At 59.3% G+C, this 57,671-nt stretch carries 49 protein-coding genes and 1 tRNA gene (2 of these 50 running past the window's edge); 27 read left to right on the top strand and 23 right to left on the bottom strand.

Features of this window, described 5'->3' with window-relative positions:
• The 8 genes from AD949_RS12410 to AD949_RS12375 all read right to left on the bottom strand — a co-directional run.
• Window positions 1-369 carry the 5' end (the start) of a hypothetical protein gene (locus tag AD949_RS12410; RefSeq protein WP_048834713.1) on the bottom strand. It extends 393 nt beyond the left edge of the window, so 369 of the gene's 762 nt are visible here — the first part of the coding sequence; its start codon is at window positions 367-369; its stop codon lies beyond the left edge, outside the window.
• Window positions 370-381: 12 nt separating this feature from the next.
• Window positions 382-4,908, bottom strand: a complete 4,527-nt coding sequence (locus tag AD949_RS12405) for an AAA family ATPase (protein ID WP_061504663.1) — start codon at window positions 4,906-4,908, stop codon at window positions 382-384.
• A gap of 38 nt (window positions 4,909-4,946) precedes the next feature.
• Window positions 4,947-5,573 (bottom strand): thioredoxin domain-containing protein, encoded by a 627-nt coding sequence (locus AD949_RS12400; protein ID WP_048835672.1) that lies wholly within the window; start codon window positions 5,571-5,573, stop codon window positions 4,947-4,949.
• A gap of 69 nt (window positions 5,574-5,642) precedes the next feature.
• Entirely contained in the window at window positions 5,643-6,587 is a 945-nt protein-coding gene (locus tag AD949_RS12395; protein WP_048835671.1) for a hemolysin family protein, read from the bottom strand.
• Window positions 6,584-7,171, bottom strand: coding sequence for an rRNA maturation RNase YbeY (ybeY, locus tag AD949_RS12390; protein WP_082064684.1), 588 nt, complete (start codon window positions 7,169-7,171; stop codon window positions 6,584-6,586). The genes AD949_RS12395 and ybeY overlap by 4 nt, the downstream gene beginning before the upstream one ends.
• Window positions 7,155-8,252, bottom strand: coding sequence for a PhoH family protein (locus AD949_RS12385; protein ID WP_082064683.1), 1,098 nt, complete (start codon window positions 8,250-8,252; stop codon window positions 7,155-7,157). The genes ybeY and AD949_RS12385 overlap by 17 nt, the downstream gene beginning before the upstream one ends.
• On the bottom strand, window positions 8,249-9,682 hold the full coding sequence (gene miaB, locus AD949_RS12380; RefSeq protein WP_048835669.1) for a tRNA (N6-isopentenyl adenosine(37)-C2)-methylthiotransferase MiaB: 1,434 nt from the start codon (window positions 9,680-9,682) through the stop codon (window positions 8,249-8,251). The genes AD949_RS12385 and miaB overlap by 4 nt, the downstream gene beginning before the upstream one ends.
• 94 nt (window positions 9,683-9,776) lie before the next feature.
• Window positions 9,777-10,802, bottom strand: a complete 1,026-nt coding sequence (locus AD949_RS12375) for a lysophospholipid acyltransferase family protein (protein WP_048835668.1) — start codon at window positions 10,800-10,802, stop codon at window positions 9,777-9,779.
• 195 nt (window positions 10,803-10,997) lie between these two features.
• On the opposite strand from AD949_RS12375, the gene AD949_RS12370 reads away from it, so the two are divergent.
• Both AD949_RS12370 and AD949_RS12365 read left to right on the top strand, forming a co-directional pair.
• Complete coding sequence (locus AD949_RS12370) at window positions 10,998-13,022, top strand: autotransporter assembly complex protein TamA (RefSeq protein ID WP_244463350.1); 2,025 nt, start codon at window positions 10,998-11,000, stop codon at window positions 13,020-13,022.
• Window positions 13,022-17,284 (top strand): translocation/assembly module TamB domain-containing protein, encoded by a 4,263-nt coding sequence (locus AD949_RS12365; protein WP_048835667.1) that lies wholly within the window; start codon window positions 13,022-13,024, stop codon window positions 17,282-17,284. The genes AD949_RS12370 and AD949_RS12365 overlap by 1 nt, the downstream gene beginning before the upstream one ends.
• A 164-nt stretch (window positions 17,285-17,448) precedes the next feature.
• On the opposite strand, the gene AD949_RS12360 is transcribed toward AD949_RS12365, so the two are convergent.
• Window positions 17,449-18,243 (bottom strand): exodeoxyribonuclease III, encoded by a 795-nt coding sequence (locus tag AD949_RS12360; RefSeq protein ID WP_371277355.1) that lies wholly within the window; start codon window positions 18,241-18,243, stop codon window positions 17,449-17,451.
• 114 nt (window positions 18,244-18,357) lie between these two features.
• Between AD949_RS12360 and AD949_RS12355 the strand changes: the two genes are divergently transcribed.
• From AD949_RS12355 to AD949_RS12330, 6 genes are all read left to right on the top strand, one after another.
• On the top strand, window positions 18,358-19,443 hold the full coding sequence (locus AD949_RS12355) for a dipeptidase (protein WP_048835666.1): 1,086 nt from the start codon (window positions 18,358-18,360) through the stop codon (window positions 19,441-19,443).
• Window positions 19,444-19,705: 262 nt separating this feature from the next.
• Window positions 19,706-21,622 carry an excinuclease ABC subunit UvrC gene (uvrC, locus tag AD949_RS12350; RefSeq protein WP_082064685.1) on the top strand — a complete coding sequence of 639 codons (1,917 nt, stop codon included), beginning with the start codon at window positions 19,706-19,708 and terminating at the stop codon, window positions 21,620-21,622.
• A 99-nt stretch (window positions 21,623-21,721) separates the two neighbouring features.
• Window positions 21,722-22,294, top strand: a complete 573-nt coding sequence (gene pgsA, locus AD949_RS12345; protein WP_048835665.1) for a CDP-diacylglycerol--glycerol-3-phosphate 3-phosphatidyltransferase — start codon at window positions 21,722-21,724, stop codon at window positions 22,292-22,294.
• A gap of 167 nt (window positions 22,295-22,461) precedes the next feature.
• Window positions 22,462-22,998 carry a hypothetical protein gene (locus AD949_RS12340; protein ID WP_048835664.1) on the top strand — a complete coding sequence of 179 codons (537 nt, stop codon included), beginning with the start codon at window positions 22,462-22,464 and terminating at the stop codon, window positions 22,996-22,998.
• A 42-nt stretch (window positions 22,999-23,040) separates the two neighbouring features.
• Window positions 23,041-23,322 carry a molybdopterin converting factor subunit 1 gene (moaD, locus tag AD949_RS12335; protein WP_244463349.1) on the top strand — a complete coding sequence of 94 codons (282 nt, stop codon included), beginning with the start codon at window positions 23,041-23,043 and terminating at the stop codon, window positions 23,320-23,322.
• Between the two features lie 4 nt (window positions 23,323-23,326).
• Window positions 23,327-23,776, top strand: a complete 450-nt coding sequence (locus AD949_RS12330) for a molybdenum cofactor biosynthesis protein MoaE (protein ID WP_048835662.1) — start codon at window positions 23,327-23,329, stop codon at window positions 23,774-23,776.
• Between the two features lie 223 nt (window positions 23,777-23,999).
• Here AD949_RS12330 and AD949_RS12325 read toward each other — a convergent pair whose 3' ends face one another.
• Window positions 24,000-25,205 (bottom strand): adenosylmethionine--8-amino-7-oxononanoate transaminase, encoded by a 1,206-nt coding sequence (locus tag AD949_RS12325; RefSeq protein WP_048836166.1) that lies wholly within the window; start codon window positions 25,203-25,205, stop codon window positions 24,000-24,002.
• 202 nt (window positions 25,206-25,407) lie between these two features.
• Between AD949_RS12325 and AD949_RS12320 the strand changes: the two genes are divergently transcribed.
• The 3 genes from AD949_RS12320 to bioD are packed head-to-tail and all read left to right on the top strand — an operon-like array spanning window position 25,408 to window position 28,714.
• Complete coding sequence (locus AD949_RS12320; protein ID WP_048836167.1) at window positions 25,408-26,604, top strand: aminotransferase class I/II-fold pyridoxal phosphate-dependent enzyme; 1,197 nt, start codon at window positions 25,408-25,410, stop codon at window positions 26,602-26,604.
• Window positions 26,601-27,293, top strand: a complete 693-nt coding sequence (locus AD949_RS12315) for an alpha/beta fold hydrolase (protein WP_048835999.1) — start codon at window positions 26,601-26,603, stop codon at window positions 27,291-27,293. The genes AD949_RS12320 and AD949_RS12315 overlap by 4 nt, the downstream gene beginning before the upstream one ends.
• Window positions 27,290-28,714 carry a dethiobiotin synthase gene (gene bioD, locus AD949_RS12310; RefSeq protein WP_048836000.1) on the top strand — a complete coding sequence of 475 codons (1,425 nt, stop codon included), beginning with the start codon at window positions 27,290-27,292 and terminating at the stop codon, window positions 28,712-28,714. The genes AD949_RS12315 and bioD overlap by 4 nt, the downstream gene beginning before the upstream one ends.
• Window positions 28,715-28,795: 81 nt before the next feature.
• On the opposite strand, the gene lexA is transcribed toward bioD, so the two are convergent.
• Window positions 28,796-29,461: a transcriptional repressor LexA gene (lexA, locus tag AD949_RS12305; protein WP_048836001.1), complete on the bottom strand. Its 666-nt coding sequence runs from the start codon at window positions 29,459-29,461 to the stop codon at window positions 28,796-28,798.
• A gap of 146 nt (window positions 29,462-29,607) precedes the next feature.
• On the bottom strand, window positions 29,608-30,807 hold the full coding sequence (locus AD949_RS12300) for a molybdopterin molybdotransferase MoeA (protein WP_048836002.1): 1,200 nt from the start codon (window positions 30,805-30,807) through the stop codon (window positions 29,608-29,610).
• A gap of 151 nt (window positions 30,808-30,958) precedes the next feature.
• Here AD949_RS12300 and rpmG point away from each other — a divergent pair, with 151 nt between their 5' ends.
• Window positions 30,959-31,126 (top strand): 50S ribosomal protein L33, encoded by a 168-nt coding sequence (rpmG, locus tag AD949_RS12295; RefSeq protein WP_003623017.1) that lies wholly within the window; start codon window positions 30,959-30,961, stop codon window positions 31,124-31,126.
• A 141-nt stretch (window positions 31,127-31,267) separates the two neighbouring features.
• On the opposite strand, the gene AD949_RS12290 is transcribed toward rpmG, so the two are convergent.
• Together AD949_RS12290 and eno are read right to left on the bottom strand one after the other, a co-directional pair.
• Entirely contained in the window at window positions 31,268-31,597 is a 330-nt protein-coding gene (locus AD949_RS12290; protein ID WP_048836003.1) for an FtsB family cell division protein, read from the bottom strand.
• Window positions 31,598-31,776: 179 nt separating this feature from the next.
• Window positions 31,777-33,057, bottom strand: a complete 1,281-nt coding sequence (eno, locus tag AD949_RS12285) for a phosphopyruvate hydratase (RefSeq protein ID WP_048836004.1) — start codon at window positions 33,055-33,057, stop codon at window positions 31,777-31,779.
• Between the two features lie 179 nt (window positions 33,058-33,236).
• Between eno and AD949_RS12280 the strand changes: the two genes are divergently transcribed.
• From AD949_RS12280 to AD949_RS12260, 5 genes are all read left to right on the top strand, one after another.
• A complete protein-coding gene (locus AD949_RS12280) occupies window positions 33,237-33,713 on the top strand; it encodes a DUF3429 domain-containing protein (protein WP_048836005.1) in 477 nt (158 codons plus the stop codon).
• A gap of 133 nt (window positions 33,714-33,846) precedes the next feature.
• Complete coding sequence (locus AD949_RS12275; protein ID WP_048836006.1) at window positions 33,847-34,833, top strand: FAD-dependent oxidoreductase; 987 nt, start codon at window positions 33,847-33,849, stop codon at window positions 34,831-34,833.
• An 81-nt stretch (window positions 34,834-34,914) separates the two neighbouring features.
• A complete protein-coding gene (gene thiS / locus AD949_RS12270; protein WP_048836007.1) occupies window positions 34,915-35,112 on the top strand; it encodes a sulfur carrier protein ThiS in 198 nt (65 codons plus the stop codon).
• Window positions 35,113-35,118: 6 nt separating this feature from the next.
• Complete coding sequence (locus AD949_RS12265) at window positions 35,119-35,895, top strand: thiazole synthase (RefSeq protein WP_048836008.1); 777 nt, start codon at window positions 35,119-35,121, stop codon at window positions 35,893-35,895.
• Complete coding sequence (locus tag AD949_RS12260; RefSeq protein WP_048836009.1) at window positions 35,892-36,503, top strand: thiamine phosphate synthase; 612 nt, start codon at window positions 35,892-35,894, stop codon at window positions 36,501-36,503. The genes AD949_RS12265 and AD949_RS12260 overlap by 4 nt, the downstream gene beginning before the upstream one ends.
• A gap of 165 nt (window positions 36,504-36,668) precedes the next feature.
• Here the strand turns inward: AD949_RS12260 and AD949_RS12255 are convergent, their stop codons facing one another.
• Window positions 36,669-37,973, bottom strand: a complete 1,305-nt coding sequence (locus tag AD949_RS12255; RefSeq protein WP_048836010.1) for an EAL domain-containing protein — start codon at window positions 37,971-37,973, stop codon at window positions 36,669-36,671.
• A gap of 218 nt (window positions 37,974-38,191) precedes the next feature.
• Window positions 38,192-40,336: an ATP-dependent DNA helicase RecG gene (gene recG / locus AD949_RS12250; protein WP_048836011.1), complete on the bottom strand. Its 2,145-nt coding sequence runs from the start codon at window positions 40,334-40,336 to the stop codon at window positions 38,192-38,194.
• A gap of 69 nt (window positions 40,337-40,405) precedes the next feature.
• On the opposite strand from recG, the gene AD949_RS12245 reads away from it, so the two are divergent.
• The gene (locus AD949_RS12245) at window positions 40,406-40,729 is read left to right on the top strand and encodes an FAD assembly factor SdhE (RefSeq protein ID WP_048836012.1); all 324 of its coding nucleotides are present in this window, start codon (window positions 40,406-40,408) and stop codon (window positions 40,727-40,729) included.
• The gene (mfd, locus tag AD949_RS12240) at window positions 40,726-44,205 is read left to right on the top strand and encodes a transcription-repair coupling factor (protein ID WP_048836013.1); all 3,480 of its coding nucleotides are present in this window, start codon (window positions 40,726-40,728) and stop codon (window positions 44,203-44,205) included. The genes AD949_RS12245 and mfd overlap by 4 nt, the downstream gene beginning before the upstream one ends.
• 13 nt (window positions 44,206-44,218) lie before the next feature.
• Here mfd and AD949_RS12235 read toward each other — a convergent pair whose 3' ends face one another.
• The 3 genes from AD949_RS12235 to AD949_RS12225 form a co-directional block, all read right to left on the bottom strand.
• Window positions 44,219-44,440 carry a hypothetical protein gene (locus tag AD949_RS12235; protein ID WP_048836014.1) on the bottom strand — a complete coding sequence of 74 codons (222 nt, stop codon included), beginning with the start codon at window positions 44,438-44,440 and terminating at the stop codon, window positions 44,219-44,221.
• Window positions 44,437-45,354: an SPFH domain-containing protein gene (locus AD949_RS12230; protein WP_052944565.1), complete on the bottom strand. Its 918-nt coding sequence runs from the start codon at window positions 45,352-45,354 to the stop codon at window positions 44,437-44,439. Before AD949_RS12230 ends, AD949_RS12235 begins: the two co-directional genes overlap by 4 nt.
• A 137-nt stretch (window positions 45,355-45,491) precedes the next feature.
• Entirely contained in the window at window positions 45,492-46,382 is an 891-nt protein-coding gene (locus AD949_RS12225; protein WP_048836169.1) for a hypothetical protein, read from the bottom strand.
• A 158-nt stretch (window positions 46,383-46,540) separates the two neighbouring features.
• On the opposite strand from AD949_RS12225, the gene AD949_RS12220 reads away from it, so the two are divergent.
• Both AD949_RS12220 and AD949_RS12215 read left to right on the top strand, forming a co-directional pair.
• Window positions 46,541-47,530, top strand: coding sequence for a bile acid:sodium symporter family protein (locus tag AD949_RS12220; protein WP_048836015.1), 990 nt, complete (start codon window positions 46,541-46,543; stop codon window positions 47,528-47,530).
• A 3-nt stretch (window positions 47,531-47,533) separates the two neighbouring features.
• Entirely contained in the window at window positions 47,534-48,988 is a 1,455-nt protein-coding gene (locus AD949_RS12215) for a pyridoxal phosphate-dependent decarboxylase family protein (protein WP_048836016.1), read from the top strand.
• A gap of 261 nt (window positions 48,989-49,249) precedes the next feature.
• On the opposite strand, the gene cobT is transcribed toward AD949_RS12215, so the two are convergent.
• From cobT to AD949_RS12200, 3 genes are all read right to left on the bottom strand, one after another.
• Window positions 49,250-51,190 carry a cobaltochelatase subunit CobT gene (cobT, locus tag AD949_RS12210; RefSeq protein ID WP_048836017.1) on the bottom strand — a complete coding sequence of 647 codons (1,941 nt, stop codon included), beginning with the start codon at window positions 51,188-51,190 and terminating at the stop codon, window positions 49,250-49,252.
• 36 nt (window positions 51,191-51,226) lie between these two features.
• Window positions 51,227-52,225 carry an AAA family ATPase gene (locus AD949_RS12205; protein WP_048836018.1) on the bottom strand — a complete coding sequence of 333 codons (999 nt, stop codon included), beginning with the start codon at window positions 52,223-52,225 and terminating at the stop codon, window positions 51,227-51,229.
• Window positions 52,226-52,326: 101 nt separating this feature from the next.
• Entirely contained in the window at window positions 52,327-52,935 is a 609-nt protein-coding gene (locus tag AD949_RS12200) for a DnaJ domain-containing protein (RefSeq protein WP_082064737.1), read from the bottom strand.
• A 47-nt stretch (window positions 52,936-52,982) separates the two neighbouring features.
• Here AD949_RS12200 and AD949_RS12195 point away from each other — a divergent pair, with 47 nt between their 5' ends.
• The gene (locus tag AD949_RS12195) at window positions 52,983-53,318 is read left to right on the top strand and encodes a BolA family protein (protein WP_048836019.1); all 336 of its coding nucleotides are present in this window, start codon (window positions 52,983-52,985) and stop codon (window positions 53,316-53,318) included.
• 8 nt (window positions 53,319-53,326) lie between these two features.
• Window positions 53,327-53,887 (top strand): hypothetical protein, encoded by a 561-nt coding sequence (locus tag AD949_RS12190; protein ID WP_096430260.1) that lies wholly within the window; start codon window positions 53,327-53,329, stop codon window positions 53,885-53,887.
• Here AD949_RS12190 and lipB read toward each other — a convergent pair.
• The gene (gene lipB / locus AD949_RS12185; RefSeq protein WP_048836021.1) at window positions 53,865-54,554 is read right to left on the bottom strand and encodes a lipoyl(octanoyl) transferase LipB; all 690 of its coding nucleotides are present in this window, start codon (window positions 54,552-54,554) and stop codon (window positions 53,865-53,867) included. The genes AD949_RS12190 and lipB overlap by 23 nt on opposite strands.
• Window positions 54,555-54,627: 73 nt before the next feature.
• Between lipB and AD949_RS12180 the strand changes: the two genes are divergently transcribed.
• From AD949_RS12180 to moaA, 4 genes are all read left to right on the top strand, one after another.
• Window positions 54,628-54,714, top strand: a tRNA-Leu gene (locus AD949_RS12180).
• Window positions 54,715-55,024: 310 nt separating this feature from the next.
• Window positions 55,025-55,909 carry a UTP--glucose-1-phosphate uridylyltransferase GalU gene (galU, locus tag AD949_RS12175; RefSeq protein ID WP_048836022.1) on the top strand — a complete coding sequence of 295 codons (885 nt, stop codon included), beginning with the start codon at window positions 55,025-55,027 and terminating at the stop codon, window positions 55,907-55,909.
• A complete protein-coding gene (gene pgmG, locus AD949_RS12170; RefSeq protein ID WP_048836023.1) occupies window positions 55,909-57,318 on the top strand; it encodes a phosphoglucomutase/phosphomannomutase PgmG in 1,410 nt (469 codons plus the stop codon). The genes galU and pgmG overlap by 1 nt, the downstream gene beginning before the upstream one ends.
• A 158-nt stretch (window positions 57,319-57,476) precedes the next feature.
• Window positions 57,477-57,671 carry the 5' end (the start) of a GTP 3',8-cyclase MoaA gene (gene moaA / locus AD949_RS12165; RefSeq protein WP_048836024.1) on the top strand. 822 nt of this gene lie beyond the right edge of the window, so only the first 195 of its 1,017 coding nucleotides appear in the window; the start codon lies at window positions 57,477-57,479; the stop codon falls past the right edge of the window.

The following is a 57,671-nucleotide window of genomic DNA, read 5'->3' as shown; positions in this document are numbered from 1 at the left end:
GTCCAGCATCAGCAGAGTATGTGCGCGGCGGGATGAGGCCAGAACTTCACTCAGCGGATTAGAGCCGGGGATGACAACCAGCCGTCCATCAGGTTGAGACGCCAGTTCCAGCCGCAGCATGCCGGGGCTGTTCTGGTGCGGCAGGCCTGCGGAGGTTGCTGTCATGCTCAGCCCGGTGCTGGGTGTGCAGATAATCAGGCCATGATGGATGCGGGCCAGAAGTCCGTAGGCTTTGGACTGGTGCAAAACCAGCCCCCCACAGGCCAGCATGCATACACCAATAGCCAGCGCGCCTTTACCCAAGCAGCGTTTGAGGGGGTTCCCGGCGCATTTTCGGGGCATGTCTGATGTCGTATCAGGATGCGGCATCTGTCTTTATCCCTAGTCCTGTTGCCCGGCCATAGCGGCGGCGCGGGCAAGATCAACTGACAGAACACGGCTCACACCGCGCTCCTGCATGGTTACGCCAAAAAGATGGTCCATATGGGCCATTGTCAGTTGATGGTGAGTAACAACCAGAAAACGGGTTCCTGCTTCTGTAACCATGTCCCCCAACAGGGAACTGAAACGTCCAACGTTGGCATCATCAAGCGGTGCGTCAACCTCGTCGAGCACACAAACGGGGGCCGGATTACAGCGAAACACTGCAAAAATCAATGAAAGAGCGGTTAAAGCCTGTTCACCTCCCGAAAGGAGGGACAAGGTGGCCAGCTTTTTCCCCGGTGGCTGGGCATAGATTTCAAGCCCGGCTTCCAGCGGGTCATCACTGCCGACAAGGCCGAGATGCGCCCGGCCACCGCCAAACATGCGGGAGAAGAGGGACTGGAAATGCTGGTCCACCTGCGTGAACACAGCCATCAGCCGTTCCCGCCCTTCCTTATTCAGGGAGCCGATAGAGCCCCGTAGCCGGGCAATGGCGGCTTCCAGATCCGCGATTTCCGCCCCCAGCGTGCGGGCCTGTCCGGAGGCTTCTTCAGCCTCGATTTCCGCGCGCAGGTTGACCGGGCCCATCTCTTCCCGTTCCCGCGTGAGGCGAGAGATTTTACGGCGCAGAGCACTTTCCGCGGCTTCCGTCAGGTCTCCCGTGGGAGCGCGGGGCGGGGCTGGTGTTTCGGCCAGAAGCTGGTCGAGAATGGCCTGCGCCTGCTCACTTCGAGCGTCGGCTTTCAAGAGATTTTCCCGCGCGGCGGTCAGTTGCGCCTCGGTTTTCCGGCGCTGTTCATTCGCGTCACTCAGAGCTGCTTCCGCTTCGGCGCGCGCTTTGTCGGCCTCGGCATAGGCGGTTTCGGCCTCTGCCAGAGCCTGAAGCGTGGTGTTTTTCAGCCGCTCAGCTTCTGCGGGCAGTTCTGAGACCGTCTGATGCTCCGTGCGGGCCGCATCCAACCGAGCCTGCGAATGGGTCAGATCGGTCCGGGCTGCGTCTGCGCGGGCGGTCCAGTCCTGCATTGTGGCGTTCAGAGAAGCCAGTCGGCTCGCAAGTGTGGTTTTTTCCGCCTGTAAGGATGCCCGGAGTTCACGCACCTGTTCAAGTTCTGCGGTCAGGGTGGTGCGTTGCTCCCGCAAGGTCGCCAGCGTTTCTTCACCGTTGTCCGGCAACGCGCGGGCGGCCTCTTCCTGTGCGGCTATCGCATGGGTTTTACGCGCTTCGGCCTCAGCCTGTTCTACCTGAAGCGATTCCAGACGCGGGGTGAGGGCGGCCAGACGGGAGCGGACTTCAAGAGCCAGTTCCTGCACTGTCTGATGGTGCTGCGTGGCCTCCTGCGTCGCTTTTTCCTCGCTGAGCACGGTCTGCTCTGCTGTGCGGTAGGCAGATTCGGCCTCACTTTGCCGGGTCTGGGCGGTGTGCAGGGTCTCTTCAATCTGCTTGTCAGCCTGCCCGGTCGCCAGACGGCTTTCCAGATCAGCAACCGAGCTTTCTTCCACCACAACATCCTGCCGCAGGCGCTCGCGCTCCGGCAGCAGCGTTTCCATGCGTGCGCTGGCTGAGGCCTGTTGGTTTTCCGCGCGGGTCAGGGCGTCCTGCGCGGACCGGAGGGACTGTTCCGCCAGTTTAAGGGACGTGCGGACCTGCAGCTCTGTCTGCTGGGCTGCTGTGTCTTTCTGGCGAGCCTGTTCCAGCGCCGTTTTGAGCGTTTCTGTCTGTGGCAGGGCGTCCTGTGCGGCTTTGGCCGCTATCAGGGTGGCTTCGGCCTCTTTTCTCGCGGCAACGGCGCGTTCCTGTTGCGGCAGAAGGCCGTCTAGCCGGGCGCGAGAGGCTGCATGGCGGCGTTCAAGGTCGGCTTCCTGCGTGCGGGCCTGCTGCAAGGCTTTTTCAAACGTTGCCCGTTGGGCACGGTGGTTTGTAGCCTGCTGTTCCATATCCCGGAGTGCTACGCTGGCGGCGGCTACCGCTTGCTCGGCGCTTGGCGCGTCCTGCTGGAGCGTTACGAGACGTTGCTCGGTCTCTTTTAAAATCCGGCGTTGGGCGAGGCGGCGTGTTGCGGCGTCCGGTTCTCCCGCGCGGGTATAAAATCCATCCCAGCGCCAGAGATCGCCCGCCTTTGAAACAAGGCTTTGCCCCGGCTTGAGGTCTGCTTGCAGGGGCCGACCATCCACACCGTCTGGCAGGAGACCAATGCTGGACAGAACACGGTCCAGTGCCTCAGGCGCTTTGATATGAGTGCTGAGGGGCACGGCGTTACCGGGCAGGGCGGGTAGGTCCGCTAAGGCTGGTAAACAATGCCAGCCCCGCGCGGCATTGTCCGCCACCGGGGCATCCAGACCTTCTGAGAGGGCCGCGGCCAGAGCGGCCTCATACCCTTCTGGAATATCCATACGGGCGGAAACTGGTTCTGCCGTATCCGCCGTATCTGTCCCCAGCGCCTGCGCGAGCCCGTCCGCCTGTGCCTGCAAGCGGGCGAGTTCCGTCTGGAGGGTATTCTGGTGGTTGACGGCGCTTGTGTGGTTTGTCCGGAGGTCGGTCAGGCTGGCGTCCGCCTGCGTAAGAGCCTCTGTAACTGTGCGGAGTTTGTCTTCCTGCGTGGCGCGGGCGGTCTGGGCCACTTTGAGCGTGTCGTCCGGGAGGGCCTCAGACTGCGCCTGATGCAGCCCTTTTGTAAGTGTCTCTTCTTCCTGACGGGCGCGGTTTAGAGCCGTCTGGGCGGTAGAACAGGTTGCTTCTACACTTCTGCGATGGCTTTCATGGTCCTGAAAGGCGCGGCTGGCCTGAGTGAGAGCTGCGGAGGTGTCGCGCCGTGTGGTCTCGGCCTCTTCCAGCGTTAGCGCGGCAGCCTGATGCTCCGTGGTGGCCTGTGCTGCCTTGTCTTTCAAAGTCTGGAGAGCGGAGTCTTCCAAAAGGGCGGCCTGCGTCTCCGCGTGGCGTTTTTCAAGTTGTGCCAGATCAGACCGCAACGTGGTGAGTTTGGCACGGCTGCGCTCAAGTGCCTTACGGGTTTCAGCCTGCGTCTGGCGGGCGTTTTCCGCATCGTTCCGTGCGATGGACAGGGCAACGCTGGCGTCCGAGCGGGCGCGGTCGGCTTCTTCAAACGCTGTGCGGGCGGCGGCCTGCGCGGCACGGGCCTCCTGCACGGCTTTGGCGGCGTCCGCCATACTCTCATCAGACGGCAGGCGCGCCTGCAATGCGTCCAGTTCGGCTTGTAGGGTAGAGACGGCGTCTGATGCACGGGTTAGCAGGGTGGTGGCGGATTCCAGTTCTTCTGTGGCGCGTTGTTTACGGGCGCGGGCGGCGGCCAGTGTTTCGGTCTGCTGGGTCAGTGTGCGTTCGCTGTCTGCCAGAGCCTCGGTCAGTTCGGTCTGGCGGGCTTCCGCATCGGCGGTTCTTTGGGGGAGGGAGGCTTCTGCCGCTTCGGACTCGGTTTTTTCCGTGCTCAGACGTTCCAGTGTATCGGTGGCATCCTCCACGCGGGTCTGGGCGGCTGTGTAGTCGGCTTCATGCTGCTGGAGGCGTTCTGTGGCACTTCTGGCCTGTGCTGCGGCGCGTTCTTCTTCCCGTGTGACGCCTTCCGCCGTGACCCGGCAGCGTTCCAGCACTGTGCGGGCTTCATCCGCTCGGGCGCGGAGGGTGGGGAGTTTCTGGTTGGCTTCAAACTCCGCAATCACCGCGCCTTCAGCGGCCTCTTCATGCTCTGTCAGGGCATGGCGGGCGCGGACGGCGGTTTCAATGGCGCGTTCAACCGCCTGCCGGGCGCGGGCATGCAGGACCGCCAGCAGTTCGGTTTCCGCGTCACGCAGGGCGGAGGAGAGTTCGCGGTAGCGGCTGGCTTCGCGGGATTGTTCGGCAAGGCCGCCCAGCCGGGTTTCCAGTTGCTGGCGGAGGTCTTCCGCGCGGGTCAGATTGCTCTCGGTGGCGCGCAGCTTGAGTTCAGCTTCATGCCTGCGGGCGTGCAGGCCGGTGATGCCCGCGGCTTCTTCCAGAATGGAGCGGCGTTCCTCTGGCCGCGCGCCCACCAGCATGGCCACACGGCCCTGACTGACCATGGCGGAGGAGCGGGCGCCGGACGCGAGATCGGCAAACAGCGTCTGCACGTCCCGCGCGCGGGCGGGCTTGCCGTTAATGCGGTATTCGCTGCCGGAGCCGCGTTCGGCCCGGCGGGTAATCTGAAGTTCGTCCTGATCGGCAAAGGCGGCGGGGCCGTGGCCTTGTGTGCCTTCCAGCGTGACGGTCACTTCCGCCAGAGAGCGGGCAGGGCGGCCTGCCGTGCCCGCAAAAATTAGATCATCCATTTCTCCGCCGCGCAGGGAGCGAGCGGAGGATTCTCCCATCACCCAGCGCAGGGCTTCCACCACGTTGGATTTGCCACACCCATTGGGTCCGACAATGCCGGTCAGGCCGGGGAGAATTTCTACGGTGACGGGTTCAGCAAAGCTCTTGAACCCGACAATCCGCAAGCGGACAAAGCGGACGGTCATACAGAACCGGGCTTATTGCCAGACGGAGACGGCGCGCGTCAGCTGGCGTCCGCCAGATTTTTGGCGAAGGCTTCGTATGTCATGTCATTCGAAACCTGAATTTTGTTGTTGAAGCGGAAGGTCGGCGTGGAATCGAAATGATACTTGTTCTGCGCGTCCGTCTGCTGGTCCAGAATGAACTGCATTAATTGCTGGTCGGCGACTGTTTTATCAAACACATCGCCCGGCATCCCGGCAAAGGCGGCCATTTTTTTCAGGGCTTCCAGCGGGCTGCTGTCCTTGATGTAGGCCCAGCGGTCCAGACTGGCGAGCAGGGAGGCCGTAAAGGGCTCGTAGCGTTCCGGCGGCAGCGTACGCGCGACCATGGCGGCAACGGTTGCAAGCTGATCTGTCGGGAAATCATGGAACACGTAGCGGATTTTCCCGGTGTCGATCAGGTTCTTCTTAACCTGCGGGAACGTGTTTTCGGAAAAATGGGCGCAATGGATGCAGGTCAGCGAGAACCATTCTTCCACAACGATTTTTGCGTTCGGATCCCCCATCTGCCGCGTCGCCATGCGCGGGTCTGTCCCGGTTGCCGTGTCGGCAAAAGCCAGACCGTGCGTTGCCGTTGCGGCCAGAGCCGTGCCAGCGGTGACAAGGAGAGAACGACGGGAAAAGGACATGGGTAATCCTGCATTCGTTGTGGTTGAAACGGTCAGTCAGTTAGGGATGACGGCAGAATACTGTGTCCGTCAAGCCATACGCGAGGGCTCGGTATCGCTCTCACCTTCGCTGGGGGTAGGTTCTGCCGCGTTGGGTAGTTTGCGGACCCGCACGCGGCGGATGTGCCGGGCATCCGCATCCAGCACCCGGAAAACATACCCGTTTTCATGGGTCAGCACTTCACCACGCGCAGGCACATGGCCAGCCATGCGGAACACCAGACCGCCGATTGTCTCGATTTCGGCTTCCTTTTCGGAGGCTGTGAGAATGCCGCCAATCCGCTGTTCAAACTCCTGCACCGGGCAGCGGGCATCCACATCATACGTGCCGTCCGGGCGTTCGGTAATCATGGTCACGGCGGGTTCGTCATGCTCATCGGAAATATCGCCGACGATGGTTTCAATCAGGTCTTCAATCGTCACCAGACCATCCACGCCGCCATATTCGTCAATCACCAGCGCCATATGCGTCTGGCGTTGGCGCATTTGCAGCATCAGGTCCATCACCGGGATCTGCGGGGCAATCATCAGCGGTTGGCGGAGCAGGGGCTCGATGTTGAAGGCCTCACTGGTGCCGACATAGGCAATCAGATCCTTCACATGGATCATGCCCACAATATCATCCAACTGGTTGCGATAAACCGGCATGCGGGAGTGGTTTTCCCGCCGCATCATGGCCAGCGCATCATCCAGACTGATGGCAACCGGCATCGCGATAATATCCGGGCGCGGGATCATCACATCATCCGCCGAGATATTCCGCAGGCGCAGGATGTTGGCAATCAGCACGCGTTCCTGCCGGTCCAGCTCCGGTTTTTCCCCTTCCGGTGTCTCGGATTCGTTGGCAGCCTGCTGCACAAGGGCTGCAATGGAACTGCGCAGGCCGGGAGTCTGCTTTCTACGGCTTAGAAAGGAAAACAGGCCGCGGCTGGGAGGGTCTTGCCCTTCTGACCGTGTGGAGTCGTGCTCGCTCATGCCTGTCGTGTCCCCTGTAGCATTCCCTCTGGCTTCCCCTGCGGCTTCCATGGATTGGGAATATGCAGCCGGGAGAGCAGGCGTGCTTCCAGCATTTCCATTTCGCGGGCTTCTCCCGCCTGATGATGGTCATAACCCGCCAGATGCAGGCTGCCGTGAACAATCAGATGCGCCAGATGCTGGCTGACAGATTTCCCCGCCGCGCGAGCTTCCCGCAGCACGGTTTCCAGCGCGAAGATAATGTCTCCGCCGGGAATGCCCGGAGGTGGGGCAAATGGTGGGTCAAAGGTCAGAACATTGGTGGGGCGGTGCTTGCCGCGATGCTGCCCGTTGAGGACACGCACCACGCGGTCGGTCGATAACACAACGCTGCCGGGCTGGCGGCCATACCCTTTGCAGGCGGCCAGAGTGTGGCGCACCAGTTGTTCCGCGCGGGGCACGTAACAGTGCCAGCGCCGGTCCTCTACCAGAATTTCCGGCGTTTCTTCAAACGCGCAGGAGGGGAAAAAGCCTGCTGTCGCAGGATTTTCCGGGCCAGCCACATCCCTTGCGGGAACGTGGCTTGTGCTACTTGGCGGTTCCATTGTTCTCCTGACGGCCATTGTCACGGGGCGATCCCCTGAGAGCCGTCGTCCTTACATCATACGCTTCTACAATGCGCGCGACCAGTCTGTGCCGCACCACATCCGCCGCGTCAAACTGTGTGATGTTAATGCCGCGCACATGGCCCAGCGTTTCCAGAGCGTCCTTCAGCCCGGATGTCGTGCCCGAAGGCAGGTCGATCTGGGTGAGGTCGCCCGTAATTACCATGCGTGACCCCGGCCCGAGGCGGGTGAGAAACATCTTCATCTGCGCGATGGTGGTGTTCTGGGCTTCATCCAGAATGACAAACGCATGGGAGAGCGTGCGCCCGCGCATGAAGGCCAGTGGAGCGACCTCAATATCCCCCGCCGCCATCCGCCGCACGACCTGATCTCCCGGCAGCATGTCATGCAGGGCGTCATAAAGCGGGCGCAGGTAGGGGTCGATCTTGTCTTTCATGTCTCCGGGCAGGAAGCCCAGACGTTCCCCGGCTTCCACCGCCGGGCGGGAGAGGATGATCCGGTCCACCGAACCCGCCTGCAACATGGCGACAGCCTGTGCCACGGCCAGATAGGTTTTGCCGGTGCCTGCTGGCCCAATGCCGAACACCATCTCCTTTTTGGCCAACGCCTGCATGTAGGCGGCCTGTCCGGGGGAGCGGGGTTCAATTACCCCATGGCGCATTTTCAGGGCAGGCATGGTGCCTGTGGCATCAGCCTGCGCGGGGTGCTGGACTGTCTGGTGAACATCGGCTGAACGCTGCATATCGGTGTGCCTTGTGCTTTCACGCAGTTGGGTCATGCGGATGACAGCTTCCAATGTGCTGACATCCACCACGCCCCCGGCGGCCAGTTTCTGATAAAGAGTGCTGAGCGTTGTGCGGGCTATGGCGACATCGGCCGGTGTGCCCCTGATGGAAATCCGGTTCCCGCGATGGGCGACCTGCACCTCCAGCCCTTCCTCCATGTGGCGCAGATTGCGGTCATGGTCTCCTACAAGGCGCGCCAGCAGCGCGTTATCTTCAAATAGCAGGGTGACCGGTTTTTCCGGTGCGGTGGAGAGGGTCTGGTTGGTGGTGCTCAAGCGTATACGGTCTCCTCTTCCAGAATGCCGTTGAGAGAGTTGGTCAGGCGTTCAGTAATTTTAACGGGCACTTCCCGGCCAATCAGGTCCGGTGTGCCATCCACATGCACGGGCTGGAGCCATGGGGTGCGCCCGGCAATCTGGCCCGGCTTGCGGCCCTCCGACGTGAACAGGACAGAGACGGTCTTGCCCACGAGAGACTGGTTGAACGCATCCTGCTGCTCCCGCAGCAGGGCTTGCAGAGCTTGAAGGCGGGCATCCTTCACGTCTTCTGGCACCTGCAACGGAGCTCCGGCGGCAGGGGTGCCGGGGCGCTGCGAGTATTTGAAGGAGTAAGCCTGCGCAAAGGTGACATCCCGCACCAGTTGCATGGTGGCTTCAAAATCCTCGTCCGTTTCGCCCGGATGGCCGACAATGAAGTCTGAGGAGAGCGCCATGTCCGGCTGCGCGTCTTGCAGTTTGCGGACAATGTCCCGGTATTCGTCCGCGGTGTGCCCCCGGTTCATGGCCCGCAGGATTTTGTCAGACCCGGACTGCACCGGCAGGTGCAGGTAGGGCATGAGTTCCGGCAGGTCCCGATGGGCGGCAATCAGGGCGTCATCCATATCGCGCGGGTGGGATGTCGCGTAGCGGATGCGGTTCAGGCCGGGGATCGCGGCCAGCGCATAGGCTAGCTGGGCCAGCCCCCAGACGTCTCCATCCGGGCCTGTGCCGTGATAGGCGTTGACGTTCTGGCCCAGCAGGCTGATTTCCTGCACGCCGCTTTCCACCATGCGCCGGGCTTCCGCCAGAACGGACGTGACCGGGCGGCTGACCTCGGCCCCGCGTGTGTAAGGCACCACGCAGAAGGAGCAGAATTTGTCACACCCTTCCTGAATGGTGAGGAACGCGGTGAGGTTGCCGGGCGTCTGCGGGGCTGCTGTTTCTGGCAGGAAGTCAAATTTCTGCTCTGCGGGAAAATCCGTCTCGATCACCGCGCCACCCGCACGGGCGGCGCGGGCCACCATTTCCGGCAGGCGATGATAGGTCTGCGGGCCTAGGACAATATCCACATAGGGCGCACGGGCCAGAATTTCCTGCCCTTCCGCCTGTGCGACGCAGCCGGCCACGGCGATGATGGTCTTCTGCCCGGTGGCTTCGCGCTCGTCCTTAATTTTCCGCAGGCGGCCGAGTTCCGAGAACACTTTTTCCGCAGCGCGGTCCCGGATGTGGCAGGTATTGAGGATAATCATGTCCGCCGCAGTGGGTGTGTCCACCGGCTGATAGCCGAGCGGGCGCAGCACATCGCTCATCCGTGCGCTGTCATACACATTCATCTGGCAGCCCCATGTGATGACATGCAGGCCACGTGTTGTCGTTGTCGTCGGGGCGGGAGAAGAAGAGGAAAGTCCAGTCATGACAGCAGCGGCTCCGGCACACCGCAGGCCCATTCCGTACGGCAGGAGGAGGAAATCAGGCCAGTCAGGCCAGAGGTCAAGACTCTTTTCCGGAAATCGAGGGGCTGTGCGCCATAAAGGGTGGTCCTCAGCTTGTCTTCTCGTATGAAGCAAAACGGAGAGGCAGTCTGTCAAGCAGCCGTTTTATGAAGCGCGATTTATTGCTGGGAATTTGATCTGGTTCGCACCGGCCTGACTGGGGCTGGGCATCCTGATTCTGCCGCAGGTCCGCAGCACCCTGAGCCACAGCATGCCATGCGGCCTGTGCGAGTGCCTTCCGGCTGGGGAAGAGTTCCGGGTCCAGCGGTTCATGCAGGATAACGGTGGCGCGTGCGCGTTGCCACTGCACCAACTGCCAGAGATGCGGGCCGAGATCCATATCTCCGTACCAGGCAAAAACCGGGCGGCGCAGGCGGGCTACGGGCAGGCCTTCCAGTTCATCATACACCACGGAAATCGGCTGGATGATGGGAGACATGCCGGGATCATAAACAAGAGGGATCTGGCTTTTCTCGCCATCGCGCAGGCGGGGCAGTTTGGCAATGGCGAAGAAGGCGGACATGAACGGCAGCACACGGGAGCCGTCGGACGATGTGCCTTCCGGGAAAAGAACCAGATTATCCCCTTCCACCATGCGGCGGATCATCAGGTCGCGCTCGCGCCCGGTGGTGCTGCGCTGGCGGCTGACAAAAATGGTCCGGCCGATTTTGGACACCAGCCCCATGATGGGCCATTTCTCAATATCGCCTTTGGCGACAAAAACAGATGGCAGCAGCGTGCCAAGAACCAGCACATCCAGCCATGAGGAATGGTTGGAAATATAAATAACAGGCCGTTCACCCCGCGCCCGCGCACGAGCCCCCCCAACATTGCCAGCCCGTTTGCCAATAACCCGGATACGCAGACCCAGTAATTTGCACAGCACGCCCCAGATAACGCGTGTCCAGCGGATTTTGGGCGTGCCGGGCACCAGCAGAAGGCAGGCTTCAAACCCGACAGAGAGCGGAACCCAAAGTGCAATGGTTCCCAGCCGGAGGCCACCCTTGGCCTGTGCGCGCAACCGACAGCATTTTTCCACCCATGATGGGAGGGGAGAGAGGAAGGCGCGGCTCATGAGTCCGGGTCTGCCTTGTTCAGGCAGGGGCTGGGTTTGCGGCGGAAATGGCAAATCATAGGCTCTCATAACGCGAACTGATGCACTCGGACAATCGTGCTTCGCAAGATGCCTGCAAGATGGCACAAGAAGGGCTGGGGCGAAGAAATCCTTGAAAACCTGAAAGTGATCGCATTTTGGTCATGGTGATGGGGCATGACGCACGGCGTGATCATGCGCGCGGGAGACGCGTTGCGGAAAGCAGGGGGAGCAGACGAGCGGTGGGAGCAGAGGTGCGTGCAGGTGAGCAGTAAAGGCGTTCTGGACGGCCTCGTGCTGACAGCGAATCGTGTTGTGACAGGCGTGACGCTGTGGGGTGCGGCTACGGGCTGTGTCTGGGCGGCAGACCCTCAGCCTTACGTGACACATCTGGAAAGCAGTGGTCAGGCTGACCTTGATGCGGCTCTTAAATCCTCATCTGACCTGCTGAACCTTCAGGCAACGCATGCTGTGGGGCCGTTTGCATTGGCCGGGCGGGTGCGTAGCGAGTATGACCGCCTGCGTTCCGCGCTGGAGAGTTACGGTTATTACGAAGGCACCGTCCAGATTTCCCTGCATCGCGCCAAAGAGAAAGATGCCGTTGTTGTGGATGGCACATCCCCGGCACTGTCTGACTGGCTGAACGGTGTGCCGGCAGGCGAGAAAGTTACGGCTGACATCACGGTCAAGAAAGGCCCACTTTATCACCTTGGGTCTGTTACGGTGGTGGACCCCAAAACCAACGCGCCCGTCAGCCTGACGGAAGCCCAGCAAACAGCCTTTGGCTTGAAAACCGGGCAGGATGCGGTGGCGCAGGCTGTGCTGGGGAGCGGCGGAAGCCTGCTGGATGTCTGGCGGGAAGAAGGCCATGCGCTGGCGCAGGTAGATAAGCCACGGGCGTATCTTAAACCCCAGACGCATACGCTGGACATTGTTTACCCGGCCTCCGCCGGGCCCGTTCTCAATATCGGCGTGATTGATGTGGACGGGTTGAAGCGGGTGCATGAATCATTTGTGCGCCGCCGGATGACGGTGCAGGAAGGTCAGCTTTACCAACCCTCCAAAATTGAAGCCGCACGGCAGGACCTGAGTTCGCTCGGTGTGTTTTCCAATGTTGCGGTCAAGGATGGTTCGACAAAGCCGGTTAACGGCACCATGCCGCTGGACTTTACGTTCAAGGAAGCCAAGCGGCGGTCCGTGGGGGCGGAAGCGGGCTATTCAACAGACCTTGGCGCCCGCGTGGGGGCAACGTGGACGCATTACAATATTCTGGGCAACGCGGAGCGGCTCAAGCTGACGGCTCTGATCACCGGCCTTGGCGGCTCAGCCCAGCAAGGGCTGGGTTATGATGTGTATGCGGATTTCATGAAGCCCGATTTTTACAGCCGCAACCAGAATCTGAGCGCGCGGGTCGAGGCTTTGCGGCAGCTCTTCTGGTCCTATCGTCAGACCGCGTTTCTGGTGAATGCCGGGATTACCCGCAAAATTGATAAACACTGGAATGTCAATTTCGGGCTGGCGGCAGAACAGGAAAAAATCGAACAGTTTAATGTCAGCCGTGACTACACCATTATTTCGGCCCCGCTGGGGGCGACATTTGACAATACAGGCGTGGGCAACCCGATTGAGCCTGCCCTGCATGGTGTGCGGGCCAGTATTAACGCCACCCCCTCGGTCTCGTTGGGGAACAAGGGAAGCGGGACCTCCTTTTTCGCGATCCTGAACGCCTCGGCTTCCACTTATTTTGACCTCGCGCATCTCGGTCTCAGCAAGCCGGGACGGAGCATTATCGCGTTGCGTGGGATGATTGGCAGTATTCAGGGCGCTTCCACGTATGACATCCCGCCGGATCAGCGCATGTATGCCGGTGGTAGTGCGACGGTGCGCGGGTATCGCTGGCAGGGGGTGGGGCCGCAATATGGGCGCACCCGCTACGCCATTGGCGGAACGTCGCTGGATGCGGGAACCATTGAATATCGGCAGAGGCTCTTCAAAAGCTTTGGTATGGCCGGATTTGTGGATGCCGGGCAGGTGGGCAGCAGCAGTATGCCCTTTACCGGCACGCTCCGCGTGGGTGCGGGGGGCGGTGTGCGGTACTACACACCTATCGGGCCGGTGCGTGTGGATATCGCGGTGCCGCTCAACCGCGCTTATCGCGGGGACAAGTGGGATCTGTATATCGGTCTCGGGGAAACATTCTGATGGCTGAGTATAACGAGACCACACCGGCCCCGCGCCGTTCCGTGCTACGTCGTGCCGGGCGTGTGCTGGGTCTGTCCGTTGGGGTTCTGGCGGGCGTGAGTGTTCTGGCTGTCGGTATTATTCTGGTGGGGGCCAATACTGGACCGGGGCGCAGACTGCTGATGAAGCAGACAACGGCGTTAACGGGCGGGACGGTTAACATCGCCGGACTGTCTGGCCGTTTTCCAGATAATTTCCATCTGGACTCCATAGCCTTGCGGGACAAGGACGGAATCTGGCTCTCCTTGCGGAATATTGATCTGAACTGGTCTCCGCTCAGCATGGTGTGGCGCACTGCCCGGATTTATACGCTCAAGGCGGATGAACTGGCTATTCCGCGCCTTCCGGTCTCGGACCCCAATGCACCCCCCGCGGCTCCGGCCACCACTACAAAATCCAGTCTGGGATTAAGTGTTGATATCCGCACACTGGCGGTGCAGCGCATTACGGTGGGCGCGGCACTGGCTGGTGTTCCGGCCAGTTTTTCTCTGTCCGGACATGGTCGCCTGTCTTCCATAGACCCGGTGATTGATGGGCTGAGCCTGCCCACTCTGCCGAAGTCTGATATTGCGCTGCACGTCAAACGTCTGGATGCCGCAGGGCAGATTGATCTTGCGACAACAACTGGCGGTGGCAAGCTGGGCCTGCATCTGGATGCGCAGGACGGCACGGACGGTTTTGTGGCGGCAAAACTGAAAATGCCGCAACTGACACCGGTTTCCCTCGCGCTCGATATCAAAGGCCCGACAGATGCGGCGGTACTGGGCTTTTCCGCCTCCGCCGGGCCGGTCAAGGCGAAAGCGGACGGTGTGCTCAATTTGTTGGCTGGAACCATGGCCCGCCTGTCCGCACAGTTTGACTCGCCGCAACTGGCGTTAACGCCGGATATCGGGTGGGATGCCATTCATCTGGCCGCGCAGCTTAACGGCAAAATGACCGCGCCCAATGGCACGGCAACACTTCAGGTCGATCGGCTGGCCGCAGCCGGGGCGGCTGTCAGCACCCTGAAGGCGAACTTTACCGGCCAGAACGGGCAGGCCGGAGTGGTTGATCTGCTGCATCTGGTCATGACAGCGGACGGCGTGCGGATACCCGGTAGCGCGCCTAACCTGCTGGCTTCCGCGCCAGTGCAACTGGATGCAAAACTTTCTCCCACGCCTGCCGGTAAGCCGCTGGAGTTGGATATTTCACATCCGCTCCTGCACCTGACAGGCTCTGTCCTGACAGCGGCGCCGCAGCGCGGCACTCTAACGCTCAACCTGCCGGACCTGCGGCCCATCGGGCAGGTAGCAGGGACGCCGCTGCAAGGGACAGCCGGGGTTACGGCGCAGTTTGACCTGCCCGCCAAGCCGGAGGGTGATACGCACCTGAAAGCGGATGGCACGCTGGCCATTACCGGTGGGCAACTACAGGCTGCGGGGCTGATCGGCCCGAAGGGCACCTTTGCTCTGGCAGCAACCCTGCGGCCGCATGCCTCTCCCGCGAGTACAAGCACCGGTGGGGAGCAGAAAAAGCAGGCATCTCAACCTGTGGCACAGTCTACAGGGCAGCAGATTGATCTGACGTCTCTGACGGTAGATGGACAGGCCCTGCACCTGAAGGCGCAGGGGCGGGTGAATACCGGGCAGGACTTGGACATTACGTCCACGCTGGCGCTGCCTGATCTGGCGCGGGCGTTGCCGTCTCTGCGCGGTGGGGTAACGCTTGCCCTGTCCGCCAAGGGGCTAATGCAGGATTTCGCCGCCAAGCTGCATCTGGAAGGGGACCTCGGCACGGCAACCATGCCGCGTGGGCCTGTGGTGCTGGATGCGGATATTGCGCATTTGCCGTCTGCGCCTGCGGGCACTGTGGAGGCGCATGGCACCGTCAATCGTGCGCCGTTGCTGCTGAATGTTGCGTTGGCGCAGGATGAGACGGGGTCTCGCCAGATTGACCTGAAAAAACTCTCTTGGAACAGTGTGCAGGGGCAGGGGGCTCTTACCCTCGCATCGGGTGAGGTCGTGCCGCTTGGCACGCTGGATCTGAAAATCGGGCGGCTGGCGGACTTGAAAGACGTGATTGGCCAGCCGATTTCCGGCGCGCTGGCGGCGTCCCTCAAAACCACGCAGGTCAACCAGAAGCCTCAGGTCGCGATAAAGCTGGATGGCAATGTTGCCATGCCGCAGGCCAGAATCGGCAGTCTTTCTCTGGCAGGCACGGTGAAGGACCCCGCGGCGCATCCGGATGCGGACCTTACCCTGAAACTGGGTGGTTTGGCTGCCGCCGGAATGACAGGGCAGGCGCGGGTAACGGCCAAGGGGCCGGAAAACGCCATGGCGCTGAGCGCGCAGATTGGCCCGGCCACATGGTCCGGCAACCCGCTTGCGCTGGATACCGCTGCCCTGCTCAATCTGCCAGCCAAACAGGTGCACCTGCAAAAACTGACGGCTACCGCAAAACAGGAAAATCTGCGTCTTCTAGCTCCGGCCCTTATCTCCTTTGGCGAGACGATGGGAGTGGACCGTCTGCGCGCCACGTTGGGTACGCAGGGGGCGGAACCGGCAACAGCGGATGTTGCGGGCCGCATCAAACCGACATTGGCGGCAACGGTAGATGTGCGGAACCTGACACCCGCACTGGCGCGCCCCTTTATGCCTGACCTGCATGCGCAAGGGACGCTGGCAGTGCAGGCCAAGGTGAGCGGCACTCTGGAAAGACCACAGGGGCAGGTGCATCTGGCAGGAAATGGGCTGCGGATGCAGGGGGCGTCTGCTGCTGCATCGCTGCCGCCCCTGCATCTGGACGCCACGGCTGATCTGGCTGGAACATCCGCTAGAGTGAAGATGCAGGCGGATGCCGGGCCGAAGCTCTCGCTTGGTGTTGCAGGCACGGCCCCGCTCACCAGTACCGGGCCACTCAATTTGCGGACCAATGGGCATCTGGATCTGGCGATTGCCAATGGTTATCTGGGTGCGCAGGCGCGGCAGGCTCTGGGGCAGGTGCAACTGGCTCTGCTGGTGGAAGGGACCACGGCTGCACCCCGCGTGACGGGCACTGTTGACCTGCAAAATGCTGATATTCAGGATTTTGCGCAGGGTGTGCATCTCTCCGCCATCAACGGGCGGATTGTCGGGCAAGGCTCCAGCATTGTCATTCAGAACCTGACGGCCAAAGCGGGTGACGGCACAATGGGCGTCACCGGGTCCGTAGGCGTTATGGCACCGGGGATGCCGGTTGATATTCATTTCGTAGCGCGTGATGCGCGCCCTATTTCCAGTGATCTCATTACAGCGGTCATGAATTCCGAGATGACCATCAAAGGGCAGGCCGCAGGCCGCATGGATGTTGCGGGGAATATTGATCTGCGGAAGGTGGAGATCAATATTCCCAACTCCCTGCCGTCTTCCGTTGCACGGCTGGATGTTATCCGCCCCGGAGATAAGCCGGAAGCGGAGAAAGCTGCCGCGACCAATGCCAACGCAAGCGTGATCGGGCTTGATCTGACCTTGACCTCACCCGGCAAGTTCTTTGTGCGCGGGCATGGTCTGGATGCCGAAATGGCAGGTAAGCTCAAGGTGAAAGGCACCAGCACGGCGCCGTTGGTCAGCGGTGGGTTTGACCTCAAGCGCGGGAACTTTGATCTTGCGGGGATTTCCCTCAACTTCACCAAAGGGCGAGTGGCCTTTAACGGTAGCAGCGTAGACCACAAGCTGGACCCCACGCTGGACTTTGAAGCTGACCGTGCGGTGAATGGAGAAACCGCGATGCTGAAAGTGGGCGGTTACGCCAGCGCGCCTAAAATCAGCTTTGAGTCCATTCCATCTCTCCCGCAGGATCAGGTTCTGGCGATGCTGCTGTTCGGCACGGACGCACATTCTCTGTCCTCCACCCAGATGGTGGAACTTGGCACGGCGCTGGCGACACTCACGGGTGTGACGACGTTTGACCCGATGGGCACACTCCGTAAAACCCTTGGGCTGGACCGTCTGGCGGTGGGCGGTGGGTCCGGCGTAGGGAATGGGGGCACCACGGTGGAGGCCGGGAAATATGTGATGCGGGGTGTGTATGTGGGGGCCAAGCAGGCCACTTCCGGTTCAGGCACGCAGGCTCAGGTGCAGGTTGACCTGACAAAACACCTCAAGCTGAACACCACAGTGGGCACCGGCGGGAACGTAACCGGCTTTACCACGCCAGAAAATGACCCCGGCAGCAGTGTGGGCCTGCTCTGGCAGTATCGTTATTAAGAGGATGGGTATTAAGGGAATGGCGCTGACCAGCTTTGTGGAATGCTGGTCAGCGCCGGTGGTCAGTGCCGGTGGTCCGCGCCGCGTCGGTCTCTGCCGCCTCAGGTCAGGGGGCGGCTTTCTGACTGAGCACTAAGAGAGCCTGCGTCCTGTAAAATCCCGGTTTAAAACTGGAAATCGACAATTACAGGTACATGGTCGGAGGGGCTGGTCCAGTCCCGTGCTTCCCGCACTACGGTCATCCCGCTGAGATTGGGGACGAGGTCCGGTGTGACCCACACATGGTCCAGACGGCGGCCACGGTTGGATTTCTGCCAGTCCCGGTTGCGGTAGGACCACCACGTATAAAGTTTTTCCTGCGGCGGGACAAAATGACGCATGGCGTCCACAAAGCCCGTGTTTAGCCAGCGGTTTAACCGCTCTGTTTCCGGCGGCGTGTGGCTGACAATTTTGAGCAGTTGCTTGTGGTTCCACACATCATGCTCAAGGGGGGCGATGTTCAGATCCCCCACCAGAATGGCGCGTTCAGGTTTGCGGATTGTGAACCAGTCGGTCACTTCCTCAACAAAGGCCAGCTTGTGGGCAAATTTCGGGTTGGCGTCCGGGTCTGGAATGTCTCCACCTGCGGGCACGTAAAAATCATGCAGTTCAACCGGGCCGGAGGGCGTGTTGAGGACGGCGCCTACGTGGCGACAATCTTCCTTGCCATGCCAGTCAGGCAGCTTTTCCATCGGGGTGATGGGATGGCGGGAGAGAATGGCCACGCCATTATAGCTCTTCATGCCTTTATAATGCAGGTGCTCAAAGCCCAGCGCCCGCACGGCATCTTCCGGAAAGAGCGGGTCCGGCACCTTGGTTTCCTGCAGGCAGATAACGTCTGGCGCCAGTGCGGCAACGAGGTCTTCCAGCCGGGGCAGACGCAGGCGGAGGGAGTTGATGTTCCATGTTACAAGTCGCATGGGCATGAGCCATTGCGCATCCGGGTTTGCGGAGCAAGAAAAAACAGTCACATAGAGAAGGACGTAGCAGGGCATGCGCCTTGTAATCTTGACTGACAGGACCATTTTTCTCTCATGACGTCTTCCTCACAGGCTCAGACGGGCCAGACTCCTGCTCCTTCCTCCGAAGCTGAGGCGCTCCATCGCGCTCTGTTCACGCTGGATAGCCATGTTGATATTCCATGGCCCGACCAGAAGGATGCCTTTGAGGACACCGAGAGCCGCCGGGTTGATCTGCCCAAAATGCAGAAAGGCGGCATGTCTGCCGGATGCTTTGTGGCGTATATCGCGCAGGCCAAGGTGGATGCGGAAGGCCATGCTCAGGCGCAGGCTCAGTGTCTGGCCATGCTGGATGTCATTAACGGAATGCAGGGAACCCATAATGGGGTGACTGCCCGCGTTTGCTCCACAGTTGCGGAAATAAGAGCGGCTTATGATGCCGGTGCGCTGGCCGTTATTCCCGCTGTGGAAAATGGCTATGCCATGGGGGACAATCCTGCTCTTCTGGCGCAGTTCCGCGCCAAAGGCGCGCGATATGTCACGCTGACCCATAATGGCCATAACGCTCTGGCGGATGCGGCTGTGCACCGCCCCAGTCTGGGGGATAAGCCGGAAAATTACGGCGGGCTTTCAGCGCTGGGGCGTGAGGCCGTGCGGGAAATGAACCGTCTGGGTCTGCTGGTTGATGTGTCCCATGCCTCTAAAAAGACCATGATGCAGGCGGTTGCGGCGTCTGCCGTGCCGGTGGTCGCCAGCCATTCCTGTGTACGGACCTTGTGTGACCATCCGCGGAATCTGGACGACGAGCAGCTTGATGCTCTGAAGGAAAGCGGTGGGGTCGTCCAGATTACCGCCATGCCAGCTTTCCTCAAGCCGCGTGAGGGAGACGCACCCCGTTCTGCCAGTGTGGCGGATTTTGTGGACCATATTGACTATGTGGTGCGCCGGATTGGTGTGGAGCATGTCGGGATTTCCTCAGATTTTGATGGCGGCGGCGCGCTGTCGGACTGGCAGAACGCTACGCAGGGCGTGAACCTGACGGCGGAGCTGCTGCGCCGTGGTTATGACCGGAGCGAGATAGCGGCGTTTTGGGGTGAAAACTTCATGCGTCTGCTGGCCAGAGCCGAAGCTGTAGCAGAACAAACCGGGACTATTGGCTGAAAACCTCAGCCATATTTTTACGGCATTTGTCCACTTCCACTCTTGACAGACTTTATTTTCAAGAAAGTCGTCCTATGTGACAATGCTGTTACGCAGTGTTCTGGATAAAAACGTTTTGAATCAATGGGTTGCTTTGTTTGGCTAAAAAATATGCAATACGTCAGGACCATGGGAAATCTGCGGGTTTCGGGGTGTCAAGCCCGGCTGTTCCACAGACTTATCCACAAGATCAGTGGATGAAATTACTTTCTCGAAAGAGCGCCTGATGAGAGCTGAAAATTCTCCAAACACCCCGGAAGCACAAAGTGGAGAACAAGCGCCTGCCGCCCCGTTAAAGGGCGTTGAGGTTATCCGGCAAGCACTCAAAACCATGCCGCTTTCCCCCGGCGTGTATCGGATGCTCGGTGAGAAGGGGGATGTTCTGTACGTCGGCAAGGCCCTCGCGCTGAAGAAGCGGGTGGTCTCCTACACGCATGTGAATCGCCTGCCCGAACGCCTGCGCCGGATGGTATCCGAGACAGCCTCCATGGAGATTGTCACGACCCATACCGAGGCCGAGGCTCTGCTGCTTGAGGCCAACTACATCAAGCGCATGAAGCCGCGCTTCAATATCCTGCTGCGTGATGACAAGAGCTATCCGTGGCTGATGCTGACGGATGGACACCCCTTTCCGCAGATTGCCAAGCACCGTGGCAAGCCGGTGAAGGGTGCCAGCCTGTGGGGGCCATTTGCCTCGGCATGGGCGGTTAACCAGACACTCAACCTGCTTCAGCGGGTGTTTCTGCTGCGCTCCTGCGCTGATTCCGTGTTCAACAGCCGCTCTCGCCCGTGCTTGCTGTTTCAGATCAAGCGTTGCTCCGGCCCGTGCGTGGACCGGATTGATCAGGCGGATTACGCCAAGCTGGTCGAGCAGGCGCGTGAGTTTCTCTCCGGTAAAGACCACGCCCTGCGGGAAGATATGAGTGCCGAGATGCACCGCGCGGCCGAGGCGCTGGATTTTGAGCGCGCGGCCACCATGCGGGACCGTATCCGTGCGCTCGCGCAAATGCAGGATTCCAGCGTGATCAATCCGGCATCTCTGCAAAATGCGGATGTGTTCGGCATCTGGCAGGAAGGTGGGCAGGCCTGCATTCAGGTTTTTTTCATCCGGGGTGGCCGCAATAACGGCAACCGATCCTTTTTCCCGGCGCATACGCAGGATCAGGAACCCGGTGATATTCTCGCCTCCTTTATCGCGCAGTTTTATGACGACAAGCCGTGCCCAGCGCAGGTGCTGGTCAATCATGACCTGCCGGAAGAGGCTCTGCTGTCAGAAGCGCTGACGTTGCGGCGGGAGCGGAAGGTAGAAATCCTCCACCCGATGCGCGGCGAAAAAAAGCAGGTGCTGGATCATGCCGTGGCCAATGCGCGGGATGCGCTGCACCGCAAGCTGGCGGAAAGTGCGGGGCAGGCCAGACTTCTGGAGGGTGTTGCGCAGGTGCTCGGGCTGGATGCGCCGCCTGAGCGTATTGAGGTGTATGATAACAGCCACATCATGGGGTCTCATGCCTATGGCGTGATGATTGTGGGTGGGCCGGAAGGGTTTGACCGTAGGGCTTATCGCAAATTCCTGATTAAAGGCCCTGTTACACCGGGGGATGACTTCGGCATGATGCGGGAGGTGCTGGAGCGACGTTTTGGGCGGGCTCTGAAAGAAGTCGCGGAAGGCGATCTGTCCAACTGGCCGGATGTTCTGCTGATTGACGGCGGCGCTGGCCAGTATTCTGCCGTGCGCGGCGTGCTGGATGACCTCGGTGTGACAGGGGTTAAACTGGTGGGCATTGCCAAAGGGCCAGACCGCGATGCAGGCCGGGAGTGGTTCCATACTGGCGATGCGCCACCCTTCCAGCTCGAACCGCGTGACCCTGTTCTGTATTACCTGCAACGGCTGCGCGATGAGGCGCATCGCTTTGCAATCACCACCCACAGAGCGGGACGGTCCAAAACACTGGTGACGTCGGAACTGGATGAAATTCCCGGCGTGGGGCCTGCGCGTAAAAAACTGCTGCTTAGTACATTTGGCTCCGCGCGTGGCGTCAAGCAGGCGGGTCTGGCGGAGCTCGAATCGGCACCCGGTATTAATCGGGAGACAGCGCGGGCTGTTTATGGGCATTTTCATCCAGACTGGACACCGGGATAACCCCGGTTTTCAGCCCTGCACTCAACTTCTGGGTGAGTGGTGAAAAGCAGCAGGCAGAAACCATTTCAGCTCTGCGGGAAATAGGTTAGCATCCTTCCGATGCTGACAGATCTGCCGAATGTTCTGACTATCTCGCGTATCGTCGCGATCCCGATTGTGGTGCTTTTTGCTGCATGGGGTTCGCCGCAGACGGATGCGCTGGCATGCCTTCTGTTCATCCTTGCCGGGGTGACGGATTATTTTGACGGCAAGCTGGCCCGTTCCCGCCATCAGATGTCTGACTTTGGCCGGATGTTTGATTCCATTGCGGATAAACTGTTGGTTGGGGCCTGCCTGATGGTGCTGGCGGGCCTTGGCCACATGCCGTATTTCAGCCTGTGGCCTGCCATTGTTATTCTATGCCGGGAAATTCTGGTGTCCGGCATGCGGGAATATCTGGCGGAACGCCGGGCAAGCCTGCCGGTTACACGGCTGGCTAAATGGAAAACCGGCTTCCAGATGACGGCCATTGGCTTTTTGCTGGCAGGGGATGGCACGGGTATGTTGCTGGGCATGCCGTGGTTGCCGGTCGCGCTGATTGGGGCTGTGCTGCTGTGGATTGCAGCAGGGCTGACGCTCATTACCGGGTGGGATTACCTTACAACCGGGTTGCGGCATGTTAATCTCTCGTGAACTCGCGTTTTAAACGTCGCCAAGGTGTGTCTCATTCGTCTCAATTGGCTTTCATCGGCTTGTGTCCGCTCCGCAAACCGTTATTTAAGCTTTAAGCGGCATGTTTTTAGCCGAGGGCAGGCGTCTCTGAATTGCCTGCATGATGTCATGGTTAGCGGAGTCAGGTGATGCGGAAAGCCGCTCTTGTAGGGTTTTGTCTGGTTTTGAGCGGATGTTCCGGTTTCGGGAAGTTTGTGGGCGACACGGCAACCCTGCCGGGTGCAAACCCGAATGCCCCATCCGGGGAAGACCTCAATATGCGTCGGGTAAACGGTTATTCCACAGCGGAAACACCGCTTTTGCCGGCTGGGGGAGATATCTGGCCCGGTCCGCCCGCCCCCTTGCCGACTCTTGAAGATGTTGAGAAAGACCGTGCCGGGACCATTCTGGGGGGCGTTCCCAACTCTGGTAGCACCCAGTTGCCTGATGGCGGTGAAATGAGCGTTGGGGAGCCGGAAGGTCTCTCTGATAAGTCACATTCCATTACCGGTAAGCTTCCGGATGCAGAGCCCGATGCCGCGTCTCAATATGGAGTGCAACGTGGCTCAGCCTCCACGATTGAAATTCCGAATGGAGACGGCACGGTTACGCTTATCCATCCGGATGGCTCCGTAACCACTACGCAGGCCAAGAAGGCAGCAGCCCCGGTTGCTCCCCAGCACTAAGGGCAGCCGTGTGCGGCCGGGCGCAGGCCGCATTTTACGGGAATGAGTAAGGAAGCAGGCATGGCGCAGGACGTCACAATTTTCTATTTCGCCGCATTGCGTGAGCAGATGGGGCGGGAAAGCGAGACTGTTTCCATGCCTGCACCCTCGGTTACAGTGGAAACGCTGGTTGGCGAATTGCGGCGCAAGGATGGGGTTATGGATGAGGTCTTCGCGGCGTCCCCTCGCTTGCGGGTTGCCATTAACCAGACCCTCGCGACGTTTCAGGATACTGTCAGGCCGGGTGATGAACTGGCCTTTTTCCCGCCAATGACCGGCGGTTAAGCGGATGCTGCGTGTTCTGGTTCAGTCCGGCCCGTTTGAGATGGGTGCTGAAATGGATCGTCTGTCCGCTGGTTCGGACAGGGTTGGCGGGATCAGCGTGTTCATGGGGCAGGTGCGTGGCGGACCGGACGGTCTGGAAAGTCTCACACTAGAACATTATCCCGGTATGACGGAAAAGGTGCTGACAGGACTGGCTCGTGAGGCGGTCAGGCGTTTCAGTCTCATTGGCTGTACGCTCATTCACCGTGTCGGAACACTGGTTGTTGGCGCGCCAATCGTCTTTGTTGGCGCATCCTCTGCGCATCGGGCGGAAGCTCTGGCGGCCACTAATTTTCTGATAGACCGCCTCAAGACAGGTGCTCCATTCTGGAAATGCGAACGCTATCAGGATGGCCGTCGTGTATGGGTTGAGGCGCGGGAGGCAGATGATAAAGCGTCTGCCTTGTGGGGTTAGAAAATACGTATAATCTCCTGATATTAAATAAATAATAATAAATTTCTAAGTGCATGAGGCACTTTTTACACGAACGTGCTCGGTGCTCGGTGCTCGGTGCTCGGTGCTCGGTGCTCGGTGCTCGGTGCTCGGTGCTCGGTGCTCGGTGCTCGGTGCTCGGTGAAGGCGGGGGCGGAATGAGGGAAGGCGCAGCACGGTTGCCGTGGCTGCGCCTGTGGCGCCCTCACTTGTCTGTCGAGAGAACCCGATAAATGGCATCCGTCAGAGCGGTCAGATCGTCCTCTGGAATGGTGAAGGCGGGGGTGAGGTAGACGATTGAGCGGAACGGGCGGATCCATACATTTTCCGCAATAAAGCGTTGCCTCAAGGCGTCTGGATTGTCGATTTTCTCCAGTTCCACCACGCCGATCGCCCCGAGCACACGCACGTCTTTAACACCCGGCAGGGTGCGGCAGCGTTCGAGATTTTTTTTCAGATGGGCCTCGATCGCGGCAACCTGCTCAAGCCGAGGTTCTGTTTCAAACAGGTCCAGTGAAGCATTGGCAGAGGCACAGGCCAATGCGTTGGCCATAAAAGTGGGGCCGTGCATCAGTGCGTGTTCCGGATTGTCGGACAGGAAGGCGTCATACACATGCGGGCGGGCAATGGTCGCGGCAAGCGCCATGGTGCCGCCTGTCAGGGCTTTGGAAAGCGTGATGATGTCTGGAACGATTCCGGCCTGCTCACACGCAAACATCGTGCCGGTGCGGCCAAAGCCGGTAAAAATTTCATCCAGAATGAGTAGAAGCCCATAGCGATCAGCCGCTTCGCGCAGGGTGCGCAAAACTGCGGGCGTGTGGAACAGCATACCCCCTGCGCCTTGCACCAGAGGCTCGGTGAGTATGGCTGTCAGCTCATGCGCATGGTCATCCAGAAGCTGGAAAAACGCGGCTTCGCTGGCCTCGTCCTGCGGCAGTGGGGCTATAATGTGGTTGGCCAGAACGTCTCCATAGAGATGGTGCATCCCTTCTTCAGGGTCACACACAGCCATGGTGGCGAGGGTGTCGCCATGGTAGCCGCCCTTGAACGCCAGCATTTTCGTGCGTTTTGGCTCGCCTGTGTTCAGTCGATACTGAATGGCCATTTTCATGGCGACTTCCACGGCGACGGACCCGGAATCTGTAAAGAAGACGCGGTCCAGATCGCCCGGCAGCATGGCGCACAGGCGGCTAGCCAAGCGTAATGCTGGCTCATGCACCATGCCGCCAAACATGACATGCGGCATGGTGGCGAGTTGCGCCGCCACAGCGGCGCGGATGTGCGGGTGATTATAACCGTGGCAGGCTGTCCACCATGCGGCCACGCCATCCACCAGTTCCCGGCCATCTGTCAGCGTGATGCGGGCGTTCTGTGTGCTTTGGGCGGCCAGAGGCGCAGGGGCTGTTTTCATCTGGCTGTAGGGTAGCCAGATATGCGGCACACCCTGCGTGTACCAGTCTGGATTGGCGGAAGTGCGCGGAGAAACATGCGGCTCTGGATGCTGTGGCAGGACCGGGAGGGGGGGCGTAATGGGATTCGGGGGGGCGGACATTGCGCAAGAACTCCTGCTTGGGTGATTGACCGGCGGTTCCTGCTCCGGCACCACTCGCTTCATGACGCGGTTTGATCATCTTTTCCAGCATGGGCTGGAGGAACTGGCCGAACAGGGGCGTCTCCGGACGCCGCGCAGTCTTCAACCCAGAGCCGATGGGCTACTGGAGCGGGAAGACGGCACCGTTCTGGTTGATTTTTCCTCCAACGATTATCTTGGCCTGCGGGCGCATCCGCTGTTGCGTGAGCGCGCGTTGGCATGGGCAGAACGGTATGGAGCAGGGTCCGGGGCGTCCCGGCTTGTGACAGGCACAGCACCCGGCACGGTGGCGCTGGAAGCGCGGCTGGCGGCTCTGAAGGGTATGGAGGCTGCCTGCATCTTCTCCTCCGGCTGGCAGGCGAACGCGACTCTTGTGCCTGCTCTGGCCCAAATCTCTCTATCGGCCACGGGGGCTCCCCCCACGCTGCTTGTCGATAAATTCATTCACGCCAGCCTTTATCATGGCTGTGCGGCGGCAGGTGTGCGGCCGGTACGGTTCCGCCATAATGACATGGCGCATCTTGAACACCTGTTGCAGAGTATTGACAGCCCCGGCCTGAAAATCATCCTGACAGAAAGCGTCTTCAGTATGGATGGAGACCGGGCGGATATGGTCGCTCTGGGGGCACTGGCGCGGCAGTATAATGCGTTGCTGTGTGTGGATGAAGCACATGCCACGGGTATTCTGGGGGCCGACGGTAAAGGGCTGGCAGACGGTCAGGCAGACCTGATTATTGGCACGTTCAGCAAGGCTCTGGGGGGAATGGGCGCCTTTGTCGCGTCATCCGCCGCGTTGTGCCGTTGGCTGGTTAATAAAGGCTCCGGCTATATTTATTCCACAGCGCCATCTCCACTGGTTCTGGGCGCGGTGGAAGCCGCGCTGGACCTGCTCCCGCAGATGGAGGCCACGCGGCAGCATGTCGCCAGTCTTGCTGAGCGATTCCGGCAGCATATGCGCTGTGCCGGGTTGGAAACAGGTGCGTCCTCAACCCAGATCGTGCCAGTTGTCGTGGGGAGTGAGCACACAGCCCTCACATTGTCGCGCAAGGTGGAGGCGGCGGGTTTTCTGGCGATTGCTATCCGGCCACCCACGGTGCCACCGGGAGGATGCCGCCTGAGGGTTGTGCTGCACGGGAACCATACAGAGGCGCAGGTTGACCAGCTTGCCACTATTCTACGGACGGCGGTGACTGAGAGTGCGGCCGGGGCGTTATTATGACGACTCTGCCGGTTGTGTTTGCGCATGGCTGGGCATGCGGGCCGGACGTCTGGGGGCCGGTATTAGCAGCGCTTGATCTGCCATCCCCCTGCGTGCTGGACCTCGGATATTTCGGGGCTTCGCAGCAGGAGGCACACAAGCAGGTTGAGGTTTTGCGTAAGGCGGAGCAGCCTGTACTGGTTGTCGGGCATTCTTTGGGTTTTCTCTGGCTTCTCTCTCAGGGGGACTGGCCAGAAGGGAGTGCCTTTCTGGGCCTCAATGCCTTCGGGTGTTTTGCAGGTTCAGAGAATTTTCCGCAGGGGGTGCCCCCGCGCGTGCTGGCGCGGATGCGGTCGGGCCTGACGCGGGATGCCGCACAGGTGGTTACTCAATTCCGGACCCAGTGTGGCCTCGGCCCCGTTACGGCAGACGTAGTATGTGAGCCAGCCTTGCAGGAGGGGCTGACAGATTTGATGACTCTGGATGCGCGGCCAGTGCTGGCGCATCTTCGGGAGAAGGGCTCAACCGTGAAAGTCCTTGCGGGAGAGCAAGACCCGATTGTCAGCCCGAATATGACGCAAGCCTCCTTTCCGTCAGGCGTGCCGATAGACTGGCAGGCAGAAGGCGGCCATATGCTGCCGCTCACACACCCACACATCTGCGCAGGCGTTGTCCGAAGCATGGTGTCACATATGGTGGAAAATTCATGAGTGATCGCACCGCCGAGACCCGACAGACTCGTATCCAGCAGAGCTTTGATGCGGCTGAGGGGTATGATGCCGCAGCGGTGCTGCAACGTGTGGCGGCGCATCGTCTGTTTGAAATAGTCACGGCGCGGCTGGCAGGGCGTATTCCTCGGCGTATTCTGGAAATAGGGTGCGGCACTGGCTTTCTGACAGAGATGCTCCGTGCGGCGTGGCCTGAGGCCGAACTGATTGCGACGGATATCGCCCCCCGTATGCTGGAGCGTGCGCGGGCGCGTGTCGGCGTGGGCGTGCAGTTTTGTGTGATGGACGCCGCGCAACCCGTTCTACCGGGCACGTTTGATCTGATTTGCGGAAATCTGGTTTTCCAGTGGCTGCCCGAGCCTGAGGCTGTACTGCAAACCCTTGCGGAAAAGCTTTCTGCGGGAGGTGTGGTAGCACTTTCCACAGTGCTTGAAGGCACTTTTGAAGAATGGCGGGCTGCTTGCACAGCAGAGGGGTTTGAGGCCGCAACCCCAGATTATCCAAGCATCCGAATTGTGGAAAACTGGCGTCCGGGCCTGTGCGCGGGCCAATGGACAACGGAACGGTGCGTTCAGCCTTTTGAGAGCGGACTGGCCTTTGTAAAGCACCTGAAGGAAACAGGCGCTTCTGTGCCGCGCGAGGGCGCAAAAATGCTCTCTCCGGCAGATTTGCGCCGTGTTCTGACACGTTTTGATCAGGCCGGAGCGATGGTGACATGGCATCTCGCCTATGGCTGTTTTCAAAAACCCGCGCGGGCCGGGGTTTTTGTAACCGGCACAGATACCGGCGTAGGCAAGACGCTGACATCCGCCTGCCTTGTCCATGCGTGGAAGGCGGCGTACTGGAAGCCGCTGCAAAGCGGGTTGGCTGATGAAGAAGGCGATACCGCAACTGTTATGAAGCTGAGCGGGTGTCTGCCGGAAGATTGCCTGTCACCTGCCGGGGCCTATCAGGCCTCTCTTTCTCCACTGGCCGCCGCAAAGGCGGAAGGGGCGGAGATTGATCCGGCACGTTTGTCTTTGCCGTTGGAGGACCCCGCACGCCCGATGGTGGTGGAAGGTGCAGGCGGCCTGATGGTGCCTGCAACTGAGACATTGATGATGATTGATCTGGCCGAAGGCTGGGGGCTACCCGTGGTTCTTGTTGCCCGCAGCGGATTAGGAACACTGAACCACACATTGCTGAGCCTGAACGCCTTACGCGCACGCGGTCTGGCTGTGGCCGGAGTGGTATTGAGTGGCCCGCTTAATCCTGAGAATCGCAAAACCATCGAGGAAAAAGGGCAGGTCCGTATTCTGGCGGAACTGCCGCAGCAGGATGCTGTGACGGCGGACACCGTTGCTGCACTAAGCCGACTTATTCCCTCATGGGGTGCTATTTGCGCAGCACCGAAGCGCGATTAGCTGCATTTACTGGAGCGTGATTTTTCTGGATCATGCTCCTTAGCGCCTCGTAATAGAGACCGCGTATTTTGGGATTTTGGATTAGTGGTACTGGCGGATCAGCCCTGCCAGCCGACCCTGAATATGCAACCGCTCTGCGGGCACAATCCGTGTCTCATAACGCGGGTTGGCGGGTTCCAGCGCAATGGTGTTCCCCTTGCGGCGCAGGCGTTTGAGCGTGACTTCACTACCATCAATCAGGGCCACCACAATCTGCCCGTTTTCTGCATTTTCCGTGCGGCGAATGATAACGTGGTCTCCGTCCATAATTCCGGCTTCAATCATGGAATCACCGGCGACTTCCAACGCATAATAGTCGCCAGAGCCAATCATGTCTTTCGGGATATCCAGAAAAGTGTCGGTTTCAGCCATCGCTTCAATCGGCAGGCCTGCGGCAATGCGGCCATAAAGCGGGATTTTCAGCGCAGCAGGCTGCGGGCGAGTAAAATCACCACGCACCACATTAGTCGGAAGTGTTTCCGCCGTAGGCATACCTTCCGGAAGGTGAATGACTTCCAGCGCCCGTGCCCGGTGATGGTGGCGGCGCAGAAAACCGCGCTCTTCCAGCCCTGAAATCAGGCGATGAATGCCGGATTTGGAGCGGAGACCCATCGCTTCTTTCATTTCATCAAAAGAAGGAGAGAAACCTGTCTGCCTGAGGTGGGAATCAATAAAAAGCAGCAGTTTGTGCTGTTTGCGCGTCAGCATTGCGGCACCCCAGAAGCAGATGGATGTTTTTGTTTATAAGATAGTTTGTTCTATATAAGTTCTCTTTTTTGGTCAAGGGGTTATTCTGCGTAGCCACCATCGGATTTTACCGAAGGTGCGGGCTAAACCCTATTGCTCTGGTGTGCTCAGGGCAGGCGAAGAATACGGCAAGGTGCGCCTGCTTTTTCGGCGGCGGCGAACGGTGCTCGTATGAGAAGCGCCTGACTTTGCGCGAAAATATTAAGCTGAGCCGAATCCTGTGAACTGAACGGCGTTGCAAGCGGAAGCTGGCCGTCCCCCTGTGGCGTCAAGCGGCACCGCACAAAGTCCTGCCGCTGGTCATTCTGTCCGATCTCTGCGCCCAGCAGCGCGGCTTCCGTTTCCATTTCCTCCGGCACAGGCTGACCAAGCAGCTTTTTCAGGGCTGGGGCGATAAACACCAGACTGCATACAAGGGCCGCCACAGGGTTGCCCGGCAGGCCGATAACGGGTGTGCGGCCAAGCTGGCCGAACATAAGCGGCTTACCGGGGCGCATGGCGATTTTCCAGAAATTCAGGTCCAGCCCGTGCGCTTCCAGCGTGCTGCGCACCACATCATAAGTGCCGACACTGGCACCGCCTATGGTTACCAACAGGTCCAAGGTGTGCGCTTGCCCAATGGATGCAGAGAGAGACGCCGCGTTATCCCGCGCGACGGGCAGCAGAATGGCCTCTGCGCCCAGAGAGTTTAGCAGCGCGGTAATCATGAACGCGCCGGAATTGACGATGGAGTCCGCGGAGGCCGGGTCTCCGGGCAGAACAATTTCATCGCCGGTTGCCAGAACACCAATACGAGGGCGGCGCGAGACAGGGAGCCAGATGTGCCCGCCAGCAGCCGCCAGCCCGATATCCCGTGGACCGATTGTCTTGCCTGCGGGAGCCAGAATGTCACCCTTGCGGAAATCCTGCCCTTCCTTGCGGATAAACTGACCTGCGCGTCCACTGCTGAGCAGGGTTGCGTACTCTCCATCCCGCTGCACGTTTTCCTGAATCATGACCATGTCAGCCCCTGTCGGGATCTGGCTGCCGGTAAACAGGCGCAGACAGGTGCCTTTTTCCACCGTCAGGCTGGACGGGTGGCCTGCGGGCGCTTCTCCAAGAATGCGCAGTGTAGCGCCTTCCTGCGCGTCCTCCGCCTTGAGAGCGTAGCCATCCATGGAGGAAACCGAGACGGGCGGATTGGAGAGCCGGGCAATGAGGGGAGCCGCCAGCACACGGCCACATCCGGCGGCCAGAGAAACGGTTTCCAGACCACAGGCAGAGAATTTCTCAAGGATTCGGGCGCGCGCAACAGCCACATCCAGCATGTTTTTTACTCCTTTCGGCTATTCCCACGCCTGAATGATGCAAGAATGCTTGACGTTTGGCTCTTGTATGCGCATTTTGCCGGCACTTGAACACCACCCGACCACGTTTCTGGCGTGGTGCCGGGTTTAACGATGCTCTGCTGAGGACGCTATGGCCAAGACCAATGTTATCAAAATCCGTCTCGTTTCCACGGCGGACACCGGTTATTTCTATGTCACCAAGAAGAACGCTCGCGCGCACACCGGTAAGATGGAACTGAAGAAGTACGATCCCGTTGCCCGCAAGCACGTCGTCTTCCGTGAAGCGAAAATCAAATAATCTCTCCCTTTCAGGGGAAGAGATTTAAAAAGGCGGCTCCATCGGGGCCGCTTTTTTTATGTCTGTTGTGCAGGGCTGATAAAGAAAAACCCCGCCAGAGGGTCTGCGGGGCTTTCGGACGGCTCATAAAGGGCAGGGCGCTTAGTAAAGCGGATCATGCCGATCATACGGCACCACAATATCGTTCTTGTCGGCCAGATTGAGCATGGCGCGGGCGCGTTCATCCAGCGTGTCATTATCCAGAGACTGCTCCCGCAGGCCATTGACGCGCCGCCGCCAAGCAATCTGCTCAGCCGAGGCATCCTGCTGGGCCTGTTTGGCCTGATCAAGCAGCAGAAGCTGGCTCTGATAAGCCTTCATGCCGTGGTCACCCTGCGTGGCGTTCCAGCCAAAATAAACCGCAATACCCAAAAAAACGGTGGGTGGAACAATGGCGCGCACTGCACGTCTGATAAAGCGGCCTATCTGCACGGTTCTAGGGTCCCTCTGTGCCGTAAACTGTGACTGTACACATATCTTTATGTCTAAACCATGAATATCTGGACAGGAAGACATCTCTGCTGGAACAGGCACAAAAAAAAGCCGCGCTCCGGGGAGCACGGCTTTTTGTAAGGCTAAAGACCTGCGAGGGCAGGCCCGCCCCCTGAGGTTTAGAAGGATCTCAGGATGGAACGGCCAGCATATTGTGCCGCTGTGGCCAGTTCCTGCTCAATACGGATGAGCTGGTTGTATTTCGCGGTGCGGTCAGACCGGGAGAGAGAGCCGGTTTTGATCTGCCCGCAGTTGGTAGCAACGGCGAGATCCGCAATGGTGGAGTCTTCCGTCTCACCAGAGCGATGGCTCATGACAGCCGTGTAGCCTGCCTTGTGAGCGACTTCGATGGCTTCCAGCGTTTCCGTCAGGGTGCCGATCTGATTGACCTTCACCAGAATGGAGTTGCCAACACCAGCCTTGATGCCGCGACGCAGGCGCTCGGGATTGGTCACAAACAGATCATCCCCGACAAGCTGCACTTTTTTACCGAGCGTCTGGGTCAGCAATGCCCAGCCTTCCCAGTCATCTTCCGCCAGACCGTCTTCAATGGAGGCGATGGGGTAACGGTTGGTCAGGTCGGCCAGCCAGCTTACCATTTCGCCCGAATCAAACGTCTTGCCTTCGCCTTTCATGATGTATTTGCCATCACGAAAAAACTCGGTGGAAGCGCAGTCCAGAGCGAAGGTCACATCCTCACCGGGGCGATAGCCTGCGGCTTCCACGGCGCGGGTAATAAAGCCCAGAGCCTCATCGGCTGATTTCAGGGCCGGGGCAAAGCCACCTTCATCCCCAACGTTGGTATTGTGGCCCGCTGCCTGAAGCGCTTTCTTCAGGTGTGCGAAAATTTCAGCACCCCAGCGGATGGCGTCGGATTCTGTCGGTGCGCCGACCGGCTGGATCATGAATTCCTGAATATCGATCGGATTGTCGGCATGTTCGCCGCCATTGACGATATTCATCATCGGAACGGGTAGGGTGTGCGCAAAAACGCCCCCAATGTAGCGATAGAGCGGTACTTCCAGCTCGGCAGCGGTCGCTTTGGCAACGGCCAGAGAGACGCCCAGAATCGCATTCGCACCCATGCGGCTCTTGTTTGGGGTGCCGTCCAGCTCGATCATCGCATTGTCGATATCAATCTGGTCGGAGGATTCTGCACCCTGTAGAGTCGGCAGGATTTCGTTTTCAATATTTTCGATGGCCTGCAGAACCCCTTTACCGCCAAAGCGTTTGGGGTCTTTGTCGCGCAGTTCAACGGCTTCATGCGCGCCGGTGGATGCGCCGGACGGCACGGCAGCCCGCCCTTTTGCGCCTGAGGCCAGCTCAACATCCACTTCAACCGTCGGGTTGCCGCGGCTGTCCAGAATTTCACGCGCGATGATATCGACAATGGCACTCATAATTTCTCATTCCCGTTTCAGGCTCAGGCGATTGGGGCTGGCCGAGATGTGTTTTTCTTCTTGCTTCAACGAAACACATCAGCGTGCGTTTCCCTGTAGTTGCTAGTGGCAGCCTGTTGGGCTTTTCTGTCAACCAGTTGACGACCTGAAACTGTGCAAAGGAGGCACGTCAGAGGCTCATGAAGAGACTTCCATTTGTGGCCGTTGTGCTGGCGCTAGCGGGACTGCTCCCTTTTCTTCTCTGCACCTGCGGTATCGTGTTTTTTGCCTCTGGCGTGCCTGTGCCTAACCTGATGATGGCCTTTGTTTTTTATGGCGCGATGTCTCTGGGGTTCTACGGGGCCGTACACTGGGGGCTCGCGCTGGAACCTGCGCCGGTGATTGTGACCACGGGCGCGGACCATACCAACAGGCTCCGCCTCGCGCTTGGCGTAGTGCCTGCCTTTGCGGGCTGGGTTGCGGCCTATACAGCGTTTGCGTGGATGCCCGTTGCCGGTGTTGCGATTCTCGCTCTGGCGGTGCCGCTGCTTTACCTGTTGGAACGGCAGGGCTGGCGCACAGGGGCTTTACCCAGCGGCTATATGGGGCTCCGGCTGATTGTGTCAGCCGTTACGGAATGTTGCCTGCTTGTGGTACTGGTGGCGCGTCTTTTCTAGAAGACAGAGCGTCATCAGCAGAGGAGGGGTGTAAAGGCCTCTCGCGCGGCCCTTTGTGTTTCTCGCAGCCGTATTGTTATAACATGAAAATCCGGATGGAGTGACCGGATGGACGTGGAAGGATTTGAAGACCATGCACAGCACTCCGCGCATTCTGGTCAAAGGGGCCGGTGTTGCCGGTATGACGGCATCTGTCACGCTGGCGGAGCGTGGCGGGCAGGTCACGCTGTATGACTGTGGGGGGCGGGTCGGCGCAGGTGCGTCATGGATGGCAGGCGGTATGCTGGCCCCTTGGTGTGAGGCAGAATCCGCGCCGCCGGAAGTCACTGCGCAGTCCGTTGATTCTGTTACGTGGTGGGCTGAGCATGTGCCGGATGTTGTGCGGGCTGGCAGTCTGGTTCTGGCTCCTCCGCGTGATGTGGGGGAGATTGCCCGCTTCGGTCGGCGCACATCGCATTTTCAGACAATCGGCACAGAAGATATCGCATCTCTTGAGCCGGATCTGGCGGGCCGTTTCCATAAAGCCCTGTTTTTTGCCGATGAAGGGCACGTAGACCCCCGCAAGGCCCTCATGGCGCTGCGGCAGAAGCTCGACGCCATGGGTGGCACGGTTGTGCTGGAGAGTGCGCAGGAACCAGACGAGGCCGCGTTTGACTGGGTGGTGGACTGCACCGGGCTTAATGTGCGGAAAACACTTCCCACGCTTCGTGGCGTGAGGGGTGAGATGCTCCTGCTCCGGTGCCCCGATGTTGCGTTGCATCGCCCCGTGCGGATGCTGCACCCGCGTATTCCCATTTACATCGTGCCGCGGGCTGACCATGTCTTTATGGTGGGTGCCACCATGATCGAGAGCGAAAACGCAGGCGGTATGACAGTGCGCTCCATGACAGACCTGCTGAATGCGGTCTGGACCTTGCATCCGGGGTTTGCGGAAGCGGAAATTCTGGAAATGGGGACCGGCCTGCGTCCGTCCTATCCGGACAATATGCCTGCTGTAGTGCGGGATGGGCGGCATATTTATATTAACGGTATGTATCGCCATGGTTTTCTGCTCTCCCCCGCACGGGCGCGGGAAGCGGCGGAGATGGTTTTTGGAGCACCAAAGGGAGCACCACAGTAAGGCCGCCCGAACACGGTTGCCTCCAAGCAGGATCGTGCTTTAGTCCGGCACGACAGGACAGGTTAAGAGGGGAACGCCCACATGCAGATCGTGGTTAATGATGAGGTCCATGAGGTCTCAGCCAAAACGCTGGCGGCCCTGATTGATGAACTCGGTTATAGCGGGGCGCGCATCGCCACTGCCATGGATGGCAGTTTTGTTCCCGTGCCCTCTCGCGGCAACACGCTGTTGCGGGACGGTGCGCGGATTGAAATTGTAGCACCCATGCAAGGGGGCTGAGCACTGATGACGAAATCTTTTTACGGCACGGTGCTGTCCTCCCCCCTCATGTTGGGGACAGCCCAGTATCCTTCCCCCGATATTCTGCGCGACGCCGTAAAAGCAGCCCAGCCCGGCGTGGTGACGGTGTCTTTGCGGCGTGAATCCGCCGGCGAGCGGGCGGGGCAGGCGTTCTGGGACCTTATTCAGAAGCTGGACGTGCCTGTTCTACCCAATACCGCCGGGTGCCACACCGTGAAGGAAGCCGTCACAACGGCTCATATGGCGCGGGAAGTGTTCGGCACGGACTGGATCAAGCTGGAAGTAATTGGCGAGCTTGATACGCTCCAGCCCGATGTGTTCGGGCTGGTGGAAGCGGCCCGTGTGCTGACGGAAGATGGTTTTAAAGTCTTCCCCTACACCACGGAAGATCTTGTGGTGGCCGAGCGGCTGCTTGCCGTGGGGTGTGAGGTGCTGATGCCGTGGGGGGCCCCCATTGGCTCCGGCAAGGGGCTAAACAATGTTTTTGGTCTGCGGGCCATGCGCGCGCATTTTCCGGAGGTACCGCTGGTGGTGGATGCCGGTATCGGTGTGCCGTCCCACGCAGCGCAGGCGCTCGAACTGGGGTATGACGCCGTGCTGATTAACACCGCCGTCGCCAAGGCTGGAGACCCCGCTGTGATGGCTGAAGCCTTTCGTTGTGCCGTGCAGGCCGGCGCACTGGCCCGTAAGGCTGACCCTATGGAAGAGCGTGATATGGCTGTTCCGTCCACCCCCGTTGTCGGAAAGGCCATGCTGGCATGACATCCCTCCCGCAGAAAATTTATCCTGTTGTTGATACGGCTCTCTGGGTGGACCGGCTGGGGAGCGCAGGCGCGCGCTTTATCCAGCTTCGCGTTAAAGACCTGCCGGAGGACGCTCTTCTGGCCGAAATCCGAGCAGCCCATGCGTTTGCCAAGACGCATGGCGTGTGTCTGGTGCTGAATGACTACTGGCAGATCGCGATTGCGGAAGGGATTGATTACCTGCATCTCGGGCAGGAAGATCTGGACACGGCAGACCTTGGGGCAATCCGCAAAGCGGGTATCCGGCTTGGGGTCAGTACCCATAGCCATGAAGAACTGACCAGAGCACTGACCTGCAACCCGGATTATGTGGCCCTTGGCCCCATCTGGCCAACCCGCTTGAAAAAAATGCCTTTCGGCCCGCAGGGCACGGAACGCCTGACAGAGTGGAAGCGCCTGATTGGTGATCTGCCTCTTGTGGCCATTGGCGGTATTACGCTTGAGCGGCTACGCCCCTGTCTGGATGCCGGGGCGGACAGCGTGGCTGCTGTCTCCGATTTCACCCAGCACGCGGACCCGGAAGGGCAGGTCAAAGTGTGGTTGGCCGAAGCTGAGCGTACGCCCTAACCACACATTCTGACCACTAAGACACTATCCACCGAAAGGCCGGTTAGTGTTGAAGGCTACGCGGAAGGCTTTGTCCTCCGCGTAGCCTTCAAACGTATTGGGTAAGTTAACCTTGGCATGGTCCCCGGCAAATTCGCTGCCCGCGTGCATGACGGCAGATAAGGGTTAGCAGGTCTCGATAGACGGACCGGCCACTTTTCCCTGTATTTCGTGGCATCCGTTGACAGCAAGAAACGCGAATTGTTCCTGTGTTTCCACGCCAGTGGCGCAGCACCGCATATCTAACGAACTGACAAGATGGAGGATGGAGCGCAGCAACGCCTGTGCACGCCAGTCTTCCAGAATGTTGTGGGTAAAGGTGCTGTCCAGCTTGACCTGATCAAACGGATAATGCTTGAGCCGTTCCAGTGAGGAATAGCCAGTCCCAAATTTGTCCATTGCCAGCCGTACGCCCATTGCGCGCACACGGGCAAGCTCCTTACGGGCGATTTCGGGGGCCGAAAAATAATGGCGCTCTGAGAGTTCAAGTTGCAGCCGTTGCGCGGGTAATCCGCTTTCTGCCAGAAGACCGCGCAGCGTTTCCGAAAGTCGCTCTTGCCCCAGCCATATGGGGGAAATGCTCACACTTACCCCAAGAGGCTGAGACCAAGTGAGCGCCTGAAAGCACGCATTTTTCAGTGTCCAGATGTTCAGAGGTTCAATCAGCCCGAGCCGCGCGGCATGGGACATGCTGACCGGTATCGGCAGAGTGTTCTCTATATTTTCAGGTGGTACCCATAACGGTCTGGCCTCAAAGCCAATAATGAGTTCGCTTGTGCTTTCCATAATCGGTAGAAATTCAAGCTGAAGGTCCTCATGCAAAATGGCGCGCCGGAGTGCGTGGTCAGTCTGAATATGGGCGGTATATTGACGGGTCTTCCCAGCCGTTGCGGTGCGAGACGAAATTCCTTTGAACTGTGCCGCAAACAGCGCCGCATTGGCTGCTGTAATCAGGCTGCGGGCAGAGTTTCCGTCTGCTGGAAAGGCAGCGGCCCCAATCAGCGCATCAAAGCTGAAAGGAATGCCGTCAATATCCAGCCCTCCGGTGAGGCAGGTTTCTGCCGTAGCAACGATGTTCTCCAACACAGACTCTACCGTTGCATCATCTGTTTGGGGCGTGACAACGAGTGCGAGTTGCGTGGCAAAGGGGCTAAAACTGCCGGTGCCTGCGGGCAAGGCTGCCAACAACAGGTTCAAAGCATGATCGGCCAGAGTGCTGACCATTGGCCAGTCTGTGCCTGCATCAGGGATGGTACTACGGAGAAGATCGACACGTAAAAGAACAACCGGATGAGGTGCCGTGGAGCCCTCAGCCGCCAGCAGGATCTGCGTTAAAGCGTGCTCCAGAGCCTGCCATCCGAAATGGTGTACAGGCGGGAGTTGTGCCTCGTGCTTTTGACCATGCTGGGTGGCTGGGTCTGAAAAAGGCATACGGAAAGCTATCCTTGCAGTTTCTGAAAAATGCCAGACGAAATGCTTAGCCTTCTGTCTTTAATGGAGAAAAGTTTAATTTAAAATAAAAATGTAAAAAATAAGACAACAGTATTTTATTTTAGATATTGAATAAAATCGTTATATTACAATGAGATAAGGTTTTCTGAAGATGTATCTAGGGTGGTGGTGGAAGCCTAGCGAACGCCACGCGCCCATCAACCGCCAGCAAAAATGCGGGCAGCGTCGGTTTTGTTAAACAGGAGCAGGAGAATTCTGGCTGCCAGCGGAAGCAGCGGTGTTGGGGTAATGGGCGCTGTGTCGGGGAGGAGTTTTTCAGCTTCCTTGTGGGCTGTTTCCAGCAGCATATCGGCCAGAGTTTCCGGAGCCATGCGGTATTCCGGCAGACCGGACTGGCGGCGGCCTGTCATATCGCCCCCACCACGCAGGCGGAAATCTTCATCCGCGATCAGGAAGCCATCTTCTGTCTCACGCAGGCAGGTCAGTCTGCGGCGGGCGGTCAGCCCCAGACCTTCATCATGCAGCATCAGACAATAGGAGGCCGCAGAACCACGGCCTACGCGCCCGCGCAACTGATGGAGTTGGGACAGCCCGAAACGCTCGGCGTGTTCAATGACCATGATGGTCGCTGTGGGTACGTCCACGCCGACTTCAATAACGGTTGTGGCGACCAGAATACGGGTTTTGCCCTGAGAAAATTCCTGAAGGGCGTCTTCGCGCACAGTGGCGTCCTGCTGCCCGTGGGCCAGCCCCACAACCTCCCCAAACCGTTCAAGCAGCGCCACTTGCCGGGCCTCGGCTGCCGCAATATCCAGCGCCTCGCTTTCTGAAACCAGCGGGCAGACCCAGAAAATCTGTGCGCCTTTGGTCAGTGCACGGGCCAGCCCGTCGATAACCTCATCCATCATGCTGAGGGGATGCAGGGAGGTGCGCACGGGCTTGCGGCCTGCGGGTTTCCCTTCCAGCCGGCTGATCTGCATATCGCCAAACCGGGTGATCAGCAGGGTACGGGGGATAGGCGTTGCGGTCATGACCAGCATGTCCGTGGCCGGTCCTTTTTCCACCAAGGTCAGGCGCTGCTCCACGCCAAAACGATGCTGCTCATCAATAACCGCCAGCCCGAGATCCGCGAAGGTCACGCTTTCCTGCACCAGTGCATGGGTGCCGATCACGAGTTTTGCCGTGCCGTCGGCAATGTCCTGCAAGACCTGTTTGCGGGCTTTGCCTTTGACGGAACTGGAAAGGAACGCCACCGGCACGGGTGAAAGGCGCGCAAAGGTGGCGGCGTGCTGGCGGGCCAGAATTTCCGTGGGGGCCATCAGCGCGCCCTGTGTTCCGGCTTCTACGGCGCGCAGCATGGCCAGCAGAGCGACAAGCGTTTTTCCAGCTCCCACATCCCCTTGCAGGAGGCGGGTCATGCGGTAGGGGGCGGCCATGTCGGTTTCAATTTCCGCCAGCGCCTTTTTCTGGCCAGAGGTCGGTGTGTGACCAAAAGCGGCCAGCGCCTGCCGTTGCAGATGTCCGTCACCACGTAGGCTACGGCCGGGGCGGGCGCGGGACGCACGCAGCGCAATGCGGGTGGCAAGCTGGTCCGCCAGCAACTCATCACACGCCAGACGGGCCTGAGCGCGGGTCTGTTGAGCGCGCCATGCGTCTCCGGTGGCGCTCTCCGGAATACGGTCGGGCACATGCATCCATGTCAGCGCCGTGGGGAAATCCGGCCAGCCTTTTTTTCTGACAAGAGCCTCCATCTGCCATTCAGGCAGAGTGGCGGGCAGGAGGGCGAGGGCTGCGGTCATGGCCTGCCGGACGTGCCCGGCAAACAGTCCTGCCGTCAGCGGCCAGACCGGGTCCAGACCGGGAATACGGTCCGCGGATCGGGCGGGTAGGAGATAGTCGGGGGAGGTCATGCACAGACGCTCCCCAAACCGCTCGACCTTGCCGGATACGACAATGGATTCGCCCATCACGACCTTTTCGGCCTGCCATTTGGAGAAAAAAGCGAGGTCCAGTTGCCCGGTTCCATCATCCAGTGTCACACGCCATGGCTGCCGCGTGCGGGGGGCAGGCGGACGAATGGTCTGCACAACGCCGGTAACGGTTGCGATTGTGTCTGGCCTGAGTTGCGCCAGAGGAGGCCGGAGCCTGCGGTCCACCACGCTTTCCGGCAGGCAGAACAGCAGGTCCAGCACACGGGAGCCGCCTGTAATGCGGCGGAGCAGCTTTGCCCGCGCGGTGCTGACACCCGGCAACGTCTCCAGCGGTGCCAGCAGGCCGGACAGGCTGGAGCCGTCAAATGGCGTGGCTGCCGAAGCGGTTGTGATAGGCGGGGGGCTGGACACTGGTGTAACAGAAGCCTCTGTTTGGCAGGCTGACAGAAGAGAATGCCAAGGCTATAGGACACCAGAGCCATGCAACACAATTCAACGACCGTTCTTCCGCCCGAACACGATTCTGATGAGGCTCTGGCCTCCCGGCGTCGTCGTCTGCTGTTTCGCGCCTCGCATCGTGGCACGTTTGAGACGGATGCTCTGATTGGCGGTTTTGTGGAAGACAACGTCTCCACCATGAACGCCGCCGAGCTTGCGGATATGGAAGCTATTCTGGAAATTCCGGACCCGGATTTGACAGACTGGCTGTTCGGCCGCCTGCCATTGCCGACAGAACGGGAGACCCCCATGTTACGCCGGATGGTGGATGCGTGCCTCGCAAAAGGAGTTGGGATAGCCGGATGACGGAACAGACGAGCGCTGAGGGCCGTATAGCGCCCATATGGGGCGTGCCTGAGGGGTTTGATGCGCTTTTGCTGGCCAGACGGGCCAGAGAACATAAGGGGCCTGTCCTGCATATTGCGCGGGATGATGCCTCGACCGCCCGGCTGGCGGAGATGCTGGCCTACGTGGCGGCGGATGTGGAAACCCTGCGTTTTCCGGCGTGGGACTGCCTGCCGTATGACCGCGTTTCTCCCAATCCGACCATTGTGGCGGAACGTGTTGCAACACTGACCCGCCTGCTGGAACCCTCTGATGGTCGCCCCCGGCTGGTGCTGACCACGGTTGGCGCTGCGGTGCAGCGTGTCTCGCCGCGCGCGACGTTTGCGGGCCAGTCTCTGACCGTTAAACAGGGTGAAAGCCTTGATCAGGCTTTTCTGATCGAACTGCTAATTGCCAATGGCTACACCCGCACCGATACGGTGATGGAAGCGGGCGAGTTTGCGTCCCGTGGGGGGATTTTTGATCTTTTCCCGGCAGGCGCGGCCGAGCCGGTCCGTCTGGACCTGTTTGGGGATGAGGTCGAGAATATCCGTGCGTTTGACCCCGGTTCCCAGCGGTCCACGACAAAGCAGGATGCGCTGACTCTGCGGCCTGTGTCCGAATTTTCACTGGATGCGGCCAGTATCTCGCGCTTCCGCACGGGCTGGCGGGATGTTTTCGGTCCGGCTGCGGCGTCTGACCCGCTTTATGAACATATTTCCGATGGCCGTCGCTATCCCGGCATCGAACACTGGCTGCCGCTGTTCCATGAGCAGTTGGAAACAGTGTTCGACTATCTGCCGGATGTGTCCGTCTCGCTGGATTATCAGGTTGAGGACGTGCTCAGAACGCGTCTGGAGATGATCGCGGACCATTATCAGGCCCGTCGTCAGCCCGTGCGGGAAGGGGAAACACCCTATCGCGCTCTGCCGCCGCATCTCCTGTATCTGGATTCCAAAGGCTGGGATGCCCTTATAAGCCGTCTGCCGGTTGTGGCCTTTAGTCCGTTTGCCAAGCCCGATGGCGCGGCGGGCATTGAAGTTGGCGGCCGCCCCGGCAAGATGTTTGCCAAAATCGTGCCCGGTGCCCAGCGTGAGCAGGTCTTCACCCTGCTGGGAGAACAGGTGCGGGACTGGGGGCAGGTCAAACGCCGCGCCTACGTGACGGCATGGACCAAAGGCTCACGCGAGCGCATTGGTACGCTGCTGCGTGAGCACGGTGTCGCGACCCAGAGCTATGAGGACTGGGCGTCCGCCAGCAAGGCGAAGCCCGGCACCGTCGGCCTGCTGACACTGGGGCTGGAACGCGGCTTTGTGGCGGATGATCTGGCTTTTGTCTCCGAGCAGGATCTGCTGGGGGAGCGTATTGGCCGCCCGCCGCGCCGTAGACGCCGTGCGGATGAACTGATTGCCGAGGCCGGGGAAATTTCCGCGGGCGATCTGGTGGTTCATCAGGATTACGGGATTGGCCGGTATGACGGGCTGGAGACAGTCAGCGTGGGGGTCGCTCCGCATGACTGCCTGCGTCTGCTCTATGATGGTGGGGAGAAGCTGTATCTCCCGGTTGAAAATATCGAACTGCTGAGCCGTTTTGGTTCGGATCAGGCTGGTGTGCCGCTGGACAAGCTGGGTGGTGTGGCTTGGCAGGGCCGTAAGGCCAAGATGAAGCAGCGCATCCGCGATATGGCCGGAGAACTGATCCGTACCGCCGCCGCCCGCGCGCTGAAGGAAGCGCCGGTGCTGGCTCCGGCGGAGGGGCTGTGGGATGAATTCTGTGGCCGCTTCCCGTTTGTGGAAACGGATGATCAGTCCCGCGCCATTGCCGATGTGCTGGATGATATGGGGTCAGGCCGCCCGATGGACCGGCTTGTGTGCGGGGATGTAGGTTTCGGGAAAACGGAGGTAGCCCTTCGTGCTGCCTTTGTGGCCGCCATGTCGGGCGGGCAGGTGGCGGTTGTGGTGCCAACCACGCTGCTGGCGCGTCAGCATTACCGGACCTTTGCCGCGCGGTTTGAGGGCTTCCCGATCAAGGTCGCGCAGCTTTCCCGTATGGTGACGGGTAAGGAAGCAACGGCGGTGCGCAAGGGGCTGGCGGATGGGTCCGTCAATATCGTGATCGGTACGCACGCGCTGCTGGCCAAAACTGTACAGTTTGCCTCGCTTGATCTGCTGATTATTGACGAAGAACAGCATTTTGGCGTGGGGCATAAGGAAAAGCTGAAGGCGCTGCGTGAGGACGTGCATGTGCTGACGCTGTCCGCCACGCCGCTGCCACGCACGTTGCAGCTCTCTCTTTCCGGCGTGCGGGAAATGAGCCTGATCGCCACACCGCCCACGGACCGTCTGGCGGTGCGCACCTTTATCATGCCGTTTGATAGTGTGGTGATTCGGGAGGCCATTCAGCGCGAGCGCTTCCGTGGCGGGCAGATTTTCTGTGTGGCCCCCCGCATTGAGGATCTGGACCGTCTGGCCGAGCGGCTGAGCACCATCGTGCCGGATGCCAAGGTGGTGCAGGCGCATGGTCGCCTGACGCCAACGGACCTTGAGCGGGTGATGACGGAATTTTCTGACGGGAAATATGACATTCTGCTCTCCACCAATATTGTGGAAAGCGGGCTGGATATGCCTGCGGTGAATACGCTGATTATCCACCGGGCCGATATGTTTGGTCTTGGGCAGCTTTATCAGCTCCGTGGGCGTGTGGGGCGCGGCAAGCAGCGTGGCTACGCCTATCTGACATGGCCACAAACACATACCCTGTCAGCCTCTTCTGAAAAGCGACTGGAAGTGATGCAGACGCTGGATACGCTGGGCGCTGGTTTCACGCTTGCCTCGCATGATCTGGACCTGCGTGGTGCTGGCAACCTGCTGGGGGACCAGCAGTCCGGCCATGTGCGGGAAGTCGGGATCGAACTGTACCAGCAGATGCTGGAAGACGCCGTGGCTGACCTTCGGAATGAAACAAGCCGTCGTAAGGCGGAAGATCGGGACTGGACGCCAAACATCATTGTCGGTCTGCCTGTTCTGATTCCGGATGCGTATGTGCCGGATCTGCCCGTGCGGCTTGGTCTGTATCGCCGCATTAGCGGTCTTGGGTCGGATGCGGAACTGGAAGCCATGGAAGCCGAACTGGTGGACCGCTTCGGGACGTTGCCGCCAGAGGTCAAGAATCTTCTGGATATTGTTGATCTTAAAAGATTGTGCCGTGCCGCAGGCGTTGAACGTCTGGAAGCAGGTCCCAAGGGCATGGTGCTGCAATTCCGCAATAACAGCTTCAAAAATCCGGCAGGGCTTGTGCAATGGATGGCGCGCTGGAAAGACGGCACCGTCCGACTGCGGACAGACCATAAAATGGCAGTCGTGCGGGAACTGACCAATATTCAGCGGATTGATCTGGCCCGCCGCGTGCTGCGGGATCTGGTCAAACTGACAAAGAAGGCTGCGGCCGAAGCAGCCTGATCCTGCCTTCTGCCTATTCGGCTTCCTCATCAAGGTGTGAGTCCGGGGCCGGGTGAAGTGGGACGCCGCGTCGCGCTAGAGCGTCTTTGAGGAGGGTTTCAATCTGGGCGTTCACGCTGCGGAGTTCGGCGGCTGCGCAGCGGCGGACGGAGGCTAGTAATTTGGGGTCAAGCCGCAACGCGAAGGCGGCTTTCTCCGGCCCGCGTGGTCGACCCCTGCGGCTGTCCTCCGTCACGAATACAGCGTGCCTGCGTTGACAACCGGGGTGACGTCTCTGTCCCCAACCAGAACGACCAGCAGATTAGAGACCATGGCGGCTTTCCGCTCGGCATCCAGCACTCCGTCAAGACGGTCTTCAAGTTCGTTGAGCGCCTGTTCGACAATCGTGACGGCTCCGGATGTAATGGTGCGCCGGGCGGCGATCACTGCGCTTGCGGCCTGCTTGCGGAGCATTGTTGCGGCAATCTCAGGCGCATAGGCGAGGTGGGACAGGCGTGCGTCCTGAACAACAAGTCCGGCCAACGCCATCCGCTCCCGCAGATCAGCCGTGAGAATAGCTGTCAGGCGGTCTCCTCCATCACGCAGAGAGAGAATGCCGCCTTCCGGTAAGGGGGACTGCTCAGCCTGCTGTGCGGCGTGGCTCTGCGCGTATTCATCCTCATCATAAGGGTAGCGGCTGGCGAGGCTACGCAGGGCAGTTTCCCCCTGCGCCGTCACGTAGCGGGAATAATTTTCCACATCAAAGATCGCACGGGCGGCCTGCTCAACCCGCCATGTCAGCACCATGCCAATTTCGACAGGATTGCCGGAGGCGTCGTTCACTTTAAGCGGACCAATCTCCTGTGTGACCAGCCGCCGTGTGACGCGCGTGCGGAGAGCAAACGGGTTGATGAACCAAAACCCGTCCCGGGTCAGGGTTCCTGAATATTTTCCAAGGAATGTCAGTACAGCGGCTTCATTGGGTTGCAAGGTCATAAACCCGCGCAGCAGGACGGCCGCTGCTCCCCAGCACAGGACTGTGCCCGCTATGCCCACAGGCGTCTGTCTGGCCGCAAGCTGGCAGACCAGACCTCCCGCCGCGAGGATGAGGACAACGCCCGCACCGACAAATCCGTAGAGCGCCCAAGGTCTGGTTTCTGTCGTGCTCATTGTCAGATCATGCCCTATTTTCTGATATATTAATGATATCAAAAAATAGAGTAGTAAACAACGCCATTAAGATGGAACGGGGCAGGGTTCACCGCGTCTTCCAGAAAACCTGCCCCTTCAGTTTGTCTTTATAACGTTTAGTGTAGAGGAAGCGGGAAGCCGTTTACTGTCAGCACGCCGCCTTGCCAGATAGTATTCCACACATTGGCATCATTCTGAGTGTGGCTGACCAATCGTGCCAATACGAGCCCCGCTGCCAGCTTCATCTGTCTGGCATCACGTGCCTTTTCAATCAGCGCTTCCAGATTGCTGATTTCCAGATGGCCGGAGGCCGTTGTGGCATTGACGTTCCCGGTAAGAGTCGCCGTGCCATTCCCTTTCAGGTGCACGGTGTCGCGCACGGCATCAAAGCTGGAAATGGTGACATGCACAGCCGGGGCTGCCGAGGACCGGCCACCAATGGCGGCCATCAGAGCAGGGAGTTCAGAGGCCGGGAGCGAGAAAGTGGCGGAAGCGGAGGAGGGAAGCAGGGCTTCATTGCTGAGCCCCTGAAAGCTCATGCCTGAGAGCGACAGTGCTGCTGCACTGGTGTGGGCTGACGTGCTGCCATCCACTTTGAAATGCGCGGAACTGCTGGTTATGCGGCTAGAACCATGGGTCAATACCGCGTTGGTCCATGTGATATCATACCCACCACCGGCTTTCAGGGTGGAGGCAGCGGTTTGCCCCTGCTGTGCCAGCCAGTCCGAGCACGCGGCATTGTGATGCCCGGTGATGGCGGACATCAGCAGCAACGAAGCCGCATCCGCCTGATCATGCGCATTGCCAGCACTGCCGCCGGTAAAGGACATTTTCCCCGCAGTCAGGCCGCTGCTGCCGTCCGGGGTGTGGACCACCACGTTTTCATACGTCACGCCATGCGCACTATCCTGCGCGGCGCCGTGCGAAATGACGGCGCAACTGGCAGGAGGAGCGGCGGCGTGCGTTGCCCGTAACGGCGCAACGGCGGCGCAAAGACCAAGGCTCATAAGTATGAGACCAGCGGGGGAAGGAATGGTGTTGTATTTCATTTGAGCGTAAAGGTGGCGTAAGCGCGTGCCGGGTGCAATCAGCATCTTAAGAATAATACAGATTTCATAGTGCCCCGCACGAAAACCCCTGTCCCATCCGCAAAGAGCCACAGCCCATGCTCAAACTGGACCCATTCCTTATCGGTCTGACCGTTACAATTATTCTCGCCACGGTCCTGCCGTGCCATGGGGCTGCCGTGCCGGTTTTCCATTGGCTTACCATTATCGTCATTGCCGTAATGTTTTTCCTGCAAGGTGCGAGGCTTTCCCGCAAGGCAGTTGTGGACGGCGTCATGGCGTGGCGGTTGCATCTGATTATTCTGACCTGCACCTTTGTGATGTTCCCGCTGCTGGGGCTGGCTGCGCATGCGCTGATGCCGGGCCTTTTAGAGAATGATATCTGGGTGGGGATGCTGTTCCTGTGTTGCCTGCCCTCCACAGTGCAGTCTTCCATTGCCTTTACGTCTATCGGCGGGGGCAATGTGCCTGCGGCTGTGTGTGCTGCCACGGCCTCCAACATTGCCGGGATTTTCATAACGCCTTTTCTGGTCGGTCTGGTGTTGAGTAAGCACGGTGGGACATCCGGCAATGTGCTGGATATTGTATTCCAGCTTCTGCTGCCTTTTGTTCTGGGCCAGTTGCTTCAACCATGGATTGGCCGGTGGGCGCACCGGAACAAAAAGCTGCTTTCCCTGACTGATCGTGGGTCTGTTCTGATTGTGGTTTACACGGCGTTTAGTGAGGCCGTCATGCAGGGGCTGTGGCACCGGCTGCCACTTAGCCAGCTTGGTATGATCGCACTGGTCGATTTCCTATTACTGGTCTGTGTGCTGCTGATAACCACATATGGCAGCCGTCTGGCAGGGGTGCCGCTGCGTGATGAAATTGCCATTGTGTTCTGTGGTTCCAAAAAAACACTGGCTTCTGGTGTGCCGATGGCCAATGTGCTGTTTCCCGCAGCCTCTGTCGGGCTTATCGTCCTGCCGCTGATGATCTATCACCAGATTCAGTTGTTTGTCTGTGCGGTGCTGGCCAGAAAGTTTGCCCGTATGACGCAGGAAAATGCGGAAGGCCTGCCAGCGGTAGGAGTGCCGCAAAAGGAGTAAAACGTGGCGGGGCTTGATCCGGAAAACTGGGACGCATTGCGGGCGCTTGGGCACCGCATGCTGGATGAGATGCTGGATAACGTGCAGAACGTGGCCTCCGGCCCGGTCTGGCTGCCCATGCCAGCCGCTGTCAGGCAGGAGTTCCGGCAGGCTGAACTGCCAACGCAGGAAACGCCACTGACAGCTCTATATGAGCAGTTTGCGCAATCTGTTGTGCCGTATGCCACTGGCAACCGTCATCCCCGCTTTATGGGGTGGGTACATGGCGGCGGCACAGCGCAGGGGATGTTGGCCGAGATGCTGGCTGCGGGTCTGAACGCCAATCTTGGCGGCCGGGACCACGCACCAATCGAGGTGGAGCGGATGGTAATCCGCTGGGCCGCGACCATGCTGGGCTTTCCGGAAACCGCGACGGGCGTTCTGGTAACGGGCTCTTCCATGGCGAATTTTATTGCCGTGATCACAGCCAGCCGTGCTGTGGAGGGTGGTCTGGACATACGCTCTCACGGTCTGGCTGGCCGCAGGCTGGTTGGTTATGCCGCCCAGACTGCCCATGGCTGTATTGCCCGTGCGTTTGATATGGCCGGGCTTGGCACCCAGGCGCTGCGTCTGGTGCCTGTTGATGCTGATTTCCGCATGGATCTGGCGGTATTGCGGCAGATGGTGGCAGCAGACCGCGCCGCCGGGCTTGAACCATTTATGGTGGTCGGCACGGCGGGGACCGTGGATACCGGCTCGATTGACCCGCTTGCGGCTTTGGCTGATTTTGCTGAGGCTGAAAACCTCTGGTTTCATGTTGATGGCGCATTTGGAGCCATGGCACGTCTTTCCCCTGATCATGCTTCGGCTCTGGCCGGGATGGAGCGTGCCAACAGCATTGCCTTTGATTTCCACAAATGGGCACAAACGCCGTATGACGCCGGGTGCGTTCTGGTGCGCGAAGAGGGGCGGCAGGCCGCGGCCTTTGCGCAGTCTCTGGCATATCTGTCCCGAGAGGATCGCGGGCTGGCTGCTGGTGCGCCGTGGTTTTGTGATCTTGGGCCGGATCTCTCCCGAGGGTTCCGGGCTCTGAAAGTCTGGTTCACGCTGGCATCATTCGGCACGGAGCGGCTTGGCCAGATGGTGTCACACTGTTGCGCTGTGGCGCGGTATTTGGCGGCGCGGGTTCAGGCTTCGCCCAGCCTTGAACTGCTTGCCCCGGTTACGCTCAATATCGTCTGTTTTCGGGTACGGGCACCCGGTACGGATGAGGACGTGCTGAACGGGGATCTGGTAAAAGACCTGCATGAGAGCGGCGTTGCGGCTCCCTCAGCCACAATCGTGCACGGGAAGCGGGCCATTCGGGCGGCCATCGTCAATCATCGCACGATGGAAGGCGATGTGGATCTGATGCTGGAGACGTTGCTGGACCTAGCGGACAAACGGCTTGGGACCAAACTGGAGCGTGAGGCGGCCTGAGCGTTTTGAAGAGCGTTCAGGACAGGGCAGAACTCCCGCTTTTTCTCGGCCCGGATGCAAAACATGCGTCCGGGCCGAGATGTTTAAACGGGGGGGGACGCATAAGCCGATCCGGTATGCATGTTTGCGTCTGAATGCGTTGTCTTTTGTCCCGACGTTACAGTGTTAGGGCTGCAAGACTGCCTGTTTCAACTGCCAATCCATCCCGCTGGCGCTCAATGCTAAGCTTTTGAAACAGCCTCAAAGAGAGAAAGACGGTTTTTAACGCCGTCTGTTTTTATTGCGGCGACCGGGCCTGTTCTGTTTTTCATCAAACAGGCCAGAGAGGGCTTGGAGCATAGTGCCCCCTAGTTCTTCCGCATCGGTAATCGTGACGGCGCGTTGATAATAGCGGCCCACGTCATGGCCAATGCCAATGGCTGTCAGTTCCACCGGGCTGCGTTCTTCAATCTGATGAATCACGGCGCGTAGATGGTCTTCCAGATAGGAGGCGGGATTGACGGACAAGGTGCTGTCATCCACCGGCGCGCCGTCTGAAATGACCATCAGAATTTTGCGGGCTTCCGGGCGGCCTCTAAGGCGCTTCCACGCCCAGAGCAGGGCTTCGCCGTCAATATTTTCCTTCAGCAACCCTTCACGCAGCATCAGGCCCAGATTGGGGCGGGCCCTCCGCCACGGCATGTCGGCGGCTTTGTAGATAATGTGGCGCAGATCATTCAGGCGTCCGGGTTCCGCCGGTTTGCCATCCTTGGTCCACTGTTCACGGCTTTGGCCGCCTTTCCATGCGCGCGTTGTAAAGCCGAGAATTTCCACTTTAACGCCGCAGCGTTCCAGTGTGCGGGCCAGAATGTCCCCGCAGGAGGCCGCTACGGATATCGGGCGTCCGCGCATGGAGCCGGAATTGTCTATTAAAAGGGTGACAACCGTATCACGAAATTCTGTCTCCCGTTCCCGCTTATAAGAGAGCGAGAGCATCGGGTTCACCACAATGCGGGAGAGGCGGCCTGCATCCAGCATACCGTCCTCAAGGTCAAATTCCCATGAGCGCGTTTGTTGCGCCATCAGGCGACGTTGCAGCTTGTTGGCCAGTCGGGAGACAACACCATGCAGCGTGGCCAGTTGCACATCAAGCTGGTGCCGCAGGCGGTTCAACTCTTCTGGGTCACACAGGTCTTCGGCTTTGATTTCTTCATCAAAGGCCGTGGTGTAGGCGTGGTAGCCTCCAGCAGTTTCTCCGGGTTCACGGTCCGGGTTGCCGCCCGGCCCTGCGGCTTCACCCGTGCCATCCGAGCCTTGCCCTTCCCGCTCTTCTTCCAGTGTTTCGGGCGAGGCTTCTCCGCCGCCGCCCATCAGTTCCGGCTGCGGGACGGGGTCGGATGAGGAGTCCGGCTCTGGTGGAACGTTCTCTTCCTGTCCTTCCGGGGGCGGGGCGTTGTTTTCGTCATCCCCGGCGGCAGAGTCGGCACCGTTTTCATCGGCGTCCATCTCGTCAGACGGGCTTTCATCCTCCGTCAGAGAGCAGGCTGCCAGAAGTTTCCGGGTCGCTTTGGAGTAAGCGGCCTGATCATCCTGACTGAGTGCGAGATTTTTTAGAGCCGTCCGGGCTTGTGGAGAAAGGGTGGCCTGCCATTTACGCAGAATGGTTTGCGCGGCGTCAGGTGCCGCTTCGCCCGTCAGATACTCACGGGCCAGCAGTTCCAGCGCAACCGCTGGGGAAAGCTCGGCAGGGTCCGTAATCCGGTCCAGCCCTGCTGCTTTGCAGTCATTTTCCAGCCTGTGGCGCAGGTTTGCCGCAACCCCGCGCATGTGCCGCGCGCCGACAGCCTCGATACGGGCCTGCTCAAGGGCGTCATACACTTCTCGCGCCACGGAATCGTCTGGCTGGTGGGTGCGGTGCAGGTCAAAATCATGATGCTTCACCCGCAACGCCTGCGCATCGGCGGCCCCGCGGATACGCTCAATTTCTTCCGCATCCATATGGCGGGAGGGCTGGGGTAGGCGGATTTTTCCGGCAAGGCTGATCGGTCCCACAGGCATGTTGCCTGTGTGGAACGACACGTCCGTATCCCGCTGCCCGCCGATTGCCCGCAGCGTTGCCGCCGTGGCCTGCTTGAAGGCATCCACTTTGGTCTGCCCGGACTCGCTTTCTGGCCGGTTATGGCCAGACGGTGGAGCGTGCGCTCCTTTCCTGCTGTCAGCCATTGCTAAAGCCGCTCTCCGTTCGTGCTTGAGGCACCCTTATCGGGGCAAGGGGCTTTTATTGAAGCAGCGCTGATAATACTCCGCCACCATGCCGCGTTCCGCTTCATCACACTTGTTGAGGAAGGTGACGCGGAAGGCAAAAGCCGTGTCCTTGAAAATTTTCTCGTTTTCAGCCCACGCAATAACAGAGCGCGGGGACATGACGGTGGAAAGGTCTCCCGCCATAAAGCCTGCGCGTGTCAGTTCCGCGAGGGCGACCATGCTTTCAATCGTGCGGCGGGCTTCTCTGTCATCCGGGCTGATACCCATGCGGGACATGACGATGCCCACTTCCTGCGCATGGGGCAGATAGTTCAGGGAGGTGACGATGTTCCAGCGGTCCATCTGGCCCTGATTGATCTGCTGCGTGCCGTGATACAAGCCGGTCGTATCCCCCAGCCCGATGGTGTTGGCGGTGGCAAACAGGCGGAACCACGGATGCGGTTTGATCACGCGGTTCTGATCAAGCAGGGTCAACTGACCTTCCACTTCCAGCACGCGCTGGATGACGAACATCACATCCGGGCGGCCTGCGTCATATTCATCAAACACCAGAGCGCAGGGGTGCTGGAGGCACCACGGCAGTAGGCCTTCCTGAAATTCTGTAATCTGCTGGCCGTCCCGCACCACAATGGCATCCTTGCCGATCAGATCGATACGGGAGACATGGCTATCCAGATTGATGCGCACACACGGCCAGTTCAGTCGGGCGGAAATCTGTTCGATATGGGAGGATTTGCCGGTTCCGTGGAAGCCCTGCACCATCACGCGGCGGTTGAAGGCGAAGCCTGCCAGAATGGCCAGCGTGGTGTCATGGTCAAACAGATAGGCGGTATCAATTTCGGGCACATGCTCCGTGCGGATGGAGAAGGCCGGAACCATCATGTCAGAATAGAGCCCAAACACCTCGCGCACAGAAACCTGAAGATCAGGCGCAGAAAGAGCTGAAATCGGGGGAAGAGCGCCTGTAGGGCTCAGGCTGGCAGAATCAGTCATTCTTTATCCGTCTGGTAGGTGGAGCATTCCGATCAAAGCAGGCAGACACAGTGTAGGGTGTGTCCGGGCTGCCCCGTCATAACGCTGGCAGCATGGCATGGTCACCCCGCTTTTTCGAGGTCCCGTGATGTAAGATGTGCCCTGACGACCGTGAACGCAACATTGATGCTTTTCAGGCGCTCTTCCGAGCGCTTATCACCATTATTGGCATCCGGGTGGTGCTTGCGGGCTAGAGAGCGGTAACGCGCTTTTGCATCTTCCAGCGTGACGGGCCATGGCAGGCCGAGTGTTGCCAGCGGTTCACGCAGCGCGTCGGGCGTTTCAGGCCGCCCACGGTTTTTAACACGTTCCGCGCGGGAGCGGCGGTTCTGGCCCAGAATATCAAGCGGGTCGAGCACGTCTTCTTCCTGAAACGTCTGCTTGCCCGGCTTTGCACTCTGGCCAAACGCCCAGGACGGCCGATCCCATGCGATATCGGCACGCAAATGCGCTTCTATCTGGCCGGGTGACATCCCTTTGTAGTAATCCCACCGTGCGTTATACTCCCGCACATGCTCGAGGCAGAACCAGTAATACTGGTTAAGAGTCTCGCGTGAGCGGGGGGCACGGTAGCCTGCCGGCTTTTCACAATTAGGCATGTCACAGCAGCGCTGGGGCGCATCCGGGTCCGGATCGAACGCCCGGTGACGGGTATTCCTTCGCTTCATCATGAGGGTTATGTGCGTGCTGGTGTGTTCAGTGCAAGAGGGAACGTAGGATGACGCAACGCAATTCAGCTTCCACGACTGAGGCAGATGGCCTCCGTGCCCGTCGGGTGCGGGAGACTCTGACGGCCGCCTTTGAACCCGCGCGGCTTGACATTCTGGATGAAAGCAGCCGCCATGCGCACCATGTGACCAAGCCGCGTGGCCCGGAAGCCGGAGCGACGGAGACGCATTTTCGCGTGCATCTTGTCAGCCATGTGTTTGCGGGCGTGAGCCGGGTCAACCGGTCCCGCATGGTGCATGATGCGTTGTGCTACGAATTTGGCAGCGGTTTGCATGCCCTTGCTTTGACACTCCGCACGCCGGAAGAAGAAAGCGCTCTTGCATGAGTCAAAAGATGTCTGGCTTGAGCCGCCGCACAGTGATGGTGCTGGCTCCGGCTTTTCTGGCTGCGTGCGCCACCGGGCAGGGAGGGCGCACCGCACCACAGGCCAGTGATACGGCGCGGGTAGAAGCATGGCTGCGGGCCGCAAAACTCGAGAATGTGCCGTTTACGCAGACATGGCCGAACGGGGCGACAGGCGGAGGGCTGCTGACGTATCACGCTGGCTACCTGCACCTTAACTACAGCGTGCCGCATAAAATGGACCTTGAGGCGTCCGGTGCGCACGCCGTGTTCAAGGACAGTCAGACAGGTTCTGAAACACGCATGGGGCTGGCCCATAATCCGCTGGGTGTGCTGATGGGAAATCCCATCACACTGTCCGGCCCCGTCACGGTGACGGATATTCAAAAACCGCCGGGGATTTTGCAGATTTCGCTCACCCGCACGGAAAATCCGTCACAAGGGCTGGTGACACTGATTTTCCGGGATGCAGGCGGCGTTCTAGACCTCTACGAAATTCGCATTCTGGATGAACGGCAGCGGACCCTGTTTATTCGTCTTGGAGAGGCATGAGCGCGGACGGCGTGCTGCCAAAAACAGTCCGCCAGTTTTCTGCAAGTGCGGCATCAAGCTGCGGCATCGTGACATTCAGCCCCAACTTTTCAAAACTGGTAACGCCAAACTCACGGATGCCGCAGGGCACAATGCCGTCAAAATCCGACATGCGGGGATTCAAGTTGATGGAGACCCCGTGCCAGCTTACCCAGCGTGAGACGCGGACCCCGATGGCGGCAATTTTTTCTTCCAGCCCGGTTGCGGGGTCTATCACCCACACACCTACGCGCCCGTCACGACATTCCCCTTTCAGCCCGAATGTCGCGAGGGTGCGAATGACCCATTCTTCAAGCCCGTGAACGTAAGATCGCACATCCCGCGCACGAACTTCCCCATGCGGATTATGCAGGTCCATCATGACGTAAGCGATTCGCTGCCCCGGCCCGTGATAGGTCCATTGCCCACCCCGCCCAGCCTCAAAGGTCGGGTAGTTATGCGGGTTGAAGAGGTCTTCCTCTTTGGCGGAGGTGCCTGCCGTAAAAAGGGGGGGATGTTCCAGCAGCCAGACCCGTTCCTTTGCCTCATCAGCGCGGATGTCCCGCGCCAAAGTTTGCATCCGTGTCAGTGCGGCAGGGTAGGGAACGGGCTTTTTGCTTATTTCCCATAAAAAACATCCATTGGTCATTGCCGCGTGTTCTCGCTTCGGTTATAGGGCTTCTCACCAAACGGTATCGCCTTTCAGATGCTGGTTGTCACGTGCGGTCGTGGCGGAATGGTAGACGCGCAAGCTTGAGGTGCTTGTGGGGGAATACCCCGTGGAAGTTCGAGTCTTCTCGACCGCACCATTTTTCAGCTCTCACAAAAATCAGTTTGAAATCCTTCTGATTTCTGTGAGAGCTGTTTTTTCTCAAAATATTAAATTTTTAACAGATTAGAGCAGCAATCTGGCTCGTTTGGCCATATTCAGGCCCAGCTTTCCCGGTTTAAGAGACCCCTGAGCTTTGTTGCTGTATCGGTCAGACGAATCCTGCGCGCTTTCGTGTAAGCGCTCTCAGTTTTGATGGGGGGCAGGATTGATTTGACGAAAGGGGCTTCCCGCGATTACGTGCCACAGAGGTCACTTTGTTTATAACTTATTTTTAAGGTGTCGTATTCGTGTCCAAGCCCAAGCCTTTACGTAAAGCAGTCCTGCCGGTTGCAGGGCTAGGTACACGCTTCCTTCCGGCGACCAAGGCCATGCCGAAGGAAATGCTGACAGTCGTTGACCGGCCTCTGATTCAGTACGCCATTGATGAAGCGCGTGAAGCCGGAATTGAAGAATTCTGCCTGATCACAGGGCGTGGCAAAGATTCTCTGATCGATTATTTTGATATTGCGTATGAACTTGAAGCGACCCTGCGTGAACGCAACAAGCTGGATACGCTGAAGGCTCTGGAGCCCAGCTCCATTGAAGCAGGGGCTCTGGTTGCTGTGCGTCAGCAGGAACCGCTCGGTCTGGGTCATGCCATCTGGTGTGCCCGCAGCTTTATCGGGGATGACCCGTTTGCCATTCTGCTGCCCGACGATATCGTGAAATCCGGCACCTCCTGCGTCAAGCAGTTGGTGGACGCCTATAACCAGACTGGCGGAAATGTTGTGGCGGTTACGGAAGTGCCGCGTGAACATACCAACCGTTACGGTATTCTGGACATTGGCAAGGATGATGGCCGTCTTGTGGAAGTGAAGGGCCTTGTTGAAAAGCCCAAGCCGGAAGATGCACCGTCCAACCTGTCCATTATTGGCCGTTACGTGCTGACCGCAGATGTCATGGAACATCTGGCCAAGCTTGAAAAAGGTGCTGGTGGTGAAGTGCAGTTGACGGACGCCATGGCCAAAACCATTGGGCATGTGCCGTTCCATGGTCTGCGCTATGAAGGCGAGCGTTTTGACTGTGGAAACAAGATCGGTTTCCTTGAAGCGCAGATTGCATTCTCTCTCGAACGGCCTGACCTTGCTGACGACGTGAGAGCGTTTCTGAAGAAATATACCTCTCAGATTTGATGAGGTTCACCCACACGTTCAACCCGACCAGTCTCCGCGAATATGATATTCGCGGGATTGTCGGGAAAACGCTTACGATAGAAGATGCCTTTGCCATCGGTCGTGCCTTTGGCAGTGTTGTCAGGCGTCGTGGCGGCAAGACGGTTGTAACCGGCTATGATGGCCGCTTGTCTTCTCCATCTATGGAAGAGGCGTTGGTTCAAGGTCTGGTTGCCTGCGGGTTGACCGTTGTGCGGGTCGGGTGCGGCCCGACCCCCATGCTGTATTTTGCCTCGGTCACCATGCAGGCCGATGGGGCAGTGATGGTGACGGGGAGCCATAATCCGGCAGATTATAATGGTTTCAAGATGATGCTGGCCGGAAAGCCTTTTTTCGGTCCGCAGATTCAGGAACTGGGTGTGCTTGCCAGCACTGGGGATGTTGTTCCGGCGGAACAGGGTGCTGTGCGTGCGCTGGATTTGCGGACAGACTATGTGCGCAGGCTGTTGCGGGATTGGGATGGCGGCAGCAGGCCGCTGAAAGTTGTCTGGGATAGCGGCAACAGTGCCGCGGGTGACGTCCTGCAAAAACTGGTGGCCGGATTGCCGGGTGAGCATACGGTTCTGAATGGTGCGATTGATGGCCATTTCCCGGCACATCATCCGGACCCGACGGTTGCGAAAAATCTTGAGCAACTCATAACGGAAGTGCGCCGCCAAAAAGCTGATATCGGTCTGGCGTTTGATGGTGATGCAGACCGCATTGGCGTGGTGGATGATCAGGGAGAAATTCTCTGGGGAGACCAGATTCTGATCCTGCTGGCGCGTGATGTTCTAAAAACCCATCCGGGTGCTACGATTATTGCGGATGTCAAAGCCAGTCAGGTTTTGTTTGATGAAGTGAAGGGGGCCGGTGGCAAGCCGTTGATGTGGCGAACCGGGCATTCTCTTATCAAAACAAAAATGGCGGAAACAGGCTCGCCGCTCGCCGGGGAAATGTCCGGCCATATTTTCTTTGCTGATAAATGGTACGGGTTTGATGATGCCTTGTACGCCGCTGTCAGGCTGTTGGGCATTCTCTCTCGTCAGGACAAACCGCTTTCTGCCCTAAGAGAAGCGTTGCCGCGCACGGTTTCAACGCCGGAAGTGCGTTTTGACTGCGATGATACGCGCAAGTTTAACGTGATTGAGGAAGTTGCCGCCCGCCTACGGAAAGCAGGGGCGGATGTTTCTGAAATTGACGGTGTGCGCGTCAACACGCCTGATGGCTGGTGGCTTCTCCGTGCCTCCAATACGCAGGCTGTGCTGGTGGTGCGGGCTGAGGGACCAGACGAGGCGGCTTTGGACCGACTAAAGCAGGCCGTAGTCACGCAACTGGCGCAGTCAGGGCTTTCAGCGCCAGATTTCTCCGGGAACAACGCTGGTCACTAACGCTTGCTGAACACTGAGGGAGCGGGCAGGGTGAGTGCGCGCGGTAAGTGGTTCGTTGTGCAACCCCGAGCGGAAACGCGCACCGGCTTGAAGTTTCCCGATTGCATGACCACTTTGGGCTTCGACAAAATGTTTTCCTACGACTATATAGAGGACCTATGTTGTCCGGTTTAGTGGACCCTGCGGGGCGCCGCATCTCTTATCTTCGTGTTTCCGTCACAGATCGGTGTGACATGCGGTGTACATACTGCATGTCCGAACGCATGACTTTTCTGCCGCGCGCGGATGTTCTTGATTTTGAAGAACTGCTCCGGCTGTGTCAGGTGTTTGTAAAACATGGTGTCAAGCGGCTG

The organism is Acetobacter orleanensis, from assembly GCF_001581005.1.
Taxonomy (GTDB): Bacteria; Pseudomonadota; Alphaproteobacteria; order Acetobacterales; family Acetobacteraceae; genus Acetobacter; species Acetobacter orleanensis.
This window is presented reverse-complemented; position numbering and strand designations above follow the sequence as displayed.

Bases quoted from the DNA above. Each gene is read 5' to 3' on its own strand.
- AD949_RS12265 (WP_048836008.1), top strand. From the start codon at position 35,119: ATGACGAAATCTTTTTACGGCACGGTGCTGTCCTCCCCCCTCATGTTG.
- AD949_RS12205 (WP_048836018.1), bottom strand. From the start codon at position 52,225: ATGACTGATTCTGCCAGCCTGAGCCCTACAGGCGCTCTTCCCCCGATT.
- AD949_RS12365 (WP_048835667.1), top strand. From the start codon at position 13,022: ATGGCTGAGTATAACGAGACCACACCGGCCCCGCGCCGTTCCGTGCTA.
- AD949_RS12320 (WP_048836167.1), top strand. From the start codon at position 25,408: ATGACGCGGTTTGATCATCTTTTCCAGCATGGGCTGGAGGAACTGGCC.
- thiS (WP_048836007.1), top strand. From the start codon at position 34,915: ATGCAGATCGTGGTTAATGATGAGGTCCATGAGGTCTCAGCCAAAACG.
- AD949_RS12195 (WP_048836019.1), top strand. From the start codon at position 52,983: ATGACGCAACGCAATTCAGCTTCCACGACTGAGGCAGATGGCCTCCGT.
- AD949_RS12340 (WP_048835664.1), top strand. From the start codon at position 22,462: ATGCGGAAAGCCGCTCTTGTAGGGTTTTGTCTGGTTTTGAGCGGATGT.
- miaB (WP_048835669.1), bottom strand. From the start codon at position 9,682: ATGGGCCTGCGGTGTGCCGGAGCCGCTGCTGTCATGACTGGACTTTCC.
- AD949_RS12405 (WP_061504663.1), bottom strand. From the start codon at position 4,908: ATGACCGTCCGCTTTGTCCGCTTGCGGATTGTCGGGTTCAAGAGCTTT.
- AD949_RS12330 (WP_048835662.1), top strand. From the start codon at position 23,327: ATGCTGCGTGTTCTGGTTCAGTCCGGCCCGTTTGAGATGGGTGCTGAA.
- AD949_RS12355 (WP_048835666.1), top strand. From the start codon at position 18,358: ATGACGTCTTCCTCACAGGCTCAGACGGGCCAGACTCCTGCTCCTTCC.
- AD949_RS12200 (WP_082064737.1), bottom strand. From the start codon at position 52,935: ATGATGAAGCGAAGGAATACCCGTCACCGGGCGTTCGATCCGGACCCG.
- AD949_RS12370 (WP_244463350.1), top strand. From the start codon at position 10,998: ATGACGCACGGCGTGATCATGCGCGCGGGAGACGCGTTGCGGAAAGCA.
- AD949_RS12300 (WP_048836002.1), bottom strand. From the start codon at position 30,807: ATGCTGGATGTGGCTGTTGCGCGCGCCCGAATCCTTGAGAAATTCTCT.
- lexA (WP_048836001.1), bottom strand. From the start codon at position 29,461: ATGCTGACGCGCAAACAGCACAAACTGCTGCTTTTTATTGATTCCCAC.
- AD949_RS12245 (WP_048836012.1), top strand. From the start codon at position 40,406: ATGCAACACAATTCAACGACCGTTCTTCCGCCCGAACACGATTCTGAT.
- rpmG (WP_003623017.1), top strand. From the start codon at position 30,959: ATGGCCAAGACCAATGTTATCAAAATCCGTCTCGTTTCCACGGCGGAC.
- lipB (WP_048836021.1), bottom strand. From the start codon at position 54,554: ATGACCAATGGATGTTTTTTATGGGAAATAAGCAAAAAGCCCGTTCCC.
- eno (WP_048836004.1), bottom strand. From the start codon at position 33,057: ATGAGTGCCATTGTCGATATCATCGCGCGTGAAATTCTGGACAGCCGC.
- AD949_RS12375 (WP_048835668.1), bottom strand. From the start codon at position 10,802: ATGAGCCGCGCCTTCCTCTCTCCCCTCCCATCATGGGTGGAAAAATGC.
- AD949_RS12395 (WP_048835671.1), bottom strand. From the start codon at position 6,587: ATGAGCGAGCACGACTCCACACGGTCAGAAGGGCAAGACCCTCCCAGC.
- ybeY (WP_082064684.1), bottom strand. From the start codon at position 7,171: ATGGAACCGCCAAGTAGCACAAGCCACGTTCCCGCAAGGGATGTGGCT.
- mfd (WP_048836013.1), top strand. From the start codon at position 40,726: ATGACGGAACAGACGAGCGCTGAGGGCCGTATAGCGCCCATATGGGGC.
- AD949_RS12315 (WP_048835999.1), top strand. From the start codon at position 26,601: ATGACGACTCTGCCGGTTGTGTTTGCGCATGGCTGGGCATGCGGGCCG.
- AD949_RS12230 (WP_052944565.1), bottom strand. From the start codon at position 45,354: ATGAGCACGACAGAAACCAGACCTTGGGCGCTCTACGGATTTGTCGGT.
- AD949_RS12360 (WP_371277355.1), bottom strand. From the start codon at position 18,243: ATGCGACTTGTAACATGGAACATCAACTCCCTCCGCCTGCGTCTGCCC.
- pgmG (WP_048836023.1), top strand. From the start codon at position 55,909: ATGAGGTTCACCCACACGTTCAACCCGACCAGTCTCCGCGAATATGAT.
- AD949_RS12260 (WP_048836009.1), top strand. From the start codon at position 35,892: ATGACATCCCTCCCGCAGAAAATTTATCCTGTTGTTGATACGGCTCTC.
- AD949_RS12255 (WP_048836010.1), bottom strand. From the start codon at position 37,973: ATGCCTTTTTCAGACCCAGCCACCCAGCATGGTCAAAAGCACGAGGCA.
- AD949_RS12220 (WP_048836015.1), top strand. From the start codon at position 46,541: ATGCTCAAACTGGACCCATTCCTTATCGGTCTGACCGTTACAATTATT.
- AD949_RS12400 (WP_048835672.1), bottom strand. From the start codon at position 5,573: ATGTCCTTTTCCCGTCGTTCTCTCCTTGTCACCGCTGGCACGGCTCTG.
- AD949_RS12325 (WP_048836166.1), bottom strand. From the start codon at position 25,205: ATGAAAACAGCCCCTGCGCCTCTGGCCGCCCAAAGCACACAGAACGCC.
- pgsA (WP_048835665.1), top strand. From the start codon at position 21,722: ATGCTGACAGATCTGCCGAATGTTCTGACTATCTCGCGTATCGTCGCG.
- cobT (WP_048836017.1), bottom strand. From the start codon at position 51,190: ATGGCTGACAGCAGGAAAGGAGCGCACGCTCCACCGTCTGGCCATAAC.
- AD949_RS12280 (WP_048836005.1), top strand. From the start codon at position 33,237: ATGAAGAGACTTCCATTTGTGGCCGTTGTGCTGGCGCTAGCGGGACTG.
- AD949_RS12190 (WP_096430260.1), top strand. From the start codon at position 53,327: ATGTCTGGCTTGAGCCGCCGCACAGTGATGGTGCTGGCTCCGGCTTTT.
- bioD (WP_048836000.1), top strand. From the start codon at position 27,290: ATGAGTGATCGCACCGCCGAGACCCGACAGACTCGTATCCAGCAGAGC.
- moaD (WP_244463349.1), top strand. From the start codon at position 23,041: ATGAGTAAGGAAGCAGGCATGGCGCAGGACGTCACAATTTTCTATTTC.
- AD949_RS12225 (WP_048836169.1), bottom strand. From the start codon at position 46,382: ATGAGCCTTGGTCTTTGCGCCGCCGTTGCGCCGTTACGGGCAACGCAC.
- AD949_RS12275 (WP_048836006.1), top strand. From the start codon at position 33,847: ATGCACAGCACTCCGCGCATTCTGGTCAAAGGGGCCGGTGTTGCCGGT.